This is a genomic window from Pseudescherichia sp., assembly GCF_031987975.1.
In the GTDB taxonomy this organism is placed as follows: domain Bacteria; phylum Pseudomonadota; class Gammaproteobacteria; order Enterobacterales; family Enterobacteriaceae; genus Pseudescherichia.
Genome location: NZ_DALZYX010000010.1, coordinates 1 through 57339, shown reverse-complemented (window position 1 = coordinate 57339; position 57339 = coordinate 1). Strand labels below are relative to the sequence as shown.

Sequence of the window (57339 nt, the reverse complement as noted above, 5' to 3'; positions counted from 1 at the left end):
TCGCTAATGCTCTTCAGCCCGCACTCGCGCGGATCGAGCATCGGCCACGGCAGGGTACGGGAGCGAGCACTGGTCCCGACCACCAGGCTACAGCCCGCCAGCGCGTCGTCGAGGGTATCGACAATCTGCGCATTGCCAATGACGTCACTGGCCCCGGCGGCCAGGGCGATGGCCTGGGAGTCCGGCTTCACCAGCGGGTTAACCAGCCAAAGATTCGTTAAGCCCATGGTTTTCATGGCGCGGGCAACGGAGCCCATATTGCCGGTATGAGAGGTTTCAACCAGCACAATTCGTATATTTTGCAGCATAGTTTTTCAGCGTCTAAAGAATATTTGCGCATATTAGCATAAAGCAAAGACATATTCCGAACTCGCTGCTATACTCTGCGCCGTTTTCACCCCCGTTCTTTAACATCCAGTGAGAGAGACCGATGCATCCGATGCTGACCATCGCCGTGCGCGCAGCGCGCAAGGCGGGTAATGTAATTGCCAAACACTACGAAACACCAGACGCTGTAGAAACCAATCAGAAAGGCAGCAATGATTTCGTGACCAACGTTGATAAAGCCGCCGAGGCCGTGATTATCGACACTATCCGCAAATCTTACCCGCAACACACCATTATCACCGAAGAGTCCGGTGAACATGCAGGCGCAGATCAGGATGTACAATGGGTTATCGATCCACTGGATGGCACCACCAACTTTATTAAGCGCCTGCCGCACTTCTCGGTCTCTATCGCCGTGCGCATTAAAGGCCGCACTGAAGTCGCCGTGGTTTACGATCCAATGCGTAACGAACTCTTCACCGCTACCCGCGGCCAGGGCGCACAGCTCAACGGCTACCGTCTGCGCGGCAGCTCCGCTCGCGATCTGGATGGCACCATTCTGGCGACCGGTTTCCCGTTTAAGGCGAAACAGCACGCTAAAACTTATATCAACATCGTGGGCAAACTCTTCACCGAGTGCGCTGACTTCCGCCGCACCGGCTCTGCCGCGCTGGATCTGGCCTACGTTGCCGCAGGCCGCGTGGACGGTTTCTTTGAGATCGGCCTGAAGCCGTGGGATTTCGCCGCTGGCGAGCTGCTGGTACGTGAAGCGGGTGGCCTGGTGTGCGACTTCACCGGTAACCACAACTACATGATGAGCGGTAACATCGTTGCAGGTAACCCGCGCGTGGTTAAAGCCATGCTGGCGAACATGCGTGACGAACTGAGCGAAGCGCTGAAGCGTTAAGCATCGCTAACGCCGGATGAGCGTAATGCCATCCGGCGATTTAAAACGGCCGTAATCCCCTTCCTACCGGCACCGCACTCAGCCACATCACCGCCGCCGCCACGATTAACATTACGCCCCCGGCGAGAGCCAGCGTTAACCAGCCTACCTGCTGCCACAGCACCGGTGTTCTGTCTCCGCCTAGCCTGACCGCCAGCTGCCGAAAGCTATGTACCAGCAGCGCCAGCGCAGAGATAGTCAACGACGTTCCTGCCGCCATCGCCATGGCCGAGGCCACTCCCCAGCTAAATACGCCGATCACCTTACTGAACAGCAAAACCATGATCGCCCCGGAGCAGGGCCGCATCCCCATCGACAGAATAATCATCAGCCGGGCGCGCCAGTCATCGCTGTGCGTCAGCTGCTCCGGCGTGGGCAGATGCTGATGGCCGCAGCCGCAGTGGGCATCATGCACATGGTGTGGCGTAAAGGATTTAAACTGCGGCTTGCGCAGGAGAAGACGCAGCTTCTTTAACGCTCGCCAGCAGAGCAGTAGCCCCAGTACGCCGACCAGGGCGTAGCTCCCCTTCTCCAGCCAGTAGCTGCTCAGGTGCAGCTGACGGGCAGGCAGCTGGAGCAGGGTCAGGACCACCACGACCAGCACAATGGCCACCAGCCCCTGTAAGAGCGACGAGGCCATGGTCAGGCCAATACTCGACCTCAGCTTTGAGGGATGGGTAGCCAGCCAGGTGGTTATGACGACTTTACCGTGGCCCGGCCCAAGGGCGTGCAGCACCCCATAGAGAAAGCTAAACAGCAGCAGCGCCCCACCCGCCTGCGTGGGATTTGCCGCCACGCCTTTTAACAGGGCGCTCATCTGCTGGTTGACTTCCCGCTGCCAGCCCGCGCTCTCCAGCATAATCCGCGGCCAGGCGTGCCACAGCTGCACCCCGCCCACTATGACACAGAGCAGCAGCAGGGCCAGCGGCCAGAACGAACGCCAGCGGGGCGCGCGCAGCATCACTCTTTACACTCCAGGGTTACGGTTTGAGCAAACTGCTTGCCCAGCTCCATATCCTCCGGCGGTGCGTCCTCTTTATCCAGCGACTGGGCAAAGGCTAAGGTTTCGTCTCCCGGCGTTGGCGTATGCACGGTAGTTTGACACCTTTTTTGCAGGTCAGCGGACAGCATAACGTCACTCTTATCCTGATAAGTCATATCGACATAGTAGGTGGGATCGAAGGTGGAGAAGGTGTAGCGCTGTCCGGCCAGCGGCTGTGGCGCGGCCAGCGGTAAAGTAAAGGACAACACCGCCTGGTGATCGACCCGGGACATGCCGTAGTGGGTTGGCCGGTTCAGAAACTTTACCCGCTGGCCGTTATGCCAGACCTCGGTAAAGTAGTGCTGCCCCAGCACGTTGGCCATCACCTCCGCCGCCAGCTTTTTCCACACCGGCGACTCCGGTTTTGCGTCACCGGCGTCGTAGAGCAGATCGGCTGAGGTGATCTCATCCATCGTCCAGCGCATGTTGAGTGCCACCAGCTGATCACCCTTCACTACCGGCTCGGTTTGCAGACGAATAAAGCTGTGGGGATGGGCCAGCGCGGGGAGCGATAAAAACGCGAAAACCAGCGCACCAGCGTACTGTTTGACTGTTTGCATGTGTTCCTTACGAGAAAAATTCTGTGACGCCCCCCGGCATTCCTGAGGGAAAGCCCGCCAGTGGGGCTTTCGCCGCCGTATCCTTTAGCTATTCTTATCGAAACCCCTAACTGGAATCCAGCAGATGACAACCGTAACGATACCGCCATCTGTGCTCTCCAGTTCACAACGCCGCTGTCATGTACTCCTAATGCTCGCCCTGCCGGGACAAACGGTGACACCAGATATGCTCGGCAAGCTGAACAACGTGGACGGCACAGTCACCCGGCAAGATATTGCCGACACGGGTTATGAGATCCAGCGCTACCATCGGCTGAGCATTGCCGCGCAGCAGGACGGCAGCTACCGCATCGAGGGGACGGCGCTCGACCAGCGTCTCTGTCTCCTCCACTGGCTTAAGCGCGCCATCCGTCTCTGCCCAAATTTTGTTAGCGCTCACTTTACCCCAGCGCTTAAGAGCGCGCTGAAGCAGCAAGGTATCGCCAGAACATTGTATGACGATACTAACCTGCACGCCCTGATTAATCTCTGCTCCCGTCGCCTTCAGCGGCAGTTTGAGCAGCGGGACATTCAATTTCTTCGTCTCTATTTACAATATTGTCTGCTTGCGCACCAGCTTGGCTTTACGCCCGCGTTTGCCCCCCTGCAGCAGGCCTGGGCCGAGGCGCGGGCAGAGCATCTTGTTGCCCAGGAGATTATTCGCCACTGGCAGCGCCGGGTGGTTCCGGTCCCGCACGTCAGCGAGCACCTCTTCCTGACGGTGCTATTTATGCTGCTGCACACGCCGGATCCTATCCGTGACAGCCACCAGCAGGATACCCGTCTGCGCGAGTCCATCCGCCGGACCATCGAGCGCTTTCGCACCCTCTCCGGGATGGACTTTAGCGATGAGCAGGGGCTGACCGATCAGCTCTATATCCACCTGGCTCAAGCGCTGAACCGCAGCCTGTTCGGTATCGGGATCGATAATAGCCTGCCGGAGGAGATTACCCTACTCTACCCCCGGCTGATGCGTACCACTCGCGAGGCGCTGACCTGTCTTGAAGAGGAGTACAAACTCTGCTTTACCCATGAGGAGGCGGGGCTGGTAGCGGTGATCTTTGGTGCGTGGCTAATGCAGGAGAGCGATCTTCATGAGAAACAGGTCGTCCTGCTGACCGATCACGCTCCCGAGCGGGAGCGGGCCATTGAAGAGCAGCTGCGCGAGCTGACGCTGCTGCCGCTGAATATCAAGCATCTGCCTCTCGCTACCTTTCAGCAGAAGGGTGCACCACGTGAGGCGGCACTGATTGTAACCCCTTACGCGACGCCGCTGCCGCTCTTCTCCGCTCCGCTAATCCATGCGGTGATTACCCTAAGCGAGCAGCAGCAGCGACACATTCGCGACATGCTGGAGTCTTAGGCCCGGGCGCTGACGCCGGGCCGGATGAACATGGCAGGCAGCGCGACCAGCGCCATGACCCAGAATACGCCCTGATGCAGATGCTGGAACAGGAAGCCGGCAAAGATGGTCATTACCGCGATGCTGCCGCCCATCGCTACTGCCGAGTAGACGGCCTGCAGGCGGATCACCTCGCCTCCCTGGCGGGCTGCAATGTAGCGCATCGCCGCCAGATGACAGACGGTGAAGGTTCCGCAGTGCAGCACCTGCACTAGCAGTAGCCACGGCAGCGCCGTGGTCCAGCCCATCAACGCCCAGCGTATCACGCCGCACGCCGCCGAGAGCAGGAGCAGATCGCGGGCGCTCCAGCGGCGGAACAGACGATTGCTGAGGGCAAAAATAATCACCTCTGCCACCACCCCCAGCGACCAGAGGTAGCCCACCGTTGAGGCAGAGTAGCCTGCTTCCTGCCAGTAGATAGCGCTAAAGCCGTAATAGGCGGCGTGCGCCCCCTGCAACAGCGAGACGCAGGCAAGAAAGCGTCCGTTCTGGCGGATCAGGCTGCGCCACGCGGGCCAGCCAGCAGCGGCCTGCACCCGGCTCTCGCCGAGAGGCATCACCGAGGGGCGTAGCAGCATCCCGAGCAGCATGGAGATCGTTCCCAGGGTGAGCATCGCCAGGATCGCCCGGTAGTCGAAGAGGCTGACCAGCTTGCCGGTGAGCGCCGAGCCAATAACAAACGCCACCGATCCCCACAGGCGCACCCGGCCATAGTCCATCACAATCTGCTTTTGCCAGGTGTTAGCCAGGGCGTCGGTAAGCGGCACCAGCGGTGAGAAGAAGAGGTTAAAACCGATGATGATCGCCATCAGCCAGCCAACATGGTTTCCGGCCCAGAAGGCCAGGGCAAACAGCAGCGTCAGCAGAGCCAGCACGCGCAGGGCGAACACCAGCCGGGAGGGATCGGTGACGCGAGGAGCAATGGTCAGGCTGCCGAGAAAGCGCGCCACCAGCCCGGCCCCCAGCAGCAGGCCAATAGTCTCCGGCGTCAGGCCAGTGCCCTTGAGCCAGACGCTCCAGAAAGGTAAAAAGATGCCGTAGCTGAAAAAGTAAGTAAAGTAGCTCAGCGCCAGCCAGCGCGTTGAATGCAAAACCATGAATCCCTCCCGTTTTGGACGGCGTTAGTCTGGCGTTAAAAACGGACCGCTGCAATTTGCTTGTCACGGTTCAGCTCACATATCTGCAACTTGATGAGCTATAAAAGGGGCTAAAACAGCGAAAACCCAGGCCTTACATAAGCCAAATGATAATAAATTGTTAAGTTTTAGTTATAAAATAATCAATTTTTAACATAAATAGCCTTTTATAACATAATGACATTATTGATATTTAACTTAATGTTAACCTAAATTTATCCATAAATTTACATTAATGGGCACTGGTCACATTTAAAAATTTTGCGATACGTTTCCCCTTCCCTTCATTGCTAATCTTCTCTCCGTGACATGCCTCGGTCCCTACAAAAGGTATAACTATGAAATTCAAACTCGCATTACTCAGCGCAGCTCTGGTTTCTGCATGCATGGTGTCCGGTACCTCGGTTGCAGCGGAGAAATATGAAATTGCCGTGGTCGCTAAGGTGACCGGCATTCCGTGGTTTAACCGTATGGAAACCGGCGTCAACGAGGCAGCGAAAAAGCTCGACGTCAACGCCTATCAGACCGGTCCCTCTACGCCGGACCCGGCTCAGCAGGTGAAGGTGATTGAGGATCTGATCGCCAAAAACGTTAACGCCATCATCGTGGTGCCGAACGACGCTAAAGTGCTGGAGCCGGTACTGAAAAAAGCGCGCGATAAGGGCATCGTGGTGCTGACCCATGAGTCGCCGGATCAGCAGATCGGCCAGTGGGATATCGAAACCATTGACAGCGAGAAGTACGCCCAGGCTAACGTTGACGAGCTGGCGAAAGATATGGGCGGCAAAGGTGGGTATGCCATCTACGTCGGTTCCCTGACGGTGCCGCTGCACAACGCCTGGGCCGATTACGCCATTAAATACCAGAAAGAGAAATACCCGGACATGTTTGAGGTAACGTCGCGCCTGCCGGTGGCGGAGAGCATCGATAAGTCCTACTCCACGACGCTGGACCTGATGAAAACCTATCCGCAAATGAAAGGGGTGATCGGCTTTGGCTCCCTCGGCCCTATCGGTGCTGGCCAGGCGGTGCAGAAGAAACGGGCGAAAGAGAAAGTGGCCGTGGTGGGTATTGCCATGCCAGCCCAGGCGGCACCTTACCTGATGCGCGGCGATATCAAAAAAGCGCTGCTGTGGGATCCAAAAGATGCGGGCTATGCGCTGGTGACCGTTGCCGACCAGCTGCTGAAGGGTAAAGAAGTGACGTCCGATCTGACCATTGACGGTTTAGGGAAAGCCGACGTCGACATGGAGAAGAAAGTGATCCGCTTTAATAAGATCCTCGAAGTCACCAAAGATAACGCACAGTCGCTCGGTTTCTAAGGCTCTCCGCCTACACCAGGGAACCTCAACGCCGGCCGTCTGGCCGGCACACTCGTACAGAATGACTTAAGCGCCCGAACGGGCGCTCGCAGGGGTATTGTCCATGGCCGACACCACCGCATTTATCACTCTTGAGAATATCAGCAAGCAATTCCCGGGCGTGCTGGCGCTGGATAACGTGAACCTGACGCTAAAAAAAGGCGAAGTTCACTGTCTGGCCGGGCAGAACGGCTGCGGTAAAAGCACCATTATTAAAGTGATCTCCGGCGTCTATCATCCGGAAAAAGGGGCGCAGATCCAGCTCGACGGCAAGCTGTTCCATCACCTGACCCCACAGCTCTCTTCCCACTATGGCATTCAGGTGATCTACCAGGATCTCTCCCTGTTTCCCAACTTCAGCGTGGCGGAAAACATCGCCGTTAACCGCTATCTGCCTGGGGGTGATATCTGGGTCCGGCGCGGCGCAATGCGCAAGCAGGCGCTGGCCGCGATGCAGCGTATCGGCGTAAGCATCGACCCAGACAAAAAAGTAGAAAAACTCTCCATTGCCGACCGCCAACTGGTGGCGATTTGTCGTGCTATCGCCGCAGACGCCCGGCTGGTGATTATGGATGAGCCAACCGCCTCCCTCACCCGCCAGGAGGTTAACGGCCTGCTGCGAGTGGTCAACGAACTGAAAGCCGCTGGCATCTGCGTGGTATTCGTTAGCCACCGTCTCGATGAAGTGATGGAGGTGGCGGATCGCATCAGCGTCATGCGTGACGGCAAGCTGGTGGGTACCTACCCGGCAAGCCAGCTCGACAGCCATGAGCTGGCGTTCCTGATGACCGGCCAGCGCTTCCACTACAGTCCGCTGCCGGAAAAACCCTCCGCCGATCAGGAGCCGATGCTGGAGCTGCGCAACTTAAGCCGCCGGGGAAAATACCAGAACATCAACCTGTCGCTGCGCAGCGGCGAGATTGTCTCTATCGTCGGTCTGCTGGGTGCCGGGCGTACCGAGCTGTGCCTGAGCCTGTTTGGCATGACCCACCCGGAGAGCGGGGAGATGCGCATTAACGGCAAGCCGGTCACCCTGCGCAATAACCATGACGCCATTAAGCACGGGATCGGCTACGTCTCAGAGGATCGCCTAACCCAGGGATTGATCATGGAGCAGTCGATCTACGACAACACCATCGTCACGGTGTACGACAAGCTGCATACCCGTAGCGGCATGCTGGATCACGGCAAGGCGAAAAAACTGGTGGCCGATCTGATCCGCAACCTGAATATTAAAGTCTCCGATCCGCACCTGCCGGTGAAAACCCTCTCCGGCGGGAACGCCCAGCGGATCGCTATCGCGAAATGGGTGGCGACCGATCCGCGCATCCTTATTCTCGACTCGCCCACCGTCGGGGTGGATATCGCTAATAAAGAGGGGATCTACCAGATCGCCCGCGATCTGGCGGAACAGGGGATGGCGGTGCTGATGATCTGCGATGAGATCCCGGAAGCCTATTATAACAGTCACCGCGTGCTGGTCATGCGTCGCGGCAAGCTGGTCGCGGAGTTTAATCCACATCGCTGTACTGAACAGGAGATTGCTGAAGTGGTCGAGGTGATCCATGAATAACAGACTTTCCCGCCTGATCGGGCAACATGAGTTCTGGCTTGGACTGCTGGTCGTAGCGCTGGCGGTCGGGCTGAGCGTCAGCACCGACGAGTTTTTCTCGCTGGGCAACCTGACGGACGTCGCCACCAGCTACGCCATTCTCGGGATCCTCGCCTGCGGCCTGTTCGTAGTGCTGATCTCCGGTGGGATCGATATTTCATTCCCGGCCATGACCGCCATTGCCCAGTATGCCATGGCAAGCTGGGTCATTGCCTACGGCGGCAACTTTGCCCTGGCGCTGGTGCTGGCTATGGTCGTCGGGCTGCTGCTCGGGCTGATCAATGGGTTCCTGGTCTACTGGCTGCGGGTTCCGGCGATCATCATCACCATCGCCACGCTCAACGTCTACTATGGCCTGCTGGTATACGCAACCAAAGGCACCTGGCTGTACGGCTTCCCGGACTGGTTCATGAACGGCATCAACTGGCTGTCGTTCACCGCCGCCGACGGCTATGACTACGGTCTTACCCTGCCCCTGCTCTGCCTGGCGGCGGTCATTATCTTCACCGCCGTACTGATGAACTTTACCCGCCTCGGCCGCCAGATCTACGCCATGGGCGGCAACCGCGACGCGGCCTCACGCCTGGGGCTAAATCTGGTGAAGCTGCACTTCTACGTCTACGGCTATATGGGCATTCTTGCCGGGATCGCCGCCGTGGTGCAGGCGCAGATCACCCAGTCCGTTGCCCCCAACTCACTGCTCGGCTTTGAGCTGACGGTGCTGGCGGCAGTGGTGCTGGGCGGCACCAGCATGAGCGGTGGACGCGGAACCTTAACCGGCACGCTGCTGGGGGTCGTCCTGCTGGCCTTTTTGCAGAACGGCCTGACGCTGCTGAGCGTCTCCTCTTACTGGCACACCGTATTCAGCGGCATCATTATCCTGGTCAGCATCAGCGCCACGGCCTGGAATGAAAAACGCAAACTTGCAAGGGAGCTTTGAAATGAAAGCCATCGCACGACTTCTACCCGGTGATGCCATCATCCGCCTGCAGTGCGTGATTATTATCGTCGTCGCCGTGGTCTTCTCGGCGCTGCTCGGCAGCCGCTTCTTCAGCGCCGCTAACTTCCAGTCCATCAGCTCCCAACTGCCGATCCTTGGCATGCTGGCGCTGGGGATGGGCATCACCATGCTTACCGGCGGCATCAACCTGTCAATTATCGCCGGGGCCAACGCCTGCTCGCTGGTGATGGCGGCGGTGATCGTCAGCCATCCGGACAGTCCGCTGTTTCTGGCGCTGGCCCTGCTGGCCGGGGCAGCGGTCGCGGTAGCGATCGGCACGCTGAACGGGGCGCTGATCGCCTGGGTGGGGGTATCACCTATCCTCGCCACGCTCGGCACCATGACGCTGATCTCCGGTCTCAATATTCTGCTCTCTAACGGGACAGTGATCTCCGGCTTCCCTGCGGCGATCCAGTTCCTGGGTAATGCCACCGTGGTGGGCATCCCCGTGGCGCTGCTGCTCTTTTTAGGCGTGGCGGTGCTGCTGTGGGTGCTGCTGGAGCACACCACTCTCGGGCGCAGCCTCTACCTGGTTGGATCCAACGAGCAGGCCACGCGCTACAGCGGCGTGAATACCGTGCGCGTGCAGATTGCGGTGTATGTCATCTCCGCCCTGCTCGGCTGGGCCGCCGCCATTTTGATGATGGCAAAATTTAACTCGGCGAAGGCCGGCTACGGTGAATCCTATCTGCTGGTGACCATTCTTGCCTCCGTGCTCGGCGGCATCAACCCCGACGGCGGATTTGGCCGCATCGTCGGCCTGGTGCTGGCCCTCATCGTGCTACAGATGCTGGAAAGTGGCTTTAACCTGCTGGGGATCAGTAGCTATCTGACGATGGCGCTGTGGGGCGCGGTGCTGATCCTCTTTATCGCATTACAGAATCGTAAAGCCTGATTTCAGGAGAACAAATTATGGCGAGTTACTTCATTGGTGTGGATGTAGGGACAGGGAGCGCCCGGGCGGGCGTGTTTGATCTTAACGGCAGAATGGTCAGTCAGGCCAGCCGGGCCATTGAAATGTATCGTCCGCAGGCTGATTTCGTTGAGCAGTCCTCCGACAATATCTGGCAGATGGTGTGCAATGCGGTGCGCGATGCGGTCAACCAGGCGGACATCAATCCGATTCAGGTTAAGGGGCTGGGCTTTGACGCCACCTGCTCGCTGGTGGTGCTGGATAAAGAGGGCAAGCCGCTGACCATCAGCCCCTCGGGGCGCAGCGAGCAGAACATTATCGTCTGGATGGATCACCGGGCGATTACCCAGGCCGACCGCATTAACGCCCTGCACCACCGGGTGCTGGACTACGTCGGTGGGATCATCTCCCCGGAGATGCAGACCCCGAAGCTGCTATGGCTGAAGCAGCACATGCCGAACACCTGGGCGAACGCGGGCTACTATTTTGATCTGCCGGACTTCCTCACCTGGCGCGCCACGGATGACGACACGCGCTCGCTCTGCTCCACCGTCTGCAAATGGACCTACATGGGCCACGAGGATAAGTGGGATGGGAGCTACTTCCGGCAGATTGGGCTGGAGGATCTCCTTGAGCACGACGCGGAGAAAATTGGCCGCTACGTCAAAACCATGGGCGAACCGCTCGGTCACGGCCTGACCCAGCGCGCCGCCAGCGAGATGGGGCTGATCCCCGGCACGGCGGTGAGCGTGTCGATTATCGATGCCCATGCGGGCACCCTCGGCACCCTCGGGGCAAGCGGCGTCTCTGGCGAAGTCGCTGATTTCGATCGCCGCATCGCGCTGATTGGTGGTACCTCGACGGGCCATATGGCGATCTCTCAGCAGCCGCGCTTTATCGGCGGCGTTTGGGGACCCTACTACTCGGCGGTGCTGCCGGACTACTGGCTTAACGAAGGCGGTCAATCGGCCACCGGGGCGCTGATCGACCATATCATTCAGTCCCACCCCTGCTATGAAACCCTGCTGGCGCAGGCGAAAACCCAGGGGCAGACCATCTATGAAGTGCTTAATGCCCTGCTGCGCAAGATGGCCGGTGAGCCGGAAAATATCGCTTTCCTGACCCGCGATATCCACATCCTGCCCTACTTCCACGGCAACCGCTCGCCACGGGCCAATCCGACCTTAACCGGCGTCATTAGCGGCCTGAAACTCTCCCGTACGCCGGAGGATATGGCTCTGCAATACCTGGCGACCATCCAGGCGATCGCCCTCGGTACCCGGCATATTATCGAGACCATGAACCAAACTGGCTATACCATCGACACCATTATGGCCAGCGGCGGCGGCACCAAAAACCCAATCTTCGTGCAGGAGCACGCTAACGCCACCGGCTGCGCAATGCTGCTGCCGGAGGAGAGCGAAGCGATGCTACTCGGTGGCGCAATGATGGGCACCCTTGCCGCGGGCGTTTTTGAGACCTTCCCGGAGGCGATGTCAGCTATGAGCCGGATCGGTAAGACCGTGACGCCGCAGACCAACAAAATCAAGCAGTACTATGACCGCAAGTACAAGGTGTTCCATGAGATGTACCTGGATCACATGAAGTACCGTCAGCTGATGCAGGAGGGAGCATGAGTCAATCGTGGCAGCAGGCAACCGCCGCCTGGGGTATCTATAGCGAAGCGCTGGCCGGGCTTGGTCAGCATCTGAGTGAGGCGCAGTGGGAGGCGCTGCTGGCCGAGCTGCGCGGCTGCAAAGGCAAGATAGTCGTGACGGGTGTCGGCACCTCCGGCATTGCGGCGCGTAAAATTGCCCACATGCTGGCCTGCGTCGAGCGTCCGGCGATCTACCTGAACGCCACCGACGCGGCGCACGGCGATCTGGGCTTTTTACGCGCTGACGATCTGATGATCATGCTCTCGCGCGGAGGGAACTCCGACGAGCTGACGCGACTGCTGCCTGGACTTGCGGCCCGCAGCGTGCCGCTGGTCAGCGTGACCGAGAATGCCGACTCTGCGATTGCTCGCGCCTCCCGGCTGGTGATCTCCACCGGCGTACAGCGCGAGATCGATCCGCTGAACATGCTGGCAACCACCTCTATCGTGCTGGCGCTGGCGATTTTCGATGCCGCCTGCGCCTGCCTGATGAGCGAGAGCGGCTATTCGAAAGAGAGCCTGCTGGCGGTACATCCCGGCGGCGACGTGGGCGTTACGCTGCGCAGCGAGCGGTAATTAATAAAAAAGGCCGCTAATGCGGCCTTTTTTACATCCAGCAAGGATTATGCGTAAACCGGGAAGCGGGCGCAGATATCCAGTACTTTCTGTTTGGTGCTTTCAATGACCGCTTCGTCATTGATGCTGTCCAGCACGTCACACATCCAGCCTGCCAGCGCCTTCACCTCTTCCTCTTTGAAGCCGCGACGGGTCACTGCCGGGGTACCGATACGGATACCGGAGGTCACAAACGGGCTTTTCGGATCGTTTGGTACGCTGTTTTTGTTAACGGTGATGTTGGCGCGGCCCAGGGCGGCGTCAGCTTCTTTACCGGTCAGGTTTTTGTCTACCAGATCCAGCAGGAACAGGTGGTTCTCGGTGCCGCCGGAGACCACGTTGTAACCGCGGCTCAGGAACACCTCTACCATCGCTTTGGCGTTTTTCGCGACCTGCTGCTGGTAGGTTTTGAACGCAGGCTCCATCGCCTCTTTCAGCGCAACCGCTTTACCCGCGATAACGTGCATCAGCGGGCCGCCCTGTGCGCCTGGGAAGACAGCGGAGTTCAGCTTCTTGTACAGCTCTTCGCTACCGCCCTTCGCCAGGATCAGGCCGCCACGCGGACCCGCCAGGGTTTTGTGGGTGGTGGTGGTCACAACGTGGGCATGCGGAACCGGGTTCGGGTAGACGCCAGCGGCGATCAGGCCTGCAACGTGCGCCATGTCAACGAACAGGTATGCGCCGATGCTGTCAGCGATTTCGCGCATTTTTGCCCAGTCAACCACGCCAGAGTATGCCGAGAAACCGCCGATGATCATCTTCGGCTTGTGGGTCTCCGCCTGCTTAGCGAGGTCTTCGTAATCGATTTTGCCGGACTCATCGATACCGTAAGGTACGATGTTATAGAGCTTGCCGGAGAAGTTAACCGGGGAGCCGTGGGTCAGGTGGCCGCCGTGGGCCAGGTTCATCCCCAGCACGGTATCGCCCGGAGAGAGCAGCGTGGTGTAGACTGCAAAGTTAGCCTGAGAGCCGGAGTGCGGCTGCACGTTAGCGTAGTCTGCGCCAAACAGCTCTTTTGCACGGTCGATAGCCAGCTGCTCAACCACGTCAACGTATTCGCAGCCGCCGTAGTAGCGCTTGCCCGGGTAGCCTTCGGCATATTTGTTGGTCAGCTGAGAACCCTGAGCCTGCATAACGCGCGGGCTGGTGTAGTTTTCGGAGGCGATCAGCTCAATGTGCTCTTCCTGACGTACTTTCTCTTGCTCCATCGCCTGCCACAGTTCGGCATCATAATCGGCAATGTTCATTTCACGCTTTAACATCCGCATCTCCTGACTCAGCTAACGGTAATTTTCAATGGCCCTCAGGGCAACGGCGACCAGTATAACCGATCCATTTTCTGATAACAGGTCTTGACATGCGTTTTTACGCAAACGATTGGCTCCGCGTGGCGCAAGGGTTTGTCTTGCAAGAACCCGCCTCCAGAATCACGATTTCTTTTCAGGTTTATCGTGCAAATTTTTCATGACATTTCAACGCAGCGGAAATACGCTATTAACCATTTACAAAACAGGGGAACTTTTATAAGATGCATTTAAAATACACCTTATAGAGATCGTCACTAAGGAAAAGACAATGCTCGACGCTCAAACCATCGCAACCGTAAAATCTACCATTCCTCTGCTTGTCGAAACCGGCCCGAAACTGACGGCGCACTTCTATGACCGTATGTTTAAGCATAACCCCGAGCTGAAAGAGATTTTCAACATGAGCAACCAGCGCAACGGCGATCAGCGTGAAGCGCTGTTTAACGCCATTGCCGCCTATGCCAGCAATCTTGAGAACCTTCCGGCGCTGCTGCCTGCGGTGGAGAAGATCGCCCAGAAGCACACCAGCTTCCAAATCAAGCCCGATCAGTACAACATTGTCGGTGAACATCTGCTGGCGACCCTTGATGAGCTTTACAGCCCGGGCCAGGAGGTGCTGGAGGCATGGGGTAAAGCTTACGGCGTGCTGGCGGGCGTGTTCATTAACCGCGAAGCCGAGCTGTATGAAGCCCACGCTACACAGCCCGGCGGCTGGGAAGGCACCCGCGCCTTCCGCATCGTGGCTAAAACGCCGCGCAGCGCGCTGATCACCAGCATCGAATTTGAGCCGGTCGACGGCCAGCCGGTAGCCGAATACCGTCCGGGCCAGTACCTCGCCGTCTGGCTGAAGCCGGAAGGTTTCCCGCACCAGGAGATCCGCCAGTACTCTCTGACCCGTAAGCCGGATGGTAAAGGGTATCGCATCGCCGTGAAGCGTGAGCAAGGCGGTCAGGTTTCCAACTGGCTGCACGATGAAGCCCGCGTGGGCGACGTGGTGCAGCTGGCTTCTCCGGCGGGCGACTTCTTCCTTGATGTCGCTCCGCAAGCGCCGGTGACGCTGATCTCCGCCGGCGTAGGTCAGACCCCCATGCTGGCGATGCTGGATACTCTCGCCAGCGCACAGCATGCGGGCCAGGTGAACTGGTTCCATGCGGCAGAGAGCGGCGAGGTACACGCCTTTGAGGATGAAGTTGCCGTGCTGGGCAGCAAGCTGCCGCGCTTCCAGGCACATACCTGGTACCGTATTCCGACTGAGGCAGATCGTAGCGCAGCGCGCTTTAATAGCGAAGGGCTGATGGATTTAAGCAAGCTGGAGGGTGCGTTTAGCGATCCGAGGATGCAGTGCTATCTCTGCGGCCCGGTCGCCTTTATGCAGTTCGCGGCGAAACAGCTGATTGCGCTTGGGGTTGATGCCGATCGCATCCACTACGAGTGCTTTGGTCCGCACAAGGTTCTTTGACATCCTCCCCGTCCTAAAGGGCGGGGATTCCTACAGCCAGACGGCAATGCCCTGCCGCGAGTATATTCTTTGACGCGTTCACATCGCGATCATGTAGCGTTCCGCACTCGCTACAAGTCCATACTCTTATTCGCAGGCCTGCTCTACCTTTCGGACTGTTGGGGGATAGCGCCCCGCAACACGAACAAGCCTGGGTGGAATAGGATTCGTTGACTACCTGAAACACGGCTGATCGCGCAATCGCTTTATATTCCAGTTGTGTTTTGAGCATAGACCAGCCAGCGTCCAGAACGCTCTTAGCCATCTTTGTTCTGATTAGCTTGCCGGCGCTCACGTCGCCTACGAATATTGCCGCATTCGCTTTCACAATTGCCGTACTGAATTTGTGCAAAGCGTCTTTGCGGCGGTTTTTAATTTTGGCGTGGATAGCCTTTACACGGCGTTTCTTGTTCGCCCGTTGTGCCCTGCCTAACGATGATTCCAGATCACGATAGAACCGCCCCGCCGCCAGCTTTTCGCCGTCTGACGTGGTGGCAATATCTTTTAACCCCAGGTCGATGCCTACCGCGCGCGTGCCTTGCGTCGGCTGTTCTTCAAAGTCTACGGCTACGTTGAAATACCAGCGCCCCCGGCTGTCTTCGGAAAAGCTGCCCGCGCGGAATTTGTAGCCACTCAGGCCGTAGCTATCCCAGACCTTAAACAGCCTGCCCGCGAATTTAACGCTGCCGTTATGCCACTTCGCAAAACCTACCTTAAAGGGGATCCAGCCCAGCGAACGGCGAGCGCCGCCATTGATACGCCAGCGAAGTTTTGACCGCTTAAACTGCTTGCGGGCTTTGCCGTGTACGGCGATCACTTCCTGAATGCTGGCGCTGTTGATCAGATAGCCCTTTTCCTTGCGGAGTCCGGCGGTCTGCTTTTGAACATCATACGCGGTTAGCCACTTTGGAACCTGCGCTCCAGATGCGCCAGCGTTGCTATATGCAGCGCTGGTTATCTCGTTTGCCAGATTAAAGACCTGATTGACCTCAAAAGCCATTTGCCGCAAAACGGCGGCGTGTTTGTCTTTAATTCTGACTGATAATGTTTTGGGCTGGATGCTCATTTCTCGCTACAATAAACTAATAAAGTCAATTTTTCAAGGTTTTTATATGGAATTAACTTATCTGAATGGGCGTAGCTGTGCCTTTGTGCTGCACTGTCATTTAATCTTTATCACTAAGTATCGGAGCAAAGTCTTTAACGCCGCGCAACTGGAAACGCTGAAAAGGATTATCCGCAACGTATGCCAGCAATTCGAATGCGAAGTTGTGGAGTTTAACGGGGAGTCGGATCACGTCCATATGCTGCTTAACTTCCCGCCGAAAGTGGCGATCAGCAAGCTGGTTAACAGCCTGAAAGGGGTTAGCAGTCGCAAGATGAAATTGCATCATCCTGAATTACACCAGCCCGCGTGGAAGTCAGACGCACTCTGGTCACCGTCTTATTTCGCTGGCAGTGTGGGCGGTGCTCCCCCCGAAGTGATTAAGAAATACATTGAGGATCAGAACCGCCCTCATTAGCACCCTGTCGGGTGCTTCGCTCTGCATCCCCTGCCTAAAAGGAAGGAGCTTTCCGCGAAAAGCCTGGTAAATATTGGTTCTGTAAGATCTCGCTTACCCCGGCCCGCGCATGGGGGCTGGGGTAAGCCTGCGGACTATTTAGATAGCCGCGTCGTCCTCTTCGCCGGTACGGATACGGACTACGCGCGCCACGTCGAAAACGAAAATCTTACCGTCACCGATTTTACCGGTCTGCGCCGTGCGGATAATGGTCTCTACGCAGGTATCGACGATATCGTCGGTCACCACGATCTCAATTTTTACCTTCGGCAGAAAGTCCACCATGTACTCCGCGCCACGGTACAGCTCGGTGTGGCCCTTCTGGCGACCAAAGCCTTTCACTTCGGTGACGGTCATCCCGGTAATGCCGACCTCAGCCAGCGCTTCACGCACATCATCCAGCTTGAAAGGTTTAATAATCGCATCAATCTTTTTCACGGTGATCCCCTAATTCTTTTGCCTGTCAGCAGCGTCGTAATCGATTGCTCACACTACCATATTTCGCGTGCGTGTGCGGCCTACTCTTTAAAGTCGTTTGCGTCCAGCTCGTGGCGGGAGAGCAGCTTATAAAACTCGGTGCGGTTACGTCCGGCCATGCGCGCCGCGTGCGTCACGTTGCCCTTGGTGATCTGCAGCAGCTTGCGCAGATAGTTAAGCTCAAACTGGTTCCGGGCGTCGGCAAAGGTCGGCAGCGCGGTGTTCTCACCTTCCAACGCCTGCTCTACCAACGCATCGCTGATTACCGGCGAAGAGGTGAGTGCTACGCATTGCTCGATAACGTTCACCAGCTGGCGCACGTTACCCGGCCAGGAGGCGGTCATCAGGCGCTTCATGGCATCGGTAGAGAAGGCTCGCACAAACGGCTTATGCCGACTGGCCGCCAGGCGCAGCAGATGGTTAGCCAGCAGCGGAATATCTTCCGCCCGCTCCACCAGCGCCGGGATTTTCAGGCTCACCACGTTCAGACGATAGAAAAGATCTTCCCGGAACTCGCCTCGCTCCATCGCTTTAGGCAGGTCACGGTGGGTGGCGGAGATGATCCGTACGTCGATATCGATATCGCGATTGCTGCCCAGTGGACGCACCTTGCGCTCCTGCAATACGCGCAGCAGCTTGACCTGCAGCGGTATGGGCATATCGCCAATCTCATCGAGAAACAGCGTGCCGCCCTCCGCCGCCTGGAACAGCCCTTCCCGGCTGCTGACCGCGCCGGTAAACGCCCCACGCGCGTGGCCAAACAGCTCGGACTCCAGCAGTTGCTCCGGCAGCGCGCCGCAGTTGATGGCAATAAAGGCTTTTTTGCCGCGTGGGCTGGCGTTGTGGATCGCCTGAGCGAGGATCTCCTTGCCGGTCCCGCTCTGACCGCTGATCAGCACGCTCACGTCGGACTGGGCCACCATATGGGCCTGCTCCAGCAGGCGCAGCATGACCGGGCTACGGGTGATAATATTCTCCCGCCACGTCTCATCGCTGGCGGGCGCGGCGTGCTCCAGCGCATCGTCGATGGCTTTATAGAGCGCGTCTTTATCTACCGGCTTGGTGAGAAAGCCAAACACGCCCCGCTGGGTGGCAGCCACGGCGTCGGGAATCGATCCGTGGGCGGTGAGGATAATCACCGGCATGCCCGGCTGCACGCGCTGGATCTCAGCAAACAGCTGCATGCCGTCCATCTCATCCATGCGCAGGTCGCTGATCACCAGATCGACCTTCTCCCGTGCCAGCACGCGCAGCCCCTCCTGGCCGCTTTCGGCGGTCACTACGCTATAGCCTTCGCTGGTCAGGCGCAGGCCCAGCAGCTTCAGCAGACCGGGATCGTCATCCACCAGCAGCAGATGGGCAGGTTTACGCGGCGTCATGGCTTAATATCCTCCTGTGGGGCATCCGGCTGCGCCGGGCGGGTGCTGTCGGGGATCTCCGTCCCGCCAGGTTTGCGTGTCGAGAGCCGCCGCTCAATATCGGTTAAGTTCTCCAGCTTACGCGAGGTGGTCTCCAGCTCCTCGCGCAGATGCTGCTGCTGCTGGCGTAACGCCTCCAGATCGCTGTCCCGGGACTGCTGGAGCTTGGCATAGCGCGAGCGCTCCTCCGCCAGCTGAAGCTGCGTCGCCTGGCCGTCGCGCCAGACCTGGAACAGCGTCCGAACCTGCATCGGCAGCTGTGGGCTGAGCGTGTCCATTCGCGCGGTAAAAGCGCGTCTCTCTATCGGCGTGATTTTGGCATTGGCCAGCAGAATGCCGCGCTTGAAGGTATCCTGCCAGGTATCATCTGGCCAGCGCTTAGCCTCGGCGCGCGCCATTACCGGCGAGAGGCGCTCCGCGCAGTCCATGCCGCGCAGCCAGTAGAGCGGATTGGACTCAACGGCCTGTCCGGTCAGCGACCAGACGTTATCACAGGGCGTTGAGAGAAAATCGGCCAGCTGATGCTGAGGAAGCTTCTCTTCCTGAACTTTATTCACCGTCTTAACGGGAATATCCGGTACGCAGCCCGCCAGCAGCAGGCATGACAAGCCGACAGGCAACGCGGAATGCTGCGAAATCATTTTCACAACGCGACTCAAAATATGCGACATAGTTACCTGATGTAGATTCAATTAGCTTTTGTCCGATCCAGCAAGCGGCAGCTCAATACGAAAACAGACGCCCGATTCATCGCTGGTGACCAGCTGCAGTTCACCCTGCATGCGCAGAATGCAGTCCCTGGCAATGCTCAGCCCCAGCCCGCTACCTTTTACCGCGCCCTTGCGCTGATGGCTTCCCTGGTAAAAAGGCTCGAAAATCATCTCCCGCTCGGCCTGCGGGATCGGCGTCCCGGTATTGGCGACGTCTATCCGCAATCGCGTGCCGTGCGGATAGCTGCGAATAAGAATGGTACCGGATTCAGTGCCATAGTGCACCGCGTTAGAGTAGAGATTGTCCAGCACGCTCAGTAACAGCACCGGCTCCGCCAGGCAGCTTTCGGCCTTCAGCGAAACCTCTGTATGCATCATTTTAGCCCGTGCCGGTAAACTATGAGCGGAGATCACGGTTTCGATCAGCGGCGCAATAGCGACCATCTCCAGCTCCACTGCCCCATCGGCGAGCTTGCGGTTGTAATCCAGCAGCTGCTCGATCAGCTTTTGCAGATTGCGGCTGCTGCCGTCCAGAATATCCACCACCTCTTTTTGCTCCGCCGTCAGTGGTCCCACGACTTCATCAGCCAGCAGCTCGGTGCCTTCCCGCATGCTGGCCAACGGGGTTTTCAACTCGTGGGAGATATGACGCAGAAACTGATGGCGCTGGGACTCCAGCCACGCCAGACGCTCGCTGAGCCAGATGATGCGTTCGCCAACGGAGCGCAGCTCGCGTGGCCCTTTAAAGGCTACCCGGCTGTTGAGCGACTGCCCTGCCCCCAGCCGGTTGATCATCCGCTCAATGCCCTTCACCGGGCCGATAATCATGCGGGTAAAGAGCAGCACCAGCACGAGGCTGACTAAAAACAGCAGCAGCGCCTGCCAGCCAAAGAACTGGCCGCGGGCGGCGATCTCCTGCTGAAGCTGCTGCCCACGGGTAAACACCACTTTGCGGGTAGTTTGTACCATCTCAGTATTGGCGGCGGCGAAGGCTTCAAGGCTGGTAGAGGCCGCCTGCGTGGGGCCGCTGTTATGACACTGCAGCTGCGCCAGAGCGTTGAGATCCTCCCGCAGCGCCTGATAGAGCTTCTCGTCTGGCAGCACGTCAGCATGGGCATCCAGCATATCGCTGTAGCGTTTGCGCTGGCTTTGGTAAACCCGGGCCAGGGTGGGATCGTCCAGTACGCAGTACTGGCGGTAGCTGCGCTCCATCTCCAGGGCCGCGTTGGTCATCGCCTCGCTGCGCCGGGCGTCGATGAGCGTGGTACGGTTGGTGCGCGCCGCCTGGGCACTCAGTGTATTCAGGCTTTGCCACGCCTGCCAGGCCAGCACCAGCAGCGGCAGCAGAACCAGCAAAAACGCCATGATAACAAGCTGTCGCAGAGAGCGGGGAAATGCAGGCCAGCGTTTCAACGCGTTGTTCTCGTCAGAAGGGATTTAACGGAATGCTAGCTGAGGATGAGCCGTGGGGAAAGGCTAAAAATAATAAAGCCGGGTAAAAACCCGGCATTATCATGGAATAGGCGGTGCCTTACTCGACGTTTCGCCCCGGGCCTGAAATAGCAACGCTATGATCAGAAGTGAGACGGCAGGCACCTGTTTGTGCGTCATTCCAGGGTTTATGTAGCACGTCCCGAAGGGGCTGACATAAGAAGGTGAATGAGCCACTGCGCTATTATATGCACAAGTTATGCCAAAGTACACAACGCATACATAACTTACTGTTTGTATAGATATTTATTATTCTGTGAACCGCATCATTTTTGTACTCTTTTTAAACAATGTGTCGCCAATCAGCAACACCTCAAAACATACAAAAATAAATAGGTAATAATCAATAACTTAAATGTCGCCTATTGACGACACTTAAATTTACCGCTGTCGGGATTTTGCGACAGCGGCGTAGTGCTATTAACCCAGCTGCTTACGGGCGTTACGGAAAATACGCATCCACGGGCTATCTTCGCCCCAGTTTTCTGGGTGCCAGGAGTTCGCTACGGTACGGAATACGCGCTCCGGGTGCGGCATCATAATGGTCACGCGTCCGCTTTCGCTGGTCACCGCCGTGATACCGTTTGGCGAGCCGTTCGGGTTGGCCGGATAGGTCTCGGTAACCTTACCGAAGTTATCCACGTAGCGCAGCGCCACCAGCCCTTTGCTCTCCAGCTGAGCCAGATGCGCATCGTCACGCACTTCCACCAGGCCTTCACCGTGGGAAACCGCGATAGGCATCATCGACCCGACCATGCCCTGCAACAGCAGCGACGGGCTTTGTGTCACTTCGACCAGGCTGAAGCGTGCTTCAAAGCGGTCAGAGACGTTACGCACGAAGCGCGGCCACAGCTCGCTGCCTGGGATCAGCTCGCGCAGGTTGGACATCATCTGGCAGCCGTTACAGACGCCCAGCGCCAGGGTCTGCGGACGGTGGAAGAAGGTTTCGAACTCGTCACGTACGCGCTCGTTGAAGAGAATCGACTTCGCCCAGCCCTCGCCCGCCCCCAGCACGTCACCGTAGGAGAAGCCGCCGCATGCCACCAGCGCATGCGCACTCTCCAGCGTGGTGCGACCTTCCAGCAGGTCGCTCATGTGGACGTCAATGGCATCAAAGCCCGCGCGGTGGAAGGCTGCTGCCATCTCAACGTGGGAGTTAACACCCTGCTCACGCAGGACGGCCACTTTCGGACGCGCACCGGTCGCGATGTAAGGTGCCGCCACGTCTTCGTTGATGTCGAAGGAGAGCTTCACGTTGAGGCCCGGATCGTTATCCTGCGCCTTGGCGTTATGCTCCTGATCGGCACAGGCCGGGTTATCGCGCAGGCGCTGCATCTGCCAGGTTGTCTCAGCCCACCACATACGCAGCGTGGTGCGGCTTTCGCTGAACACCGCCTGCCCGTTGGCCGTAATCACGAAGCGATCCCCTGCGACGGCATGGCCCAGATAGTGTACGCAGTCGGCCAGGCCGTGGGCGCTGAGAATATTCTCCACCGCCTCACGATCCTGGGCACGCACCTGAATCACCGCCCCCAGCTCTTCGTTAAACAGCGCGGCCAGACGATCGTTACCCAGCGCGGCGATATCTGCCTCAATGCCGCAGTGGCCGGTAAAGGCCATCTCGGCGAGGGTCACCAGCAGGCCACCGTCAGAGCGGTCGTGGTAGGCCAGCAGCTTACGTGCCGCCACCAGCGCCTGCATGGCGTCGTAGAAACCCTTCAGCTGATGCACGTCGCGCACGTCGGCTGGCTTATCGCCCAGCTGGCGGTAAACCTGGGCCAGCGCCGTCGCACCCAGCGCGTTGTGGCCCTTGCCCAGGTCAATCAGCAGTAGGGCGTTATCGTCGGTAGAGAGTTGCGGCGTCACGGTGTGGCGCACATCTTCTACGCGGGCAAATGCGGTGATCACCAGCGACAGCGGCGAGGTCATCTCACGCTGCTCGCTTCCCTCCTGCCAGCGGGTTTTCATCGACATAGAGTCTTTACCCACCGGAATCGTCAGGCCGAGGGCCGGACACAGCTCTTCGCCCACCGCTTTCACCGCCTCATAGAGACCGGCATCTTCACCCGGGTGGCCGGCTGCAGCCATCCAGTTCGCGGAGAGCTTGATACGTTTGATATCGCCAATCTGCGTAGCGGCCACGTTGGTCAGCGCTTCACCTACCGCCAGGCGGGCGGAGGCAGCAAAGTCCAGCAGCGCCACCGGAGAGCGCTCCCCGATAGACATCGCCTCACCGTAATAGCTGTCGAGGCTGGCGGTAGTGACCGCGCAGTTGGCAACCGGGATCTGCCACGGACCAACCATCTGATCCCGAGCCACCATGCCGGTGACCGTACGGTCGCCGATGGTCACCAGGAAGGTCTTCTCTGCTACCGCAGGCAGGTGCAGCACGCGGTTAACCGCTTCGGCCACGGTAATGCCCTGCGGGTCAAACGCTTCCCCGGCGGCTTTCAGCGACTCAACGTCACGGGTCATCTTCGGCGTTTTACCGAGCAGAACGTCCAGCGGCAGGTCGATAGGCTGGTTGTCGAAGTGGCTGTCGTTGAGGCTCAGGTGGCGCTCTTCGGTCGCTTCGCCGATAACAGCATACGGGGCGCGCTCACGACGGCACAGGGCATCGAACAGCGCCATCTGGTCGGCAGCCACCGCCATCACGTAGCGCTCTTGCGATTCGTTACACCAGATCTCCAGCGGGCTCATGCCCGGCTCATCGCTCAGGATGCTGCGCAGGTCAAAACGGCCGCCGCGGCCGCCGTCGCTCACCAGCTCCGGCATAGCGTTAGAGAGTCCGCCCGCGCCAACGTCGTGGATAAAGAGGATTGGGTTAGCATCGCCCAGCTGCCAGCAGCGGTCGATCACCTCCTGGCAACGACGCTCCATCTCCGGGTTGTCGCGCTGGACGGAGGCAAAGTCGAGGTCGGCATCGGACTGGCCGGACGCCATTGACGAGGCCGCGCCGCCGCCGAGACCGATATTCATTGCCGGGCCACCGAGCACCACCAGCTTTGCGCCGACGGTAATTTCGCCCTTCTGCACGTGGTCGGCACGGATGTTACCGATACCGCCCGCCAGCATGATCGGCTTGTGGTAGCCGCGCAGCTCTTCACCGTTGTGGCTGTTGACCTTCTCTTCGTAGGTACGGAAGTAGCCGGTCAGCGCCGGACGGCCAAATTCGTTATTGAACGCCGCGCCGCCCAGCGGACCGTCGGTCATGATATCCAGTGCGGTAACGATGCGATCCGGCTTGCCGAAATCCTCTTCCCAAGGCTGCTCAAAGCCAGGAATACGCAGGTTAGAGACGGAGAAGCCCACCAGGCCCGCTTTTGGCTTCGCGCCGCGTCCGGTTGCGCCTTCGTCACGGATCTCACCGCCGGAGCCAGTTGCCGCGCCCGGCCACGGCGAGATCGCCGTCGGGTGGTTGTGGGTCTCGACCTTCATCAGGATATGGGTCGGCTCCTGATGGAAATCGTAGCGGCCTGCTTCGCTATCAGCGAAGAAGCGCCCTACCTCTGAGCCTTCCATCACCGCTGCATTGTCTTTATAGGCAGACAGCACGTGCTCCGGGGTTTTCTCAAAGGTGTTTTTGATCATTTTAAACAGCGACTTCGGCTGCTGCTCGCCGTCGATAACCCAGTCGGCGTTAAAGATTTTGTGGCGGCAGTGCTCGGAGTTCGCCTGAGCGAACATGTAAAGCTCGATGTCGTTCGGGTTACGCCCGAGGTTGGTGAAGGCATCGAACAGGTAGTCAATTTCGTCTTCCGCCAGCGCGAGGCCCAGACGCTGGTTGGCCTCTACCAGCGCGTCGCGTCCCTGCCCCAGCATGTCCACGCTCTCTACCGGCGCAGGTTGATGGTGGGCAAAGAGTTTCTCAGCCTCTTCCAGCGCATCAAAGGTCGTCTCCATCATGCGGTCATACAGCTCGGCGGCCACCGTCTGCCACTGCTCTGCGCTCAGGGTTGACGCCTCAACGTAGTAAGCGACACCGCGCTCAAGGCGGGCGATCTGCGTCAGGCCACAGTTGTGGGCGATGTCCGTCGCTTTTGAAGACCACGGGGAGATAGTTCCCGGACGCGGCGTGACCAGCAGCAGTTTACCGGTGGGCGCGTGGCTGCTCAGGCGTGGGCCGTAAGTGAGTAGACGGCCAAGCTGGGCATGTTCATCGGCATTTAGAGGAGCGTTGAGGTCAGCAAAATGGACATACTCAGCGTAAATGTTGCTTACCGGGAGGGCGGCTGCCTGAAAGCGTGCCAGCAGTTTGTTGATACGGAATGCAGACAGTGCAGGCGAACCACGCAGAATTTCCATCATAAGTCTCTCGTCTTTAGCGCGTCGATGACGCTGTAAGAATGCGCCAGGGGGAAAACGGGCGTCATTATAGAGAATCCTGCGCGCCGACGAAACCGTTTGCGTGGAATAAAATTGCCCGTAATTTTTAACAATAGATGTGGCCTAATTCTCTAATAAGTTGCTAAGTGCCGCAATCTTAAGCAAAATGCCGCTCACTTCCGGACAAACGCTTTTCTATAATAATGACGGCAGACTGAGGCGTCAGATGACGCAGAGAATTAACTCATTGAGAAAATTAAAGTTTAATTATCTGCTTATCGGCATTGTCACCTTGCTGCTGGCAGCAGCCCTGTGGCCCTCTATCCCCTGGTCGGGTAAAGCCGAAAACCGTATCGCTGCTATTCAGGCGCGCGGTGAACTGCGCGTTAGTACCCTGATCTCTCCGCTCACCTGGAACGCCAACAGCGATAAACCTGGCGGCCTCGATTACGAGCTGGCCGAGCAGTTTGCTAACTATCTTGGGGTTAAGCTGCGCATCACCGTGCGGCAGAATATCAACCAGCTATTTGACGATCTCGATAACGACAATGCCGATATGCTGGCGGCCGGACTGGTCTATAACAACGAGCGAATCAAGCACTACCAGAGCGGGCCGGTCTACTACTCGGTCTCCCAGCAGCTGGTCTATCGCGTTGGCAGCCTGCGCCCACGCTCGCTGGCGACGGTGACCGACGCCCAGCTGACCGTCGCCCCTGGGCACGTTGCCATTAGCGATCTGCAGGCGCTGAAAGAGAAGAAATATCCGGCGCTAAGCTGGAAGGTAGATGAGAAGCTGGGCACCAACGATCTGCTTTCGCAGGTTGCTCAGGGCAAGCTGGCCTATACCATTGCCGACTCCGTGGCCATCAGCCTGTTTCAGCGCGTGCACCCTGAACTTGCGGTGGCGCTGGATATCACCGACGAGCAGCCGGTGGCGTGGTTTAGCCAGAAAGACAGCGATAATGCCCTCTCCGCCGCCATGCTGGACTTCTTCAACGTGATTAATGAGGACGGCACCCTGGCACGCCTTGAGGAAAAGTACCTCGGCCATGGTAAAGGGTTCGACTATGTTGATACCCGCGCTTTCCTGCGCGCCATTGACAGCGTACTGCCCGACCTGCAGCCGCTGTTTGAAAAGTACGCTCAGGAGATTGACTGGCGTTTGCTGGCGGCTATCTCATATCAGGAGTCCCACTGGGATACTCAGGCCACCTCCCCTACCGGCGTGCGTGGCTTGATGATGCTGACCAAAAACACCGCCCAGAGCCTGGGCCTGAGCGATCGCACCGATGCCGAGCAGAGCATCAGCGGTGGGGCGCGCTATTTACAGGATATGATGGCTCACGTCCCGGAGACCGTGCCCGAGGAGGAGCGGATCTGGTTTGCACTGGCGGCCTACAACATGGGCTACGCCCATATGCTTGATGCCCGCGCCCTGACGGCAAAGACCAAAGGCAACCCGGATAGCTGGTCCGATGTAAAGCAGCGCCTGCCGCTGCTTAGCCAGAAGGCATGGTACAGCAGGCTGACCTACGGCTACGCCCGCGGGCATGAGGCCTACGCCTACGTGGAAAACATTCGCAAGTACCAGATTAGCCTGGTGGGTTATCTGCAGGAGAAAGCGCGGCAGCAGGCGCAGCAGCTCGCTCACGAGCAGAAGATGGCACAAAGCTATCCGGTAGTCACTCAGGAGGAGCTTGCAGAGACGCGCTATGGCGTGATGCCGCTGAGCGCCTTCTCCCCCGCCGAGGCTTTTGGTCAGTCGAGCTTTACGCTGCCGGGGATCCTGAACCAGGCATCAGCAGGCGCAGAGGCGCATTAACGCGCCTGCTTTTGCGCTTTGATTGCCAGGCGACGCTGGCGGAAAAACTCGCTGAGCATTCCTGAACACTCGTCACTCAGCGTCCCCTCAACGATCTCCACCCGGTGGTTCATCCCAGGGTGATGCAGGACATCCAGCAGGGAGCCTGCCGCGCCGGTTTTTAGATCCCGTGCGCCAAACACTAACGTGCCGATACGGCTATGCACCATCGCCCCCGCGCACATGACGCAGGGTTCGAGCGTGACGTAGAGTGTGGTATCAAGCAGACGGTAGTTTTGCAGCACCAGGCCGCCCTGGCGCAGGGCCATAATCTCGGCATGGGCGGTGGGATCGTGGCGGCCGATGGGCCGGTTCCACCCTTCGCCAATGACGCGGTTGTTGTGTACCAGCACCGCCCCGACCGGAACCTCCCCTTCGTCCCAGGCGCGCTGCGCGAGTGAGAGCGCGTGGCGCATCCAGTATTCGTGGGTAAATTCAGTATCGGACACAGCTCAGCACTCCAGTAGTCAAAACGGGGCGCATTATACACAGGTGTAAGTATGCACACACTACTCGAGTTGCTGTAGCTCTCCATGGGGCGTGACGCGCCAGCGATGTTCGCAGAAGTAGAGCAGCGGGTTATCCTGCTTGCTGTCGCTGTAGCCGCTGTAGAGGCGCAGCGGCGTGCCGATTTTCTGCTCCAGCTGCACGACCTTCTCATGACCGAGGCAGCGCATAGAGAGTACCCATCCCCCGTGGCTGCGGCGGATCTGGCTGGCAATCAGATTGACGCGGGGCAGCCAGGGGGTATCAAAATAGACCTGCTCCACCAGCGGCTGCGGCGAGCCGGTAATCAGCCAGATATCGGCATCGGAGGCGGCAAGATAGTTGGTCAGGCGATCCTGCACCACCGGGAAGGCGGTAACGTGCCCGCGAAACCAGGCGACGAACGATTTTTCCAACGCCTTAAGCCGCGCCTCGCTGTGGCCAAAGGTGCATCCCCACAGCAGCAGGCTCATCGGCCAGCGGGCAGCCCGCCCCTTTACCAGTAATGCAATGCCGATAACCGGCAGCAGCGGCAGGACGAGCAGCGCATTGAGTGGCTGGTGTCGCAGCAGATACCGCAGAAATGTTCCGAACATATCCTGCTGGTGCAACGTTCCATCCAGATCGAAAAAGACGACACGACGCTCGCTATTTGCCAAACCCTACTCCTTTGGATCGTTAAAACCTAACAGCCAGGTAAACAGGAACCCGGCGATGACAGCCAATAAATAGCCTAACAGATAGATCGTGACTTTTCCGGTAACAATCGTTAAAGCCAGCGGTAAACCGGAAATCCCAAAGGTAATGACCGTCGCCACCTTCCAGTAGCAGACCAGCGCACCCCCTACCGCGCCGCCCAGGCAGGCACCGATGAATGGCTTACCCAGCGGCAGCGTGACGCCAAAAATCAGCGGCTCACCGATCCCCAGCAGCCCCACTGGCAGCGCACCTTTAATCACTGTTTTTAGCCGGGCGTTGCGCGTTTTGAGCAGCACGGCGAGCGCCGCGCCTACCTGTCCGACGCCCGCCATCGAGAGAATGGGCAGCAGGGCGTTGAAGCCGTGCGCCTGAACCAGCTCGACGTGGATCGGTACCAGCCCCTGATGCAGGCCAGTGAGCACCAGCGGCAAAAAGCTACCGGCCAGCACTGCCCCCACCAGCAGGCCGCCGCGATCGATAGCCCAGCCAGCCCCTTGGGCAATGGATTCAGAAATCCAGCCCCCAAGCGGCTGTAGCGCCACGATTGCAATCGCTCCGGTGATGAGCGTGGTCAGCAGCGGGTTAAGGATTAACTCCAGCGAGCCAGGCAGTCGTTCACGAAGCCGTTTCTCAAACCAGCACATCAGCGCGACTACCAGCAGCACGGCGATGACGCCTCCGCGCCCGGGCTGCAACGTCTCGCCAAACAGCGTGATCTGCGCCAGCTGCGGACTGGAGAGAATGCCTGCCATCACTCCACCTAACGCCTGCGAGCCGCCAAACACCTTCGCCGCGTTGACCCCCACAAGGATATTCATAATCGCAAACACGGCGCTGCCAAAGATGCCAAGCAGCCCCAGCAGGTTGGGGTAGTGAACAGCAATATCACCGGCAATATCCGGGCGCTTCAGGATATTGATAATGCCGGTAATCAGCCCGGAGGCGATGAATGCCGGAATGAGCGGAATGAAAACGTTCGCCAACATGCGCAGCGCATCGCTCATTGGCGCTTTATATTGCGCTTTCGCCTGAGCCTTATTACGGGCAATCTCATCTGGGATCGGGGCTGCCCCCTCCCCGCTGACCAGGGCGCGCATGGCATCCACAACCTGCCCGGCTCGTCCCGGCCCGACGATGAGCTGATGCTGTTCCCCCTGCTTAACGTAGCCGCTGACGCCCGGGAGCGATTTCAGCCTGCCGATATTAAGCAGCCCCTCATCCTGTACCTCAAACCGGACGCGGGTCATACAGTTTTCCAGCCGCAGCACGTTGCCCTGCCCGCCGATGCCCTGCAAAATCTCCCCTGCCAGCGTCAGTGACTTATCCATGTGAACCTCTTAGTCGTTAAGCGCGGCGCGTAAGAACCCCTGGTGTGCGTCGAGCCGGGCGCGGGCAGCGTCCACGTCCAGCCCGGTCAGCACCATTAAAATAGCGGGCTTCACGTCATATCCGGTCTGCTCAAGCACGCTGCGGGCCTGCTCCAACGTGACGCCTGTAGCCTCCACCACCATCCGGCAGGCGCGATCGACGAGCTTGATATTGCTCGCTTTCATATCGACCATCAGGTTTTGGTAGACCTTGCCAAACTTGACCATCGCCCCGGTGGAGATCATGTTCAGCACCAGCTTCTGCGCCGTGCCGGACTTGAGTCGGGTAGAGCCGGTCAGCGCTTCCGGACCGACGACCGGAGAGATGGCAATATCCGCCTCCTGCGCTATCGGCGAGCCGGGGTTACAGGAGATAGCCACCGTGGTGCAGCCGGTAGCCCGGGCATATTTCAACCCGCCGATGACATAAGGCGTGCGCCCGGATGCGGCCAGACCCACTACCAGATCTCGGGGGGCAAGCGTCAGTGCGCGCAGGTCATCCTCTCCCAGCTGCGGATTATCCTCTGCCCCCTCCACCGCTTTCAGTAGCGCTCCCGGGCCACCGGCAATCAGCCCAATAACCAGACCGTGCGGAACGCCAAAGGTCGGCGGACACTCTGAGGCATCCAGCACGCCAAGCCGCCCGCTGGTTCCTGCTCCCATATAGATGATGCGTCCGCCCGCTTTCAGCGCCGCAGCGGCGGCATCCACCGCCCGTGCAACATCTGGCAATGTCTCTTTCACTGCCAGCGCGACCAGCGTATCCTGTTGATTAAAACGAGTTACTAGTTCGATAGTCGAGAGCGCATCCAGATCCATCGTCTCAGAATTTCGCGTTTCTGACACCAGTGAGCCAAGATTCATTATCAGTACCTTTTGAATATTTAATTCGTGTCCCGCGCAGTATAATGGAATATATAATTCATTGTTGCCTGCGAACAGGATGTTTGTTGCCGTTGTCACGTTTTGCCCCTGGAGTTGTCATGAACTGTTTGATCCACATCCGTCAGCGCTATGCGGGCCTGGCGCAAAGCGATAAAAAGCTGGCGGATTTTCTGCTCACCCAGCCCGACCGCGCCCGCCATCTCAGTTCGCAGCAGCTGGCCGCCGAGGCGGGTATCAGCCAGTCCAGCGTGGTGAAATTTGCCCAGAAGCTGGGGTTTAAAGGATTTCCGGCGCTTAAGCTGGCTATCAGCGAAGCGCTGGTCAGTACGCCAACGCCGCACTCAGTGCCAGTGCATAACCAGATCCGCGGCGACGATCCCCTGCGGGTGGTAGGCGAGAAGCTGATCCATGAGAAGGTCAGCGCCATGAACGCGACGCTTGATGTAAATACCGAGGATAAGCTGCAGGAGAGCGTGATCATGCTGCGCGATGCGCGGCGGATCGTGCTGACCGGCATCGGCGCGTCGGGGCTGGTGGCGCGTAACTTTGGCTGGAAGCTGATGAAGATTGGTTTTCATGCGGTGGTCGAGCAGGATATGCATGCCCTGCTGGCAACGGCGCAGGCGATGGAGAGCAGCGATCTGCTGCTGGCTATCTCCTATACCGGTGAGCGGCGGGAGATCAACATGGCGGCGGATGAAGCCTTTCGCGTTGGGGCGAAGATCCTGGCGATCACCGGCTTTACCCCTAACGCCTTGCAGCAGCGCTCGACTCGCTGCCTCTACACCATCGCCGAGGAGCAGGCCACCCGCAGCGCCGCCATCTCCTCTACCAGTGCGCAGATGCTGCTGACCGACCTGCTGTTTATGGCGCTGGTGCAGCAGGATCTGGAGCATGCCCCGGAACGTATCCGCCACAGCGAGGCGCTGGTAAAAAAACTGGTCTGAGCAGAAATCGGGCGTATAATACCCGCCCTGCTTGTGTAGCTTCTGAGATGTCCCGATGGCGTTGTTGATCACCAAAAAATGCATAAACTGCGATATGTGCGAACCCGAGTGTCCGAACGAGGCTATTTCAATGGGTGAGAGCGTTTATGAGATCGACAGCGATCGCTGCACGGAGTGCGTCGGCCACTACGAAACGCCGACGTGTCAGAAGGTCTGCCCTATTCCCAATACGATCCTCAAGGATCCCGCGCACGGCGAGAGCCAGGAGCAGCTGTGGGACAAGTTTGTCCTGCTGCACCACGCGGATAAGATTTAGCTCTCGATAATCACCGTCGCGCAGGCGTAGCGTCGCTCATCCGCCAGGGTGACGTGCATATGCGCCACGCCCAGCCGTTCCGCCAGCTTCAGCGCTTCGCCCCACAGACGTAAACGCGGTTTGCCCAGCTCGTCGTTAAAAACCTCAAACTGGTTAAATGCCAAACCGTTGCGAATGCCGGTGCCAAAGGCCTTGGCCGCCGCCTCTTTCACCGCAAAGCGCTTAGCAAGAAAGCGCACCGGCTGTTGATGGGCCTGGTAGATGGCCCACTCGTTGGCGCTCAGCACTTTCTTTGCCAGCCGGTCGCCGGAGCGGGAGATCACCCCTTCAATGCGGTCAATCTCCACGATATCCGTGCCTAAGCCCAGAATAGCCATTATCGACGCGCTTCCAGCATCAGGCGTTTCATCTCGGCAACCGCCTCCTTCAGACCGCTCATCACCGCCCGGCCAATAATGGCGTGGCCGATGTTCAGCTCGTGCATCTCCGGGATTTGGGCGATAGCCTTCACGTTGTGGTAGGTCAGACCGTGACCGGCGTTGACCTTCAGTCCGAGGCCTGCCGCGTAGGTCGCTGCTTTAGCGATGCGCTCCAGCTCTTTGGCCTGGGTAGCGTCGTCTTCCGCGTCTGCATAGCAGCCGGTATGAATTTCAATGTAGGGCGCACCCACCTCGGCGGCAGCTTTGATCTGCTCAACATCGGCATCGATAAACAGCGAGACCAGGATCCCGGCCTCCGCCAATCGCGTGCAGGCGTCGCGCATCTTATCTCGCTGTCCGGCCACGTCCAGTCCGCCTTCGGTGGTGACCTCCTGGCGCTTTTCCGGTACCAGGCAGCAGAAGTGTGGTTTGGTCTCGCAGGCGATCGCCAGCATCTCTTCGGTAACCGCCATCTCCAGGTTCATGCGCGTATCCAGCGTCTGACGCAGCACCTTCACGTCGCGGTCGGTGATGTGGCGGCGATCCTCGCGCAGATGCACCGTAATACCGTCCGCCCCCGCCTGCTCGGCAATAAACGCTGCCTGGACCGGATCCGGGTATGCCGTGCCACGTGCGTTACGCAAGGTGGCAATGTGATCAATATTAACGCCTAACAGTAGTTCAGCCATGACAATACAATCCTCGAATATCCTTTGTTTTACGGTGGACGTTTTACGGTGCATCCGGCGCTGGCCGTTTCGGCACAAACAGGCGAAACAGCTCCCGGCTTTTTAACGGTTTGCCGCCAAGATACGGCTTCAGGGCCATCCGGGTAAAGCGTTTCGCCGCTTTCAGGGTATCGCCGTCGGGAAACTCACGCTCGGCGAGCGCCCGCAGCTGGCGGCCGGTAAAGGTGCGGTTATCTATTACCACGCTGGCGATAAATCCTTTCTCCTCCCGGTAGCGGTAGGTCATGGTGTCCTCTACCGCTTCGCCGGTTCCGGCACAGTGCAGAAAATCGATGCCGTATCCCAGGTGTCCCAGCAGCGCCAGTTCAAAGCGCCGGAGGACCGGTTCGGGCGAGCCGCTCAGGCCTGCTAGCGCCTGGATACAGTGCAGGTAATCGAAAAAAAGTTCAGAGAAGCGCGTCTCATGTTCAAGTACGCGAGAGATAAGCTCGTTAACGTAGAGACCGCTATAGAGCGTGATGCCGCTCAGGGGGAGCGCCAGCGAAACCGCTTCCGCGCTGCGCAGGGTTTTGACTTCACCCCGGCCGCCGAAGCGTACCAGCAGAGGCGTAAAGGGCTGGAGAGCGCCCTTCAGGTTAGATCGTTTTGCCCGTGCGCCTTTAGCAACAAGGCGCACGCGGCCCGACTCTTCCGTGAAGACGTCCAGCATCAGGCTGGTTTCGCTCCAGGGACGACTGTGTAAGACAAAAGCGCGCTGCCACCCTTCCATCAGCATTTATACTCGTCGTCTTGCGAGTCGCAGGTGCGTTGGCAGCACCCGTTCCCATCAATCAATTATTTGAGATCGTCAACGTAGCCGAGGCTACGCAGCGCGCGCTCGTCATCGGCCCAGCCGGATTTGACCTTCACCCACAGCTCAAGGTGCACCGGCGCTTCAAACATCTCCTGCATATCTTTACGGGCTTCGATGCCGATGGTTTTGATCTTGGCCCCTTTGTTGCCAATCACCATCTTCTTCTGGCCTTCGCGCTCAACCAGGATCAGGCCGTTGACGTCGTAGCCGCCGCGATCGTTGCTGACAAACTGTTCGATCTCGACGGTCACCGAGTAGGGCAGCTCTTCGCCAAGGAAACGCATCAGCTTTTCACGAATGATCTCCGAGGCCATAAAGCGCTGTGAGCGATCGGTGATGTAATCTTCCGGAAAGTGGTGGATCGCTTCCGGCAGATGCTTGCGCACGATGCTGGCGATGGTATCCACGTTCATGCCGGTCTCGGCAGAGAGCGGCACGATGTCAAGGAAGTTCATCTGGCTGGCGAGGAACTGCAGGTGCGGCAGCAGATCCGCCTTCTCCTGCACGTTATCGACCTTGTTAACCGCCAGGATCACCGGTGCTTTACCGTCGCGTAGCTTGTTGAGCACCATCTCGTCGTCCGCCGTCCAGCGGGTACCTTCAACTACGAAGATCACCAGCTCAACGTCGCCGATAGAGCTGCTGGCCGCCCTGTTCATCAGGCGGTTGATAGCGCGCTTCTCTTCCATGTGCAGGCCCGGGGTATCCACGTAGATGGCCTGGTAAGCACCTTCGGTATGGATCCCTGTAATGCGGTGACGCGTGGTCTGCGCTTTACGAGAAGTAATCGAGATCTTCTGCCCAAGCAGATTGTTCAGCAGGGTGGATTTGCCGACGTTGGGACGTCCAACGATGGCAATAAATCCGCAGTATGTTTTTTCGTTGCTCATTCCAGCTCCAGTTTTTTCAACGCCTGTTCGGCGGCTGCCTGCTCCGCCTTGCGGCGGCTGGAACCTGTGCCGACCACCGGTTCACTCAGGCCGCTTACCTGGCAGTGGATAGTAAATTCCTGATCGTGGGCTTCGCCACGCACCTGCACAACCAGATAGGTTGGCAGCGGCAGATGACGACCCTGCAAAAATTCCTGCAAACGCGTCTTCGGATCTTTTTGTTTATCCCCTGGGCTAATCTCGTCCAGGCGGGTCTGATACCAGTAGAGGATCAGCTTTTCGACGGTCTGAATATCGCTATCGAGAAACACGCCGCCAATCAACGCTTCTACGGTATCGGCCAGAATTGACTCCCGGCGGAAGCCGCCGCTTTTAAGCTCGCCCGGCCCTAAACGCAGGCACTCGCCCAGCTCAAACTCGCGGGCAATCTCGGCCAGCGTGTTGCCGCGTACCAGCGTGGCACGCATCCGGCTCATGTCGCCCTCGTCTACGCGAGGAAAACGGTGATAGAGCGCGTTGGCGATGACAAAGCTTAAAATGGAGTCACCCAAAAACTCCAGACGCTCATTGTGTTTGCTGCTGGCACTGCGATGGGTTAGCGCCTGCTGCAATAACTCCTGATGTTGAAAAGTGTAGCCCAGCTTCCGTTGAAGCCGATTAATTACGATGGGGTTCATGCGATACCAATAGAATGAATGCGTCAAAAATGCAGCACACGAAACCGACCTGAAGAAAACAACGCGGTTTCGTGTGCCGTGGCTCCTTGCGGAACCAGCCTAAACTTCGGGGGAATATTCTATACACAACGGCGGGGGATGTCGTTAGCCGTAACTGATTTATAGCGGAAATAATTTGGGTTGCAGCCAGATTAGCTGCAACCCGACGGATTAGTGGATGCCACCGATGCGGTTTAAGCGCACGCCGGTTGGCCACTCACCCTCTTGTTTCTCGAAGCTCATCCAGATCGCCGTTGCCCGGCCCACCAGATTTGCCTCCGGCACAAAGCCCCAGTAACGGCTGTCCGCGCTGTTGTCGCGGTTATCACCCATCATAAAGTAATGGCCTGGCGGCACGATCCAGGTTGCCAGCGGCTGGCCTGGCTGCTGGTGATAAAGCCCCAGCTGGTCCTGCGCGATCGGCACGGTCAGAATGCGGTGCGTCACGTCTCCCAGCGTCTCTTTACGCTCGGCAAGGCGCACGCTGTTCTCTTTGGTTTCGCCCGGCGGCAGCTGGAAGAAGCCGCTGCTGGCCTCGCCACCGTTGCGGCGGCTAAAGGTCTGGACAAAATCGCTGGGCGCAACGTTGGAGTAGGTGATCGGCAGCGCGCTGGCGCACGCCTGGCCGGAGCTGCACCCTGGCTGCACCGTGACCTGCTTAGCCACCGGATCGTAGCTGACCTTATCGCCCGGCAGGCCCACGACGCGCTTGATGTAGTCCAGGCGCGGATCGTCCGGATACTTAAACACCGCAATGTCGCCGCGTTTCGGATGGCCGGTTTCGATCAGCGTCTTCTGGTAGATCGGATCCTTAATTCCGTAGGCAAACTTCTCCACCAGAATAAAGTCACCAATCAACAGGGTTGGCATCATCGAACCAGACGGGATCTGAAACGGCTCGTAGATGAACGAGCGCACCACCAGCACAATCGCCAGCACCGGGAACACAGAGGCCCCGGTCTCCAGCCAGCCCGGCTTTGGGCTAACTTTTTTCAGCGTGTTTTGATCCAGCGTATCGCCCGCCGCCGCCTGGGCCGCGGCCTGCCGCTCCCGACGCTTTGGTGCAAATACGGCCTTGTCCAGGCACCAGAGCAACCCCGTGACCAGGGTTGCAATCACCAGGATCAGGGCAAACATGTTCGCCATACCAACTCCTTAATGGTTTATTTGCCGTCTTTACCTACGTGCAGAATGGCGAGGAACGCTTCCTGCGGCAGCTCAACGTTACCGACCTGCTTCATACGCTTCTTACCCTCTTTCTGTTTCTGCAGCAGCTTTTTCTTACGGCTGACGTCACCGCCGTAGCACTTGGCGAGGACGTTTTTACGCAGCTGCTTCACAGTCGAGCGGGCAATAATGTGGTTACCGATGGCGGCCTGAATCGCGATATCAAACTGCTGGCGCGGGATCAGCTCTTTCATCTTCTCCACCAGCTCACGACCGCGGTACGGGGCGTTATCGTTGTGGGTGATCAGCGCCAGGGCATCAACGCGCTCGCTGTTGATCAGTACGTCAACACGCACCATGTTAGAGGCCTGGAAACGCTTGAAGTTGTAGTCCAGCGACGCGTAGCCACGGGAAGTAGACTTCAGGCGATCGAAGAAGTCGAGCACCACTTCCGCCATCGGGATCTCATAGGTCAGCGCTACCTGTTTACCGTGGTAAACCATGTTGGTCTGCACGCCACGCTTCTCAACGCAGAGGGTGATAACGTTGCCCAGGTACTCCTGCGGCAGCAGCATGTGACACTCGGCGATAGGCTCGCGCAGCTCCTGAATGTTATTTAGCGGCGGCAGCTTGGACGGGCTGTCGACGTAGATCGTCTCTTTCGAGGTGGTAACCACTTCATAGACTACGGTCGGCGCGGTGGTGATCAGGTCCAGATCGTACTCACGCTCGAGACGCTCCTGGATGATCTCCATGTGCAGCAGGCCAAGGAAGCCGCAGCGGAAGCCGAAGCCCAGCGCGGTAGAGCTTTCCGGCTCGTAGAACAGGGAGGCGTCGTTGAGGCTCAGCTTGCCCAGCGCGTCGCGGAAGTTCTCGTAGTCGTCAGAGCTGACCGGGAACAGACCGGCGTAAACCTGCGGTTTCACCTTCTTAAAGCCTGGCAGCGCTTTGTCCGCTGGGTTACGGGCAGTGGTCAGGGTATCGCCCACCGGTGCACCAAGGATGTCCTTGATCGCACACACCAGCCAGCCTACCTCGCCGCACTTCAGCTCGGTACGGTCAACCTGCTTCGGCGTAAAGATGCCCAGGCGATCGGCGTTATAAGTTTGGCCGGTGCTCATCACTTTGATCTTGTCGCCTTTGCGCATGGTGCCGTTATTGATACGGACCAGGGAGACAACGCCCAGATAGTTATCGAACCAGGAGTCGATAATCAGCGCCTGCAGCGGTGCGTCAGGATCGCCCTGCGGCGGCGGAATATCACGCACCAGACGCTCCAGCACGTCGCCCACCCCTACCCCGGTCTTCGCGGAGCAGCGTACGGCGTCGGCGGCATCAATACCGACAATGTCTTCAATCTCTTCCGCCACGCGCTCAGGATCGGCAGCCGGCAGGTCGATTTTGTTAAGAACCGGGACAACTTCCAGATCCATTTCCATCGCCGTGTAGCAGTTAGCCAGCGTCTGCGCTTCCACGCCCTGGCCTGCATCGACCACCAGCAGTGCGCCTTCGCACGCCGCCAGCGAACGGGAAACTTCATAGGAGAAGTCAACGTGGCCCGGGGTGTCGATAAAGTTCAGCTGGTAGGTTTCGCCGTCGGCGGCTTTATAGTCCAGGGTTACGCTCTGGGCTTTGATGGTGATCCCGCGCTCACGCTCAAGATCCATGGAGTCCAGCACCTGGGCTGCCATTTCGCGATCGGAGAGGCCACCGCAAAGCTGGATGATACGGTCAGACAGCGTCGATTTACCGTGGTCGATGTGCGCAATGATGGAGAAGTTACGTATGTTCTTCATATATAAGGATATTTTAACTCGCGTTTTTATCTTAATTCATTTGATGGAGACGGCAGCGGACCCACAACGCAGCCTACCGTTCCGTACATTGCCGAGCATCTTACACTGTAGCGACATGGCAGTCAGTAAGGATCCATTTATTAACATAAAACCTTACAACGCAGGCATAAAAACCCGCCGAAGCGGGTTTATGACAGTAAGATTTGATATCAGGCGGCTTTAGGCGAAAATTTTGTTGTAAGCTGCTGATTAACCTGAATATCAAAATCAGTAAAAAGCGCTATCGGCTTTACACCGTGACCCTGCTTCTCTAAACGAACAAAACCGCGTGAGCTAAGGGTTTTTAGAGTAACCGACAGGTTGCTTTTTTTTCTGCCTGACATCTCAGCCAACTCAGTAATGCTCTCCGGCTTATGCTCTTCAATGAGTCTCAGGAGCGCGATATTCTCATTACTTAAGACCTGCGCCAGAGCATTCATTGATGTAAACCACACTCGTGGCTCATCTGGTTCAGGCTTGTACTCACCTTTGGCTATTGCAAGCATCCTGTAACGGATGTGCTCTTCAGGCATAACACCAATTAATGCTTTCATGTGTTAACCTCTGTTTTCTCGTATTGCGATGACTTCATCCACTTGCTTGAAAAAGTCTTCGATAAGCTGGCCTGCCGATACAAACTCATAAGGATAGCCTTTATCAATGGGTGTGCGGTGGAGATGGTCATACACAATTCTTCCAGAATAATGGCCTTTTTTTGGCAATTTTATGCCATGCGCGTTATCAATCCCAAAGATTCGCGTATTGTACTTATCATGGAGCGTTAAACTGTACCGGATGCCGTGTGGGATAAACGACGTTGGTTTTACTTCCCAAACTTCAATTTTCCACCAATACCCATCATCCCGATATACTGTCGAGCCATGCAATGACAGTAGATAGTCTAAACCGTTATCTCTTTCCATAGAGCTCCCTGTCAGGGTTATGACTGGATCATAACCCTAAATACGCGGAAGTCAAACGGTGGTAAGCAGGAAAGTTAAAACAGATCAAGCGAGTTGTGACTGCGCGTAGATTAGCGTGATTGGGAACTGACGTCTGCCGGGGTAGCATCGACGCGCAGCAGATCCGGCGGCAGGGCAACGCTCAGGATAACCGGCTGCCAGGCCTCACGAGCGGCCAGCTTCGGTGAGAAGGCGCGGGCCAGCAGAAAGCCGCCTACCCCGCCCAGCACCGCACCGCCCATTGCTGCCAGATCGTAACCAAACAGCGTCTGGAACAGCGCGGCCATGATAAACAGCCCCACCAGCGGTGACATATAGACCAGCAGCGCAGAGCTGAGCAGGCTGCCTTCGGCAATGCCCAGCTCAACCTTCTGCCCAACCACCAGCGGCTGCTCGCTCGGCACAGAAATAGTGTGTGTCATCTGCGGTCCCAGCTTGTTCAGAACCCGGCTGCCGCATCCTGCACGTGAGGCGCAGCTATTACAGGATGCTTTAACGTCACAGCTGACAACGGCTTCGCCATTATGCCAGGAGACGACGGTTGCCCACTCTTTGATCATTGTGCTGCCCTGAATTTGAGACTGTCTGCAATACGTTTGGCGGTCTGCGGCGGAAGTTCGCCTACCACGGTAATTTCTGCGTTATCCCGCACGGTGGTGCTGACGGTACGTCGCCCGGTGCGCAGCATCTGATCGCTGCTGTTCTGATTGGCGCGGTTAACGTTGATCGAGAAGCTAAACAGCCCGTCAGAGAAGAGGCGCGACTCAACCGGCATATCGATGGTTGGCAGCTTGCGGCGGCTGCTGGAGACTTCGCTAAAACCCTGCGGCAGCCAGGTGGCTGACCAGTTAAAATCGATCTTCTCGCCGGCCGGCACCGACAGCAGCGGCGGCAGATTAGCTTTGGCGAGGGTCTCCATGTTGCTCCCCACCCGGTCGTTAACGGTAAACGCCACGACGCGGAACTGTTCCAGGGTCTCTCCGTCGCGATCGAGCAGATCGACCCGCATAGGGAGCTTGGTCTCAGCATCCAGCCAGACGATGTAGCTGTAGCGAGTGCCGTCGCGAGCCACGACGCGGATCACTTCGCACAGGCGATCGGCGATGCGGGTACGGCCAACCGAGATAAAATCGTAGAAGGACGCTAGCCGTTTGAAATCGGTGTACACCAGGGAAGGCAGCGAATCGACAATATAGTCGCCGGTGAGCGTAAACGGCTCCAGGCCTGGCTCGAAGTAGCTTATCTCGCTGCCGCGCTGTACAACCTCGCGACGCGGGCCATCCATCTGCAATAGCTGAGCGAGCGGCTGGTTTTCAAGGCGGGCATGCCGGTAGCGTAACGACTCAACGCCTTGCTTATTGATGCTGACAAAAGACAGCTCATAGTTGAGAGACTGGCTGGCCAGGTTCATCTGCTGCAACAACGCCCCGGAGGTGACATCAGCCGAGGCGTTTGCAGAAAACAACAGACTACCGGCCATGAGAGACATGGCACACCAAAGTTGCTTCATTACTGCGATTGCGTTCCTAAAGTTTGGGTTCCTGGCACCTGTACAGCGGCCTGCTGGGTTTGCGCCTGCTCAAACTGAAGCTGTTCGGAGTGCAGGCGACGCTGCAGCTCATAGTCCTGCAGCATCGCGTTAATCCGGCGGCGCTGCTCCTGAACCTGCTGCTGCTGACCAACGTCAGCCGTGGCCTCGGACGGGACGCCCAGGCTCACCGGACTGGCTTTACCCATCATAGGAAGCGTGTTAAACACCGGCGCTTCGGGCTGTTGGGCAGTGTCAGACTGGCTGTTATAGTGCTGCACGCCTACGATAACGGCAAGCGAAACGCAGGCAGCCACGCCCATTTGGGTTAGCTGGCTTGCCCAGGGACGCACTTTGGCCCAGAACGGCATCTTCTGCCACTGCTGCGGCGCAGGCTGGGATTCCGGGATCAGTGGCGTTGTCTGCCGTACCGGTTCGTCGGCAATGGCGGCCATGACGCGGCTCGAGATATCGAAATGGATGACGTCGGCAGTATCCCCGCGTAAAGCGTCACGAACCAGATGATAACGCTCCCAGGTTTGCTGCATTTCCGGATCGCGAGACAGCTCCTTGAGCAGCTCGGTATCCAGCGTCTCACCATCCATCAAAGCGGAAAGCTTTTCTTTCTGCATGCCTAATACCTTTTCCAGTATCCCGCTATCGTCAACGCCTGATAAGCGGTTGAACTTTATTATCAATTGCTTCCCGAGCACGGAAGATACGGGAACGTACCGTACCCACCGGGCAATCCATAATGGCGGCTATCTCTTCATAGCTAAGGCCATCCAGCTCCCGTAGTGTAATTGCCATACGTAAATCTTCCGGAAGCGATTCAATGGTTCGGAAAACTATTTGTCTCAGTTCTTCTGACAACATTAAGTTCTCAGGGTTCGAAATTTCTTTCAGCGCCCCACCGTTTTCGTAGTTTTCTGCTTCTATAGCATCAACGTCACTGGACGGTGGACGACGACCCTGAGCGACCAGGTAATTCTTGGCGGTATTGACCGCAATACGATAGAGCCAGGTGTAAAAAGCGCTATCTCCCCGGAATGAATCCAGCGCGCGATAGGCCTTAATAAAAGACTCTTGTGCCACATCGGGAACGTCGCCCGACGGCACATAACGGGAAACCAGACTCGCTACTTTATGCTGGTAGCGGACCACCAGTAAGTTAAAGGCTTTCTGATCTCCCTTCTGGACCCGTTCGACGAGGACCTGATCCGTTAACTGCTCGCTCATCCGAGGTAATGTCTCCCCAAACCTAATATCCACGCGTAATCGAAACGCCACTCCCACACAGCACTCTGAGCAAGCATGTGGTTAGAGAGACTTTTTCGGCAAAAGTTCCGTTACGCCTTTGTTTTTGTGTATCGTTTCGCAGACCGCTCGTTATGACTCATTATAAGTCTACTGACGCTAAACTATGCACGTTGCATAGAAGAAAAGCCTTTTATACCGTCAGCAGAGTAACGCAACCCCGCTTTTTTTTCACCACAAAACTGATTTAGCACGCTTCCCGCCTCGCTGTTTAGTCTTTACAACCTCATTTAAAAAAACAGGTGCTTTACACGCCTTTTGGATCTATGCTGGGTCTATCCTGTTTAGTAAATTAAACACACTATCATGAATACGACTCCCGATCTCTCCTGTGATGTGCTGGTTATTGGCAGCGGCGCTGCGGGTCTCTCCCTGGCACTACGTCTGGCGCAAAACCATAGCGTGATTGTTCTGAGTAAAGGCCCCGTTAGCGAAGGCTCAACCTTTTATGCGCAGGGCGGGATTGCCGCCGTATTTGATCAGACGGACAGCATTAGCTCACACGTGGAAGATACGCTGATTGCGGGCGCGGGTATCGTCGATCGCCATGCAGCTGAGTTTGTCGCCAGCAACGCCCGCCCCTGCGTGCAGTGGCTGATCGATCAGGGCGTGCTGTTCGATACCCACGTTCAGCCTAACGGTGAAGAGGGCTACCACCTGACCCGTGAGGGCGGACACAGCCATCGCCGGATCCTGCACGCCGCCGATGCCACCGGCAAAGCGGTGGAGACGACGTTGGTAAGCCAGGCCCTGAGCCATCCCAATATTCATGTGCTTGAGCGCAGCAACGCTGTAGACCTGATTATCTCTGACAAAATTGGCCTCTCCGGCCCACGCCGGGCGGTGGGCGCATGGGTATGGAACCGCAATCGCGAAGCAGTAGAGACCTGCCGCGCGAAGGCGGTGGTCCTGGCCACCGGCGGCGCATCGAAGGTGTATCAGTACACGACCAACCCGGATATTGCCTCCGGGGATGGCATCGCCATGGCCTGGCGCGCAGGCTGTCGGGTGGCCAACCTCGAATTTAACCAGTTTCACCCCACTGCCCTGTTCCACCCGCAGGCACGTAACTTCCTGCTTACCGAAGCGCTGCGCGGCGAAGGCGCATACCTTAAACGTCCGGACGGTTCGCGTTTTATGCCCGATTTCGATCCCCGTGGCGAGCTGGCCCCGCGCGACGTGGTAGCCAGAGCGATCGACCATGAGATGAAACGTCTCGGCGCTGACTGCATGTACCTCGATATCAGCCATAAGCCAGAGGCCTTTATTCGCCAGCACTTCCCGATGATCTACCAGAAGCTACTCGGTCTGGGTATCGATCTGACGAAAGAGCCAGTGCCTATCGTGCCGGCGGCGCACTACACCTGCGGCGGCGTGATGGTAGATGACGCGGGCCGCACTGACGTTGACGGACTGTATGCCATCGGTGAGGTGAGCTATACCGGTCTGCACGGCGCGAATCGCATGGCCTCCAACTCGCTGCTGGAGTGTCTGGTCTATGGCTGGTCAGCGGCTGAGGATATTGCCGGGCGGCTTCCTGCCGTGCCGGATACCGCGACCCTTCCCGCCTGGGATGAGAGCCAGGTCGAGGATCCGGATGAGCGGGTTATCATTCAGCATAACTGGCACGAGCTGCGCCTGCTGATGTGGGACTACGTAGGGATTGTTCGCACCAGCAAGCGACTGGAGCGCGCTCTGCGGCGGATCCAGATGCTGCAGCAGGAGATTGATGAGTACTACGCTAACTTCCGCGTCTCCAACAATCTGCTCGAGCTGCGCAATCTGGTGCAGGTGGCAGAGCTGATCGTCCGCTGCGCCATGGCGCGTAAGGAGAGCCGGGGGCTGCACTATACGCTCGATTATCCGGAACCACAGGCTGAATCCGGGCCATCGATACTTGTTCCGCGCACCTACATAAAGAGATAGAAGGCCTGGGTCAGCGCCGTATAGTCATCAGAGTAGCGCTGATCCGCCCGACGGATGGTCATCCGATCGCTAAAGCACTCCCCTTGCGTTGGGGAAAAGGCCAGCAGCACGCGGTGCGGCAGACGGCTTTCGTTATCAGCAATGTCGGTGCGCAGGCGCAGATGCCAGCCCGTCTCCAACGCTTTTTGCGTAAAGCCATTTCCCAGCCCCTCGGGCAGCACCACGCATAAAAAACCCTCTTCCGTGATGCACTCGGCGGCGCAGGCCAGCAGCGTGCCGTGATCGAGGGAGACGGTATAGCGTGCCTGCTCCCGCTGCGGCGTGCCGCACTCGACCCCTTTTTCATAGTAGGGAGGATTGCTGACGATCAGATCGTAGCGGCTGGTGCGCTCGTTGACCCACTGCTGAATGTCCGCGGTATGGATCTGAATGCGATCCGCCCACGGCGATTCGCTCGCGTTCTCCTGCGCCTGCTGGGCAGCCTCGGCGTCCAGCTCCACGGCGTCAATGCTTACCGCCTCGCCGGTACGCTGGGCCAGCATTAACGCCAGCAAACCGCTGCCGGTACCGATATCAAGGATACGCTTAACCCCGGCAACCGGTGACCATGCGCCGAGTAGAATACCGTCGGTGCCGACCTTCATGGCACATCTGTCATGGGCAATAAAAAACTGTTTAAACGTAAATCCGTTACGACGCAGCTGCGCTTTGCTGTGGGGCATTATTAACAATCCAACTAACGAAACCGATGTAGGATAGGGGAAAGCCGCCAGGCGGGAAAGCGTTATCCACACAAACAGATGAAGATTGCAGCCATAACGTCTATAATCAGCGCCCCACACAGAGGTAGAACATGACTGTAACGACTTTTTCCGAACTCGAACTCGATGAAAGCCTGCTGGACGCGCTCCAGGAGAAAGGCTTCACACGCCCAACTGCCATTCAGGCGGCTGCTATTCCGCCTGCGCTGGAGGGCCGCGATGTACTCGGTTCCGCGCCTACCGGCACGGGTAAAACGGCGGCGTACCTGCTGCCTGCGTTGCAGCACCTAATCGATTTTCCGCGTAAGAAATCCGGTCCACCGCGTATTCTTATCCTGACGCCTACCCGTGAGCTGGCGATGCAGGTGGCCGAGCACGCCCGTGAGCTGTCGGCAAATACCCATCTGGATATCGCCACCATTACCGGCGGCGTAGCCTATATGAACCACGCCGAGGTGTTCAGCGAAAACCAGGATATCGTGGTCGCCACTACTGGCCGCTTGATGCAGTACATCAAAGAAGAGAATTTTGACTGCCGCGCCGTAGAGACGCTGATCCTCGATGAAGCTGACCGCATGCTGGAGCTGGGTTTCGCTCAGGATATCGAGCACATCGCCGGGGAGACGCGCTGGCGTAAGCAGACTATGCTCTTCTCCGCCACGCTGGAAGGCAATGCCGTGAAGGACTTTGCCGAGCGCCTGCTGGAAGATCCGGTTGAGGTCTCTGCGACCCCGTCTACCCGCGAGCGTAAGAAGATCCACCAGTGGTACTACCGTGCGGATAACTTTGAGCATAAAACAGCCTTGCTGCAGCACCTGCTCAAGCAGGACGACGCCACCCGCACTATCGTGTTTGTCCGCAAGCGCGAGCGCGTTCACGAGCTGGCAGAGCTGCTGCGTAACGCCGGCATCAACAACTGCTATCTTGAAGGCGAGATGGCCCAGGTGAAGCGTACCGAAGGTATCAAACGCCTGACCGAAGGCCGGGTAAATGTGCTGATCGCCACCGACGTTGCCGCGCGCGGGATCGACATTCCGGACGTGAGCCACGTCATTAACTTCGATATGCCGCGCAGCGGTGATATTTATCTGCACCGTATTGGCCGTACCGGCCGCGCCGGGCGCAAAGGCACCGCCATTTCGCTGGTCGAGGCGCATGATTACCTGCTGCTGCAGAAAATTGGCCGCTACGTTGAAGAGCCGCTGAAGGCCCGCGTCATTGACGAGCTGCGCCCAACTACCCGTGCGCCAAGTGAGAAAATGACGGGAAAACCATCGAAGAAGGCGCTGGCTAAGCGCGCCGAGAAGAAAGAAAAAGAGAAAGAGAAAGAGAAGCCACGCGCGAAGCTGCGTCATCGCGATACCAAAAACATTGGTAAGCGTCGTAAGCCAAGCGGCTCTCAGGAGTCTTCGAACGAGTAATAAAAAAGCCGGGTGATAAACCCGGCTTTTTTTATCAGGCCTGTTACAGGCTTTCAGTAAAGGTACGGGCGATAACGTCGCGCTGCTGCTCCGGGGTCAGGGAGTTGAAACGCACCGCATAGCCGGAAACGCGGATGGTCAGCTGCGGATATTTTTCCGGGTGCTCAACCGCATCAAGCAGGGTTTCACGACGCAGCACGTTAACGTTCAGGTGCTGGCCACCCTCAACGCGAACCTGCGGCTGGACTTCCATCGGTACTTCGCGATACTCAATGTTGCCCAGCTGGTCAACCGCAACCACTTCATCTTCTGCAAAGCCAGCTTTGGCACACACGCAACGCGCTTCGCCTTTTTCGCTGTCGAGCAACCAGAAAGAGTTCAGCAGGTCGTCGTTTGCCGCTTTGGTGATCTGGATACCTGTAATCATATGATGCCTCCTCGGCGTATTAATTTGTTTTGTCGGCCTTATTCCCGGCCAATTGGTAAAACCATTGTTGCCTGAGTGTCTATATACCAGCCAAATCGCGGCCATTCTTTGACTTACATCAACAAAAACCATACCCCAAAAAGGGTCATAGCGGGAAATAGTTGTTTTATATCAAGTTACGCATTTCACCTGTCTAAAATTGTTCTGCAATTTTTCAAATTTTTTTAGGTTTTTCGACCGTTTTAATGCCCGCATTTTATTCCGACGAAAGAAGCGGTTAAGCTTAGGATCATCAAAATAGGCAGGAGATCGGAATGACCACTTCGCAAACATGGCACGACGTGCTGGCTGAAGAGAAAAAGCAGCCCTACTTTACCAATACGCTTAACGCAGTAGCCGCCGAACGCGAGGCTGGCGTAACGGTCTATCCGCCGCAGAAAGATGTATTTAACGCTTTTCGCTTCACCGAGCTGGGGGATGTGAAGGTGGTGATCCTGGGCCAGGATCCCTATCACGGGCCAGGACAGGCGCACGGCCTGGCCTTTTCCGTACGCCCCGGCGTAGCCACGCCGCCGTCGCTGCTGAATATGTATAAAGAGCTGGAGAACTCAATTCCAGAGTTTAGCCGCCCGACCCACGGCTATCTGGAGAGCTGGGCGCGTCAGGGGGTACTGCTGCTCAACACGGTGCTGACCGTACGCGCAGGCCAGGCGCACTCTCACGCCAGCCTTGGCTGGGAAACCTTTACCGATAAGGTGATTGCCCTGATTAACGAGCACCGTGAGAACGTGGTGTTTTTGCTGTGGGGATCCCACGCGCAGAAGAAAGGAGCGATTATTGACGGCCAGCGCCACCATATTCTAAAAGCGCCTCACCCTTCACCGCTGTCGGCGCACCGGGGATTTTTTGGCTGTAACCATTTTGTACTGGCTAATGAGTGGCTGGAGCAGCACGGCGAGAAGCCGATTGACTGGATGCCGGTTCTGCCGGCAGAGAGTGAGTAACAAATGAATCAGGCCCGGCGGCACGATGTCTGCCGGGCCTGAAGAGTATTACGCCTTGTTCTGACGCCACCACTCGGCGAGCAGAACGCCGGTTGCTACGGAGACGTTAAGACTTTCAACGTTGCCCGTACCCGGAATGGCGAGACTCAGATCGGCACTGGCCAGCGCTGCATCGGAGAGACCGTCACGCTCCTGGCCTAACACCAGCACCATCTTCTTCGGCAGTTCAGCCTGATAAAGCGGCGTACCTTCATGGCTGGAGGTTGTCACAATGGTGTAGCCCGCTTTGCGGAAGGCATCCAGCGCATCAAGCACGCTGTCACCGGTGATCGCCTGCACATGCTCAGCCCCGCCCTCTGCGGTACGCACCGCTGCGCCAGACTCGATAATCCCTGCATCCTGCAGCACCACGCCCTTCACGCCGAAGTGCGCGCAGCTGCGCATCATCGCGCCGAGGTTGTGCGGGTTACCCACATCCTCCAGCGCCAGAACACAATCTTGCTCGCCAGCCTGGCTCACCCACTGCTGTACGGAGATGCCGCTACGCTTTTTGATAATAAAGCAGACGCCACCGTGGTGTTCAGTGCCGGAGGCTTTTGCCAGCTCGGCTTCATCTACTACGTGATAAGCCTTGCGGTTAGCAGCCATCCAGCGCAGCGCCTCTTTAAAGCGCGGGGTCACGCTCTGCACAAACCAGGCGCGAACGATACAGTCCGGGCGGCTCTGGAACAGCGCCTGGCAGGCGTTTTCACCGTAAACGCGCGTCTCTTCAGCGCGCTGGCGGCGGATCACTTCCGGATCGATAACCGGTTTGCCACTGGCTGATTCTTCCTCATCCCTTACCGAATCAGCAACGGGCGGACGGGAGACGGTGCGCCACGGCGAGCCGCCGTCACGATCGTTATCACGGTCACGATCGCGACCAAAAGGTTTTCTCTCATCGCGGGCGGGGCGACGGCCACCGTCTGCACGAGACGATCCCGGACGTCCGCCCCCCTTCCCGGTACGCGGGTTATGGGTACGTTTATCGGAATCATCGTCACTGCGGACATACATCACTTTGACCTTGCCGCTTTTGTTTTTCAGTTCGTCGTTCATGCTTTTCTCCACCAGCGCTGCGCGAAGCGCGCAGATTACCCGATGTGCAAGCGCATAGCCATTACTTCATTTAAAAGCCTGCGACTATTGTACTCATTGAATAAAACGCGTTGTCGTTTCACACCCGCTCAAAGATAATATGTAACATATTGGAAACATACTCTGTCCCACCGCACTACCCAGAGGTTAGTTATGAATACCGTATGTGCAAGCTGTCAGGCACTGAACCGCATTCCCGATGATCATGCTACCGACGGCGCAAAATGTGGACGCTGTGGCCACGATCTTTTCGATGGCGACGTCATTAACGCCACCGGCGAGACGCTGGACAAACTGCTGAAGGACGATCTGCCGGTAGTGGTCGATTTCTGGGCACCCTGGTGTGGCCCGTGCCGCAGCTTTGCCCCTATCTTTGAAGACGTCGCCGAAGAGCGCAGCGGCAAAGTGCGCTTTGTGAAGGTCAATACTGAAGCCGAGCGCGAGCTGAGCGCCCGCTTTCGTATTCGCAGCATCCCAACCATCATGCTGTTCAAAAACGGTGAGGTTGTCGACATGCTGAGCGGCGCGGTGCCGAAAGCGCCGTTCGATAGCTGGCTGAACGAATCACTCTAATCTTCCGGGGCCGCTTGTGCCCCGTTTTTCCCTCTGCCACAATGGCGTTTTTTCTGCGCCACCTCTATGACCGTGACCAACAACGCCGTACTGCAACTTCGGGCGCAACGACTTGCCCGCGCCACACGCCCTTTTCTCGCCCGGGGTAACCGTATTCGTCGCTGTCAGCGCTGCCTGCTGCCGCAGAAGCAGTGTCTCTGCGCCACGCTGCAGCCCAGCACTGCTCGCAGCCGCTTCTGCCTGGTGATGTTTGATACCGAGCCGATGAAGCCCAGCAATACCGGCCGGCTAATTGCCGATATCCTGCCGGATACCGCCGCGTTCCAGTGGTCGCGCACCGAGCCGCCACAAGAATTGCTGGATCTGGTCGCCGACCCCGATTACCAGCCGATGGTCGTTTTTCCCGCTGCCTATGCGGGCAGCGAACGCCAGGTGATTACCGCGCCCCCCAGCGGTAAGCCGCCGCTGTTTATTATGCTCGATGGGACATGGACCGAGGCGCGGAAGATGTTTCGCAAAAGCCCTTATCTCGACGGGCTGCCGGTGATCTCCGTCGATCTCTCTCGCGTCTCCGCCTACCGCCTGCGCGAAGCCCAGGTTGAGGGACAATACTGTACGGCTGAGGTAGCGATCGCCCTGCTCGATCTCGCTGCAGACCAGCCTGCCGCTCAGGCGCTGGGGGATCACTTCTCCTGCTTCCGCACCCGCTATCTGGCAGGAAAAACGCAGCATAAGGGCAGCGTCACAGCGGATATTGAAGAAAGCGTTTAAAATCATCGGGTCACTCTTTTCTGGAGACCGGTATGAGCCAACGAGGACTGGAAGCGCTGCTGCGCCCTAAGTCGATTGCGGTGATTGGTGCCTCAATGAAGCCGGATCGCGCCGGTTTCCTGATGATGCGTAACCTACTGGCCGGCGGATTTGCTGGCCCGGTGCTGCCGGTGACCCCGGCATGGAAAGCCGTGCAGGGGGTGCTGGCCTGGCCGGACGTCGCCAGCCTGCCCTTTACGCCGGATCTCGCCGTGCTCTGCACCCATGCGAAGCGCAACCTAAGCCTGCTGGAGGCATTAGGCCAAAAGGGCTGTAAGACCTGCATCATCCTCTCCGCACCACCCGAGCAGCATGCTGACCTGCTGGCCTGCGCCAGCCGTTTCCAGATGCGCCTGCTGGGGCCAAATAGCCTTGGCCTGCTGGCACCCTGGCAGGGACTCAACGCCAGTTTTTCGCCGGTGCCCATCGCCCGCGGCAAGCTGGCCTTTATCTCCCAGTCGGCGGCGGTATCCAATACTATTCTCGACTGGGCACAGCAGCGCGAGATAGGCTTCTCCTACTTTATCGCCCTCGGTGACAGCCTGGATATCGACGTTGACGAGCTTCTCGACTTTCTGGCCCGCGACAGCAAAACCAGCGCTATCCTGCTCTACCTTGAGCATCTGAGCGATGCGCGGCGCTTTGTCTCCGCCGCCCGTAGCGCATCGCGTAATAAACCGATCCTGGTGATCAAAAGCGGCCGAAGCCCGACGGCGCAGCGACTGCTGCACGTTAACGCCGGGATGGATCCCGCCTGGGATGCGGCCATCCAGCGCGCGGGCCTGCTGCGGGTGCAGGACACCCACGAGCTTTTCTCCGCCGTCGAGACCCTGAGTCATATGCGTCCGCTGCGTGGGGAGCGCCTGCTGCTTATCAGCAACGGCGCAGCACCGGCGGCGCTGGCGCTGGATGAGCTTTGGCTGCGCAACGGCAAGCTGGCTACCCTCGGCGAAGAGACGCTCTCCCGCCTGCGTGAGGCGCTGCCCGGCTCCGTCGTAGCCGATAACCCGCTGGATCTGCGTGATGATGCCAGCAGCGAGCGCTATATTACCGCCCTTAACATCCTGCTCGACAGCCCTGATTACGATGCTCTGCTGGTGATCCACTCCCCCAGCGCGGTGGCGCCCGGCAGCGAGAGCGCGCTGGCCCTTATTGACGCGTTGAAAAAGCATCCACGCGGTAAATATGTGACCGTGCTGACCAACTGGTGCGGGGAGTTCTCCTCCCAGGAGGCGCGCCGCCTGTTTAGCGAAGCGGGGCTGCCCACCTATCGCACACCGGAAGGAACCATTACCGCCTTTATGCATATGGTGGAGTACCGCCGTAACCAGAAGCAGCTCCGGGAAACCCCGTCCCTGCCCAGTAACCTGAACGCCGATACCGCTGAAGCGCATAAGCTATTGCAGCAGGCTATTGATGAGGGAGCCACTACGCTCGATACCCATGAAGTTCAGCCGGTGCTTCGCGCCTACGGGCTGCAAACGCTTCCTACCTGGATCGCCACCGACAGCGTAGAGGCGGTACACATTGCCGGGCAGATTGGCTACCCCGTCGCCCTGAAGCTGCGCTCACCGGATATTCCGCACAAGTCGGAAGTTCAGGGCGTAATGCTCTATCTGCGTACCGCTGCGGAGGTTCAGCAGGCGGCAGAGGCGATTATCGATCGCGTGAAAATGCGCTGGCCGCAGGCGCGGGTACACGGTTTGCAGGTGCAGAGCATGGCTAACCGCGCTGGCGCACAGGAGTTGCGGGTGGTCGTCCAGCACGATCCGGTCTTTGGTCCGCTGATTATGCTGGGCGAAGGCGGCGTTGAGTGGCGAGCTCAGGATCAGGCTGCGGTAGCGCTGCCTCCCCTGAACATGAACCTCGCCCGCTATCTTGTTATTCAGGCTATCAAGAATAAAAAGATCCGCGGACGCAGCGGTCTGCAGCCGCTGGATGTGATCGGTTTGAGCCAGTTTCTGGTGCGGGTATCTAACCTGATCGTTGCCTGCCCGGAGATCCAGCGGCTGGATATTCACCCGCTGCTGGCCTCAGCCGGGGAGTTTACCGCTCTCGACGTGACAATGACGCTGGCTGCGTTTAGCGGCAGCAGCGAGAGCCGGCTGGCGATTCGTCCCTATCCTCAGCATCTTGAGGAGAGCGTGACGCTGAAAAACGGCGACGTCTGCCTGTTTCGCCCGATCCTGCCTGAAGATGAGCCGGCCCTGCAGCGCTTTATCGACCAGGTCACAAAAGAGGATCTTTATTATCGTTACTTCAGTGAGATCAACGAATTTACCCATGAGGACTTAGCCAATATGACCCAGATCGACTACGATCGGGAGATGGCAATTGTTGCCGTACGGCGCACTGACGATGGCGAAGAGATCCTTGGCGTGACGCGGGCGATCTCCGATCCAGATAACGTGGATGCGGAATTTGCCGTGCTGGTCCGTTCCGATCTTAAGGGTTTAGGTCTGGGGCGACGCCTGCTGGAGAAACTCATTGGCTACACCCGCGACCACGGTCTCATGCGTCTGAATGGTATTACTATGCCTAATAATCGCGGTATGGTAACGCTGGCGCGTAAACTCGGCTTTACCGTTGATATTCAGCTGGAGGATGGCATTGTCAGCCTGATGCTGCCTCTTGTGGGGCCTGGCGGCTCCTGAGTAAGGTATTGGAAATGTTGACCACTTTCGCTGGCTCTGGTGTTATCATTGTCGGCTTATGTGGTCTGCATGCTTCTGTAGATGCATGATACAGAGGACCCTTCAATAAACAGAGAAGATACGCACTGTGATGTTGTCAAAATTTAAGCGTAATAAACATCAACAACACCTTGCTCAACTACCTAAGCTCTCTCAGTCAGTTGATGATGTCACGTTTTATTACTCTCCCGCCGACTTTCGGGAGACGCTGCTTAAACAGATTGCCAGTGCAACACAACGCATCTGTATTATCGCCCTGTATCTTGAGCAGGACGACGGCGGTAAAGGCATTATGGCGGCACTCTATGAAGCGAAACGCCAGCGTCCGGAGCTGGATGTTCGCGTACTGGTTGACTGGCACCGTGCCCAGCGCGGCCGCATCGGCGCCGCAGCGGCCAACACCAATGCCGACTGGTACTGCCGTCTGGCGCAGGAGAATCCCGGCGTCGATATCGCCGTTTACGGCGTGCCGGTGAATACCCGTGAAGCGCTGGGCGTACTGCACTATAAAGGCTTTATCATTGATGATGCCGTGCTCTACAGCGGTGCCAGCCTGAACGATGTCTACCTGCATCAACATGAGAAGTACCGCTACGACCGCTACCAGCTGATCCGCAATGCGCGGATGGCTGACATCATGCTGGAGTGGGTTGATAAAAATCTGATTCAGGGGTGCGGCGTTAACCGCCTCGATAGCGATCAGCGGCCTAAAAGCCCGGAAATCAAGAATGATATTCGTCAGTTCCGCCAGGAGCTGCGTGACGCAGGCTACCATTTCCAGGGCGATGCTGATAACGAGCAGCTGGCGGTCACGCCGCTGGTTGGCCTTGGCAAAACCAGCCTGCTCAACAAGACCATTTTCCATCTAATGCCGTGCACCGAGCACAAGCTGACAATCTGCACCCCCTACTTTAACCTGCCGGCGGTGCTGGTACGCAATATCATTCAGCTGCTGCGCGAAGGTAAGAAAGTGGAGATCATCGTCGGGGATAAGACGGCGAACGATTTCTATATTCCGGAAAACGAGCCGTTTAAGATCATCGGTGCGCTGCCCTATCTCTATGAGATCAACCTGCGCCGCTTCCTGAGCCGCCTGCAGTACTATGTGAATACCGATCAGCTCATTGTTCGCCTGTGGAAGGACGCGGATAACAGCTATCACCTGAAGGGGATGTGGGTGGATGACGAGTGGCTGCTGCTGACCGGCAACAACCTTAACCCACGCGCATGGCGACTGGATCTGGAAAACGCGATCCTTATCCACGATCCGCAGCAGGAGCTGGCTCCGCAGCGTGATAAAGAGCTGGAGCTGATCCGCACCCACACCACCGTGGTGAAGCACTATCGCGATCTGCAAAGCATCGCCGAGTACCCGGTCAAGGTGCGTAAGCTCATCCGCCGCCTGCGTCGGATACGTATCGACAGGCTAATCAGCCGTATTCTGTAACCTGTACATGGAACCAGGCCCCGTCATTGATGGGGCCTTTTTATTGGAAGTGGCTATGCGCTCTTTTATCTTATCTGCTCTGCTGATCTTAACCGGTTGTACGCATATGGCTGACGACCAATGGCACGGTCAGGACAAGGCCCAGCACTTTCTCGCCTCAGCCATGCTCTCTGCCGCCGGGAATGAGTATGCCCAGCGGCAGGGCATTAGCGCCGATCGCAGCGCGGCTATAGGGGTCATGTTTTCGCTGAGCCTGGGGGCGTCAAAGGAGCTGTGGGACAGCCGCCCGGCAGGAAGCGGCTGGAGCTGGAAAGATTTTGCCTGGGATGTGGCAGGGGCAACGACCGGCTACACCGTCTGGCAGCTGGCGCACTAGCCCCATTTCGCCTGATGCGCTTTTTTACGCTTCAGGTAATCCTCATCGGCGCGGATCCGATCCCACCAGGTTTTGAATATTGCCGCCGCTGCGGCTTTGACCGGATCGTTACCGCGTGGATTTAGCTCGCGATTCTCATCATACTTTTTCCCACCCTTGTAGTTAGCGTAACGCCGCGCACGGGTATAGCCCATCTGAATAAACTTGCGCGCCATATCCATACCTACAAAATCATCATTCTTGCGATACTCCTCAAATAGCGCATAAATCTGTTCCGCTGATTTCTGCGCGGACTCCGGATCCTTATAGCGCCAGAAGGGCAAGATTTCACCTTTGTACGGCTCGACCAGCAATACGCCCTGCTCTCCCCGGCCAACCTGGTAACGTTCGGGATGTTGACGAAAATCGGTTTCGGTAAAGTCCTGCTCATAATCAAATTCTTTGCGCACCGGGCTTCTCCTTTTGATTGCTCTTTTAACCATAGCACTCTTCAGAGAACTCCCCCTTTTTCGCTCATTTGTGTTAGGTGAACTATTCTCGAACAAACACCTGACGAGAGGAAAAATAATGGCCCAGATGACCAGCGACTTCTTTGTAGAACGATTAAAAGCCTGGGGAGTAACCCGAATTTATGGCTATCCGGGAGATGGCATTAACGGCGTGCTTGGTGCGTTGCAGCGCGCTGAAAAAGCGGGAGACGGAATTGAGTTTATCCAGGTCCGCCACGAAGAGATGGCCGCTTTTATGGCCTGCGCCCACGCTAAGTTCACAGGCGAGCCTGGTGTGTGTCTCTCTACCGGTGGCCCAGGCGCTACACACCTGCTGACCGGCCTGTATGACGCCCGCATGGACCATATGCCGGTCATTGCCATTGCCGGCCAGGCTGAGGCCACAGCACGCGGATCAAATTATCAGCAAGAGATTAACCTTGATCGCGTATTCAGCGATGTGGCGAGCTTCGTGCAAGAGGCAGCGACGCCTTCCCAGGTTCGCCATCTGGTGGATCGCGGCGTGCGTATCGCCAAGGCTAATAATGGCGTCACGGTACTGATCCTGCCGAAGGATATTCAGGATGAAGAGTGGCAGGAGCCGCAGCATGCCCACGGTTTTACCCACTCAGGTCCGGGCTATCAACGCCCGCAGGTCATTCCCTATCAATACGATCTCCAGCGCGCCGCTGACATCCTCAACGAGGGAAAAAAAGTAGCGATACTGATTGGCGCGGGTGCGCGGGATGCCGCCGTCGAGGTTGTACAGGTGGCTAATCTGCTTGGCGCAGGGGTGGCGAAGGCATTGCTGGGTAAAGATATTTTGCCTGACGATGCGCCATTCGTTACAGGCTGTATCGGCTTGTTAGGCACTGAACCCTCCTGGGATCTCATGCAGGAGTGTGACACCCTGCTGATGATTGGTACCGGCTTCCCGTGGACTGAATTTTTACCTAAGGAAGGTCAGGCGCGCGCTGTACAGATCGATATCGATGCTTCCATGCTGGGGCTACGTTATCCCACTGAAGTGAATCTGCACGGTGATGCGGTCAGTACGCTACAGGCGCTGCTGCCCCTGCTTCAACACAAAGACGATCGTGCGTGGCAGGAGAAAATTGCAGTATCAGTCCAGGCGTGGTGGGAAAAAATGGAAGAGCGGGCTATGGCGAAAGCTAACCCGGTCAACCCCCAGCGTGTGGTGTGGGAGATGTCCCCTCTGCTACCGGACAATGCTATCGTCACGTCCGATTCAGGGTCTTGTGCAAACTGGTACGCACGCGATTTCAAAATTAAGCAGGGACAGCGATCCTCTCTATCAGGCGGCCTGGCCTGCATGGGCGCGGCGGTACCCTATGCTATCGCCGCTAAGTTTGCTTTCCCGGAAAAACCGGTCGTTGCGCTGGTAGGCGACGGCGCTATGCAGATGAATAACCTGGCTGAGTTGATTACTATTCAGAAGTATTGGCAACGCTGGTCCGATCCACGACTCATTGTTTGCGTATTCAACAATGGAGATCTTAATCAAGTGACCTGGGAACAGCGCGTCATGGAGGGAAATCCCCGCTTTGAGGCTACGCAGGATGTGCCAGATGTGCCTTACGCTAAGTTTGCGGAGTCCATCGGGCTAAAAGGGATCTTCATTGACGATCCGGATAAGCTGCATGAGGCATGGACCGAAGCGTTAAGCGCAGATCGTCCGGTAGTGCTGGAGGTTAAAACCGACCCGGAAGTCGCGCCCCTACCGCCGCATATTACGTTTGAACAGGCAAAAGCGTTTATGTCATTGATGGCTAAAGGCGACCGCTCTACAGGTAAAGTGATCGCCGATACGGCAAGTCAGATTATCAATACGGTCCTGCCAGGGCATAAGACACAAAAATAGATAAACGCAAAAAGGCCATCCTTACGGATGGCCTTCTGCTTGTTTGATGCCTGGCAGT

At 57.7% G+C, this 57339-nt stretch carries 55 protein-coding genes (1 of these 55 only partly in view); 22 read left to right on the top strand and 33 right to left on the bottom strand.

The features are described 5' to 3' along the window. Positions 1-308, bottom strand: partial view of a tRNA (cytosine(32)/uridine(32)-2'-O)-methyltransferase TrmJ gene (gene trmJ, locus RTN40_RS17540; RefSeq protein ID WP_312229590.1) — the 5' portion only. It extends 424 nt beyond the left edge of the window; the window shows 308 of its 732 coding nt (coding positions 1-308); it begins with the start codon at positions 306-308; its stop codon lies beyond the left edge, outside the window. Positions 309-430: 122 nt separating this feature from the next. Between trmJ and suhB the strand changes: the two genes are divergently transcribed. After that, positions 431-1234, top strand: a complete 804-nt coding sequence (suhB, locus tag RTN40_RS17535) for an inositol-1-monophosphatase (protein WP_312229589.1) — start codon at positions 431-433, stop codon at positions 1232-1234. A gap of 40 nt (positions 1235-1274) precedes the next feature. On the opposite strand, the gene RTN40_RS17530 is transcribed toward suhB, so the two are convergent. Together RTN40_RS17530 and RTN40_RS17525 are read right to left on the bottom strand one after the other, a co-directional pair. Continuing rightward, the gene (locus tag RTN40_RS17530; protein WP_312229588.1) at positions 1275-2234 is read right to left on the bottom strand and encodes a nickel/cobalt transporter; all 960 of its coding nucleotides are present in this window, start codon (positions 2232-2234) and stop codon (positions 1275-1277) included. Further along, a complete protein-coding gene (locus tag RTN40_RS17525; protein ID WP_312229587.1) occupies positions 2234-2875 on the bottom strand; it encodes a DUF1007 family protein in 642 nt (213 codons plus the stop codon). Before RTN40_RS17525 ends, RTN40_RS17530 begins: the two co-directional genes overlap by 1 nt. Positions 2876-2999: 124 nt before the next feature. Between RTN40_RS17525 and csiE the strand changes: the two genes are divergently transcribed. Continuing rightward, positions 3000-4277 carry a stationary phase inducible protein CsiE gene (gene csiE / locus RTN40_RS17520; protein WP_312229586.1) on the top strand — a complete coding sequence of 426 codons (1278 nt, stop codon included), beginning with the start codon at positions 3000-3002 and terminating at the stop codon, positions 4275-4277. On the opposite strand, the gene RTN40_RS17515 is transcribed toward csiE, so the two are convergent. Next, positions 4274-5413 carry a 3-phenylpropionate MFS transporter gene (locus tag RTN40_RS17515; RefSeq protein ID WP_312229585.1) on the bottom strand — a complete coding sequence of 380 codons (1140 nt, stop codon included), beginning with the start codon at positions 5411-5413 and terminating at the stop codon, positions 4274-4276. The genes csiE and RTN40_RS17515 overlap by 4 nt on opposite strands. A 377-nt stretch (positions 5414-5790) precedes the next feature. Here RTN40_RS17515 and RTN40_RS17510 point away from each other — a divergent pair, with 377 nt between their 5' ends. The 6 genes from RTN40_RS17510 to RTN40_RS17485 all read left to right on the top strand — a co-directional run bounded on the left by RTN40_RS17510 (position 5791) and on the right by RTN40_RS17485 (position 12571). Further along, the gene (locus tag RTN40_RS17510) at positions 5791-6774 is read left to right on the top strand and encodes an autoinducer 2 ABC transporter substrate-binding protein (RefSeq protein ID WP_312212734.1); all 984 of its coding nucleotides are present in this window, start codon (positions 5791-5793) and stop codon (positions 6772-6774) included. 103 nt (positions 6775-6877) lie between these two features. Next, positions 6878-8386, top strand: coding sequence for a sugar ABC transporter ATP-binding protein (locus RTN40_RS17505; protein WP_312229584.1), 1509 nt, complete (start codon positions 6878-6880; stop codon positions 8384-8386). Beyond that, entirely contained in the window at positions 8379-9365 is a 987-nt protein-coding gene (locus tag RTN40_RS17500) for an ABC transporter permease (protein WP_312229583.1), read from the top strand. The genes RTN40_RS17505 and RTN40_RS17500 overlap by 8 nt, the downstream gene beginning before the upstream one ends. A 1-nt stretch (position 9366) precedes the next feature. Further along, the gene (locus RTN40_RS17495; protein WP_312229582.1) at positions 9367-10320 is read left to right on the top strand and encodes an ABC transporter permease; all 954 of its coding nucleotides are present in this window, start codon (positions 9367-9369) and stop codon (positions 10318-10320) included. A 17-nt stretch (positions 10321-10337) separates the two neighbouring features. Next, a complete protein-coding gene (locus RTN40_RS17490) occupies positions 10338-11975 on the top strand; it encodes an FGGY-family carbohydrate kinase (protein ID WP_312229581.1) in 1638 nt (545 codons plus the stop codon). Then, the gene (locus RTN40_RS17485; protein ID WP_312229580.1) at positions 11972-12571 is read left to right on the top strand and encodes an SIS domain-containing protein; all 600 of its coding nucleotides are present in this window, start codon (positions 11972-11974) and stop codon (positions 12569-12571) included. Before RTN40_RS17490 ends, RTN40_RS17485 begins: the two co-directional genes overlap by 4 nt. Positions 12572-12618: 47 nt before the next feature. On the opposite strand, the gene glyA is transcribed toward RTN40_RS17485, so the two are convergent. Beyond that, complete coding sequence (glyA, locus tag RTN40_RS17480; RefSeq protein ID WP_312229579.1) at positions 12619-13872, bottom strand: serine hydroxymethyltransferase; 1254 nt, start codon at positions 13870-13872, stop codon at positions 12619-12621. Between the two features lie 313 nt (positions 13873-14185). On the opposite strand from glyA, the gene hmpA reads away from it, so the two are divergent. Continuing rightward, positions 14186-15376, top strand: a complete 1191-nt coding sequence (gene hmpA / locus RTN40_RS17475; RefSeq protein ID WP_312229578.1) for an NO-inducible flavohemoprotein — start codon at positions 14186-14188, stop codon at positions 15374-15376. 13 nt (positions 15377-15389) lie between these two features. Here hmpA and RTN40_RS17470 read toward each other — a convergent pair whose 3' ends face one another. Beyond that, positions 15390-16481: a transposase gene (locus RTN40_RS17470; RefSeq protein ID WP_312229577.1), complete on the bottom strand. Its 1092-nt coding sequence runs from the start codon at positions 16479-16481 to the stop codon at positions 15390-15392. A gap of 46 nt (positions 16482-16527) precedes the next feature. Here RTN40_RS17470 and tnpA point away from each other — a divergent pair, with 46 nt between their 5' ends. Then, complete coding sequence (gene tnpA / locus RTN40_RS17465) at positions 16528-16938, top strand: IS200/IS605 family transposase (RefSeq protein ID WP_312229576.1); 411 nt, start codon at positions 16528-16530, stop codon at positions 16936-16938. A gap of 138 nt (positions 16939-17076) precedes the next feature. Here the strand turns inward: tnpA and glnB are convergent, their stop codons facing one another. From glnB to purL, 5 genes are all read right to left on the bottom strand, one after another. Further along, positions 17077-17415 (bottom strand): nitrogen regulatory protein P-II, encoded by a 339-nt coding sequence (gene glnB / locus RTN40_RS17460; RefSeq protein ID WP_312229575.1) that lies wholly within the window; start codon positions 17413-17415, stop codon positions 17077-17079. Positions 17416-17495: 80 nt separating this feature from the next. Next, complete coding sequence (gene glrR, locus RTN40_RS17455; RefSeq protein ID WP_312229574.1) at positions 17496-18833, bottom strand: two-component system response regulator GlrR; 1338 nt, start codon at positions 18831-18833, stop codon at positions 17496-17498. Continuing rightward, positions 18830-19564, bottom strand: coding sequence for a two-component system QseEF-associated lipoprotein QseG (qseG, locus tag RTN40_RS17450; protein WP_312229573.1), 735 nt, complete (start codon positions 19562-19564; stop codon positions 18830-18832). Before qseG ends, glrR begins: the two co-directional genes overlap by 4 nt. After that, positions 19565-20995, bottom strand: coding sequence for a two component system sensor histidine kinase QseE/GlrK (gene qseE, locus RTN40_RS17445; protein WP_312229572.1), 1431 nt, complete (start codon positions 20993-20995; stop codon positions 19565-19567). A 498-nt stretch (positions 20996-21493) separates the two neighbouring features. Beyond that, positions 21494-25381, bottom strand: coding sequence for a phosphoribosylformylglycinamidine synthase (purL, locus tag RTN40_RS17440; protein WP_312229571.1), 3888 nt, complete (start codon positions 25379-25381; stop codon positions 21494-21496). 244 nt (positions 25382-25625) lie between these two features. Between purL and mltF the strand changes: the two genes are divergently transcribed. Then, entirely contained in the window at positions 25626-27221 is a 1596-nt protein-coding gene (gene mltF, locus RTN40_RS17435) for a membrane-bound lytic murein transglycosylase MltF (RefSeq protein ID WP_312229570.1), read from the top strand. Here mltF and tadA read toward each other — a convergent pair. Genes tadA through murQ form a run of 4 tightly spaced genes read right to left on the bottom strand, consistent with a single transcriptional unit; the run spans position 27218 to position 30679 of the window. Continuing rightward, a complete protein-coding gene (gene tadA / locus RTN40_RS17430; RefSeq protein WP_312229569.1) occupies positions 27218-27709 on the bottom strand; it encodes a tRNA adenosine(34) deaminase TadA in 492 nt (163 codons plus the stop codon). The two genes, mltF and tadA, sit on opposite strands and share 4 nt — an antisense overlap. 60 nt (positions 27710-27769) lie before the next feature. Next, the gene (gene yfhb / locus RTN40_RS17425; protein ID WP_312229568.1) at positions 27770-28405 is read right to left on the bottom strand and encodes a phosphatidylglycerophosphatase C; all 636 of its coding nucleotides are present in this window, start codon (positions 28403-28405) and stop codon (positions 27770-27772) included. Between the two features lie 3 nt (positions 28406-28408). Beyond that, positions 28409-29773 (bottom strand): PTS transporter subunit EIIC, encoded by a 1365-nt coding sequence (locus RTN40_RS17420; RefSeq protein ID WP_312229567.1) that lies wholly within the window; start codon positions 29771-29773, stop codon positions 28409-28411. 9 nt (positions 29774-29782) lie between these two features. Further along, the gene (murQ, locus tag RTN40_RS17415; RefSeq protein WP_312229667.1) at positions 29783-30679 is read right to left on the bottom strand and encodes an N-acetylmuramic acid 6-phosphate etherase; all 897 of its coding nucleotides are present in this window, start codon (positions 30677-30679) and stop codon (positions 29783-29785) included. 116 nt (positions 30680-30795) lie between these two features. On the opposite strand from murQ, the gene RTN40_RS17410 reads away from it, so the two are divergent. Together RTN40_RS17410 and RTN40_RS17405 are read left to right on the top strand one after the other, a co-directional pair. Further along, on the top strand, positions 30796-31644 hold the full coding sequence (locus RTN40_RS17410) for a MurR/RpiR family transcriptional regulator (RefSeq protein ID WP_312229566.1): 849 nt from the start codon (positions 30796-30798) through the stop codon (positions 31642-31644). Between the two features lie 55 nt (positions 31645-31699). Further along, positions 31700-31960: a YfhL family 4Fe-4S dicluster ferredoxin gene (locus RTN40_RS17405; RefSeq protein ID WP_312229565.1), complete on the top strand. Its 261-nt coding sequence runs from the start codon at positions 31700-31702 to the stop codon at positions 31958-31960. On the opposite strand, the gene acpS is transcribed toward RTN40_RS17405, so the two are convergent. From acpS to rseD, 14 genes are all read right to left on the bottom strand, one after another. Beyond that, complete coding sequence (gene acpS / locus RTN40_RS17400) at positions 31957-32337, bottom strand: holo-ACP synthase (protein ID WP_312212770.1); 381 nt, start codon at positions 32335-32337, stop codon at positions 31957-31959. The two genes, RTN40_RS17405 and acpS, sit on opposite strands and share 4 nt — an antisense overlap. Next, complete coding sequence (gene pdxJ / locus RTN40_RS17395) at positions 32337-33068, bottom strand: pyridoxine 5'-phosphate synthase (protein ID WP_312229564.1); 732 nt, start codon at positions 33066-33068, stop codon at positions 32337-32339. The genes acpS and pdxJ overlap by 1 nt, the downstream gene beginning before the upstream one ends. Before the next feature lie 43 nt (positions 33069-33111). Continuing rightward, positions 33112-33837: a DNA repair protein RecO gene (gene recO / locus RTN40_RS17390; protein WP_312229666.1), complete on the bottom strand. Its 726-nt coding sequence runs from the start codon at positions 33835-33837 to the stop codon at positions 33112-33114. Positions 33838-33902: 65 nt separating this feature from the next. Then, positions 33903-34811, bottom strand: coding sequence for a GTPase Era (era, locus tag RTN40_RS17385; protein ID WP_268107059.1), 909 nt, complete (start codon positions 34809-34811; stop codon positions 33903-33905). After that, complete coding sequence (gene rnc / locus RTN40_RS17380; protein ID WP_103818824.1) at positions 34808-35488, bottom strand: ribonuclease III; 681 nt, start codon at positions 35486-35488, stop codon at positions 34808-34810. Before rnc ends, era begins: the two co-directional genes overlap by 4 nt. Positions 35489-35698: 210 nt before the next feature. Then, positions 35699-36673, bottom strand: coding sequence for a signal peptidase I (gene lepB, locus RTN40_RS17375; protein ID WP_312229563.1), 975 nt, complete (start codon positions 36671-36673; stop codon positions 35699-35701). Positions 36674-36690: 17 nt separating this feature from the next. Beyond that, positions 36691-38490 (bottom strand): translation elongation factor 4, encoded by a 1800-nt coding sequence (gene lepA, locus RTN40_RS17370; RefSeq protein ID WP_312212777.1) that lies wholly within the window; start codon positions 38488-38490, stop codon positions 36691-36693. A 209-nt stretch (positions 38491-38699) separates the two neighbouring features. Continuing rightward, positions 38700-39083, bottom strand: a complete 384-nt coding sequence (locus RTN40_RS17365) for a MarR family transcriptional regulator (RefSeq protein ID WP_312229562.1) — start codon at positions 39081-39083, stop codon at positions 38700-38702. Between the two features lie 3 nt (positions 39084-39086). After that, complete coding sequence (locus tag RTN40_RS17360; protein ID WP_312229561.1) at positions 39087-39452, bottom strand: DUF6516 family protein; 366 nt, start codon at positions 39450-39452, stop codon at positions 39087-39089. Between the two features lie 110 nt (positions 39453-39562). Then, positions 39563-40051 carry a SoxR-reducing system protein RseC gene (gene rseC, locus RTN40_RS17355; RefSeq protein ID WP_312229560.1) on the bottom strand — a complete coding sequence of 163 codons (489 nt, stop codon included), beginning with the start codon at positions 40049-40051 and terminating at the stop codon, positions 39563-39565. Continuing rightward, positions 40048-41001 (bottom strand): sigma-E factor regulatory protein RseB, encoded by a 954-nt coding sequence (gene rseB / locus RTN40_RS17350; protein WP_312229559.1) that lies wholly within the window; start codon positions 40999-41001, stop codon positions 40048-40050. Before rseB ends, rseC begins: the two co-directional genes overlap by 4 nt. Further along, a complete protein-coding gene (rseA, locus tag RTN40_RS17345; RefSeq protein WP_312229558.1) occupies positions 41001-41651 on the bottom strand; it encodes an anti-sigma-E factor RseA in 651 nt (216 codons plus the stop codon). The genes rseB and rseA overlap by 1 nt, the downstream gene beginning before the upstream one ends. A 31-nt stretch (positions 41652-41682) precedes the next feature. Beyond that, complete coding sequence (gene rpoE, locus RTN40_RS17340; RefSeq protein ID WP_042395496.1) at positions 41683-42258, bottom strand: RNA polymerase sigma factor RpoE; 576 nt, start codon at positions 42256-42258, stop codon at positions 41683-41685. Then, positions 42255-42335: a rpoE leader peptide RseD gene (gene rseD / locus RTN40_RS17335; RefSeq protein ID WP_243731523.1), complete on the bottom strand. Its 81-nt coding sequence runs from the start codon at positions 42333-42335 to the stop codon at positions 42255-42257. The genes rpoE and rseD overlap by 4 nt, the downstream gene beginning before the upstream one ends. A gap of 307 nt (positions 42336-42642) precedes the next feature. Between rseD and nadB the strand changes: the two genes are divergently transcribed. Continuing rightward, positions 42643-44262 (top strand): L-aspartate oxidase, encoded by a 1620-nt coding sequence (gene nadB, locus RTN40_RS17330; protein WP_312229557.1) that lies wholly within the window; start codon positions 42643-42645, stop codon positions 44260-44262. Here the strand turns inward: nadB and trmN are convergent. After that, on the bottom strand, positions 44247-44984 hold the full coding sequence (trmN, locus tag RTN40_RS17325; protein ID WP_312229556.1) for a tRNA(1)(Val) (adenine(37)-N(6))-methyltransferase TrmN: 738 nt from the start codon (positions 44982-44984) through the stop codon (positions 44247-44249). The genes nadB and trmN overlap by 16 nt on opposite strands. A 131-nt stretch (positions 44985-45115) precedes the next feature. Between trmN and srmB the strand changes: the two genes are divergently transcribed. Next, positions 45116-46444, top strand: coding sequence for an ATP-dependent RNA helicase SrmB (srmB, locus tag RTN40_RS17320; protein ID WP_312229555.1), 1329 nt, complete (start codon positions 45116-45118; stop codon positions 46442-46444). Positions 46445-46487: 43 nt separating this feature from the next. Here srmB and grcA read toward each other — a convergent pair whose 3' ends face one another. Continuing rightward, positions 46488-46871 (bottom strand): autonomous glycyl radical cofactor GrcA, encoded by a 384-nt coding sequence (gene grcA, locus RTN40_RS17315; protein WP_312229554.1) that lies wholly within the window; start codon positions 46869-46871, stop codon positions 46488-46490. A gap of 314 nt (positions 46872-47185) precedes the next feature. Here grcA and ung point away from each other — a divergent pair, with 314 nt between their 5' ends. After that, the gene (ung, locus tag RTN40_RS17310; RefSeq protein WP_312229553.1) at positions 47186-47875 is read left to right on the top strand and encodes a uracil-DNA glycosylase; all 690 of its coding nucleotides are present in this window, start codon (positions 47186-47188) and stop codon (positions 47873-47875) included. Between the two features lie 48 nt (positions 47876-47923). Here the strand turns inward: ung and RTN40_RS17305 are convergent, their stop codons facing one another. After that, positions 47924-48973, bottom strand: a complete 1050-nt coding sequence (locus RTN40_RS17305) for a tRNA/rRNA methyltransferase (protein WP_312229552.1) — start codon at positions 48971-48973, stop codon at positions 47924-47926. A 192-nt stretch (positions 48974-49165) separates the two neighbouring features. Between RTN40_RS17305 and trxC the strand changes: the two genes are divergently transcribed. The 5 genes from trxC (at position 49166) to RTN40_RS17280 (ending at position 54911) form a co-directional block, all read left to right on the top strand. Further along, positions 49166-49585: a thioredoxin TrxC gene (gene trxC / locus RTN40_RS17300; RefSeq protein WP_103818812.1), complete on the top strand. Its 420-nt coding sequence runs from the start codon at positions 49166-49168 to the stop codon at positions 49583-49585. Positions 49586-49657: 72 nt separating this feature from the next. Further along, entirely contained in the window at positions 49658-50356 is a 699-nt protein-coding gene (gene tapT, locus RTN40_RS17295) for a tRNA-uridine aminocarboxypropyltransferase (protein WP_312229665.1), read from the top strand. Positions 50357-50388: 32 nt separating this feature from the next. Further along, entirely contained in the window at positions 50389-53049 is a 2661-nt protein-coding gene (locus RTN40_RS17290) for a GNAT family N-acetyltransferase (protein ID WP_312229551.1), read from the top strand. 130 nt (positions 53050-53179) lie between these two features. Continuing rightward, a complete protein-coding gene (gene pssA, locus RTN40_RS17285; protein ID WP_312229550.1) occupies positions 53180-54535 on the top strand; it encodes a CDP-diacylglycerol--serine O-phosphatidyltransferase in 1356 nt (451 codons plus the stop codon). Positions 54536-54590: 55 nt separating this feature from the next. Continuing rightward, complete coding sequence (locus RTN40_RS17280; protein ID WP_312229549.1) at positions 54591-54911, top strand: YfiM family lipoprotein; 321 nt, start codon at positions 54591-54593, stop codon at positions 54909-54911. Here RTN40_RS17280 and RTN40_RS17275 read toward each other — a convergent pair. Beyond that, positions 54908-55393 (bottom strand): DUF4385 domain-containing protein, encoded by a 486-nt coding sequence (locus RTN40_RS17275; protein WP_312229548.1) that lies wholly within the window; start codon positions 55391-55393, stop codon positions 54908-54910. The genes RTN40_RS17280 and RTN40_RS17275 overlap by 4 nt on opposite strands. 85 nt (positions 55394-55478) lie before the next feature. On the opposite strand from RTN40_RS17275, the gene RTN40_RS17270 reads away from it, so the two are divergent. Further along, complete coding sequence (locus tag RTN40_RS17270) at positions 55479-57281, top strand: thiamine pyrophosphate-requiring protein (RefSeq protein WP_312229547.1); 1803 nt, start codon at positions 55479-55481, stop codon at positions 57279-57281. Positions 57282-57339 lie beyond the last annotated feature (58 nt).

Coding starts and splice junctions, on each gene's coding strand:
- suhB (WP_312229589.1), top strand. CDS start 431: ATGCATCCGATGCTGACCATCGCCGTGCGCGCAGCGCGCAAGGCGGGT.
- RTN40_RS17530 (WP_312229588.1), bottom strand. CDS start 2,234: ATGCTGCGCGCGCCCCGCTGGCGTTCGTTCTGGCCGCTGGCCCTGCTG.
- RTN40_RS17525 (WP_312229587.1), bottom strand. CDS start 2,875: ATGCAAACAGTCAAACAGTACGCTGGTGCGCTGGTTTTCGCGTTTTTA.
- csiE (WP_312229586.1), top strand. CDS start 3,000: ATGACAACCGTAACGATACCGCCATCTGTGCTCTCCAGTTCACAACGC.
- RTN40_RS17515 (WP_312229585.1), bottom strand. CDS start 5,413: ATGGTTTTGCATTCAACGCGCTGGCTGGCGCTGAGCTACTTTACTTAC.
- RTN40_RS17510 (WP_312212734.1), top strand. CDS start 5,791: ATGAAATTCAAACTCGCATTACTCAGCGCAGCTCTGGTTTCTGCATGC.
- RTN40_RS17505 (WP_312229584.1), top strand. CDS start 6,878: ATGGCCGACACCACCGCATTTATCACTCTTGAGAATATCAGCAAGCAA.
- RTN40_RS17500 (WP_312229583.1), top strand. CDS start 8,379: ATGAATAACAGACTTTCCCGCCTGATCGGGCAACATGAGTTCTGGCTT.
- RTN40_RS17495 (WP_312229582.1), top strand. CDS start 9,367: ATGAAAGCCATCGCACGACTTCTACCCGGTGATGCCATCATCCGCCTG.
- RTN40_RS17490 (WP_312229581.1), top strand. CDS start 10,338: ATGGCGAGTTACTTCATTGGTGTGGATGTAGGGACAGGGAGCGCCCGG.
- RTN40_RS17485 (WP_312229580.1), top strand. CDS start 11,972: ATGAGTCAATCGTGGCAGCAGGCAACCGCCGCCTGGGGTATCTATAGC.
- glyA (WP_312229579.1), bottom strand. CDS start 13,872: ATGTTAAAGCGTGAAATGAACATTGCCGATTATGATGCCGAACTGTGG.
- hmpA (WP_312229578.1), top strand. CDS start 14,186: ATGCTCGACGCTCAAACCATCGCAACCGTAAAATCTACCATTCCTCTG.
- RTN40_RS17470 (WP_312229577.1), bottom strand. CDS start 16,481: ATGAGCATCCAGCCCAAAACATTATCAGTCAGAATTAAAGACAAACAC.
- tnpA (WP_312229576.1), top strand. CDS start 16,528: ATGGAATTAACTTATCTGAATGGGCGTAGCTGTGCCTTTGTGCTGCAC.
- glrR (WP_312229574.1), bottom strand. CDS start 18,833: ATGACGCCGCGTAAACCTGCCCATCTGCTGCTGGTGGATGACGATCCC.
- purL (WP_312229571.1), bottom strand. CDS start 25,381: ATGATGGAAATTCTGCGTGGTTCGCCTGCACTGTCTGCATTCCGTATC.
- mltF (WP_312229570.1), top strand. CDS start 25,626: ATGACGCAGAGAATTAACTCATTGAGAAAATTAAAGTTTAATTATCTG.
- RTN40_RS17420 (WP_312229567.1), bottom strand. CDS start 29,773: ATGGATAAGTCACTGACGCTGGCAGGGGAGATTTTGCAGGGCATCGGC.
- RTN40_RS17410 (WP_312229566.1), top strand. CDS start 30,796: ATGAACTGTTTGATCCACATCCGTCAGCGCTATGCGGGCCTGGCGCAA.
- RTN40_RS17405 (WP_312229565.1), top strand. CDS start 31,700: ATGGCGTTGTTGATCACCAAAAAATGCATAAACTGCGATATGTGCGAA.
- acpS (WP_312212770.1), bottom strand. CDS start 32,337: ATGGCTATTCTGGGCTTAGGCACGGATATCGTGGAGATTGACCGCATT.
- pdxJ (WP_312229564.1), bottom strand. CDS start 33,068: ATGGCTGAACTACTGTTAGGCGTTAATATTGATCACATTGCCACCTTG.
- recO (WP_312229666.1), bottom strand. CDS start 33,837: ATGGAAGGGTGGCAGCGCGCTTTTGTCTTACACAGTCGTCCCTGGAGC.
- era (WP_268107059.1), bottom strand. CDS start 34,811: ATGAGCAACGAAAAAACATACTGCGGATTTATTGCCATCGTTGGACGT.
- rnc (WP_103818824.1), bottom strand. CDS start 35,488: ATGAACCCCATCGTAATTAATCGGCTTCAACGGAAGCTGGGCTACACT.
- lepB (WP_312229563.1), bottom strand. CDS start 36,673: ATGGCGAACATGTTTGCCCTGATCCTGGTGATTGCAACCCTGGTCACG.
- lepA (WP_312212777.1), bottom strand. CDS start 38,490: ATGAAGAACATACGTAACTTCTCCATCATTGCGCACATCGACCACGGT.
- RTN40_RS17365 (WP_312229562.1), bottom strand. CDS start 39,083: ATGAAAGCATTAATTGGTGTTATGCCTGAAGAGCACATCCGTTACAGG.
- RTN40_RS17360 (WP_312229561.1), bottom strand. CDS start 39,452: ATGGAAAGAGATAACGGTTTAGACTATCTACTGTCATTGCATGGCTCG.
- rseC (WP_312229560.1), bottom strand. CDS start 40,051: ATGATCAAAGAGTGGGCAACCGTCGTCTCCTGGCATAATGGCGAAGCC.
- rseB (WP_312229559.1), bottom strand. CDS start 41,001: ATGAAGCAACTTTGGTGTGCCATGTCTCTCATGGCCGGTAGTCTGTTG.
- rseA (WP_312229558.1), bottom strand. CDS start 41,651: ATGCAGAAAGAAAAGCTTTCCGCTTTGATGGATGGTGAGACGCTGGAT.
- rpoE (WP_042395496.1), bottom strand. CDS start 42,258: ATGAGCGAGCAGTTAACGGATCAGGTCCTCGTCGAACGGGTCCAGAAG.
- rseD (WP_243731523.1), bottom strand. CDS start 42,335: ATGCTTGCTCAGAGTGCTGTGTGGGAGTGGCGTTTCGATTACGCGTGG.
- nadB (WP_312229557.1), top strand. CDS start 42,643: ATGAATACGACTCCCGATCTCTCCTGTGATGTGCTGGTTATTGGCAGC.
- trmN (WP_312229556.1), bottom strand. CDS start 44,984: ATGCCCCACAGCAAAGCGCAGCTGCGTCGTAACGGATTTACGTTTAAA.
- srmB (WP_312229555.1), top strand. CDS start 45,116: ATGACTGTAACGACTTTTTCCGAACTCGAACTCGATGAAAGCCTGCTG.
- grcA (WP_312229554.1), bottom strand. CDS start 46,871: ATGATTACAGGTATCCAGATCACCAAAGCGGCAAACGACGACCTGCTG.
- ung (WP_312229553.1), top strand. CDS start 47,186: ATGACCACTTCGCAAACATGGCACGACGTGCTGGCTGAAGAGAAAAAG.
- RTN40_RS17305 (WP_312229552.1), bottom strand. CDS start 48,973: ATGAACGACGAACTGAAAAACAAAAGCGGCAAGGTCAAAGTGATGTAT.
- trxC (WP_103818812.1), top strand. CDS start 49,166: ATGAATACCGTATGTGCAAGCTGTCAGGCACTGAACCGCATTCCCGAT.
- RTN40_RS17290 (WP_312229551.1), top strand. CDS start 50,389: ATGAGCCAACGAGGACTGGAAGCGCTGCTGCGCCCTAAGTCGATTGCG.
- pssA (WP_312229550.1), top strand. CDS start 53,180: ATGTTGTCAAAATTTAAGCGTAATAAACATCAACAACACCTTGCTCAA.
- RTN40_RS17280 (WP_312229549.1), top strand. CDS start 54,591: ATGCGCTCTTTTATCTTATCTGCTCTGCTGATCTTAACCGGTTGTACG.
- RTN40_RS17275 (WP_312229548.1), bottom strand. CDS start 55,393: ATGGTTAAAAGAGCAATCAAAAGGAGAAGCCCGGTGCGCAAAGAATTT.
- RTN40_RS17270 (WP_312229547.1), top strand. CDS start 55,479: ATGGCCCAGATGACCAGCGACTTCTTTGTAGAACGATTAAAAGCCTGG.